The organism is Gordonia sputi NBRC 100414 (assembly GCF_000248055.1).
Classification (GTDB): Bacteria; Actinomycetota; Actinomycetes; order Mycobacteriales; family Mycobacteriaceae; genus Gordonia; species Gordonia sputi.
Map to the genome: position 1 here is coordinate 57672 of NZ_BAFC01000058.1, position 49806 is coordinate 107477.

Below are 49806 nucleotides of genomic sequence, written 5' to 3' on the forward strand. Positions count from 1 at the left end.
CCTGCGACACCCTCATCGTCATCCCCAACGACCGCCTTCTGCAGTTGGGCGATGCCCAGGTCAGCCTCATGGACGCCTTCCGCAGCGCCGACGAGGTGCTCCTCAACGGCGTGCAGGGCATCACTGATCTGATCACGACGCCCGGATTGATCAACGTCGACTTCGCCGACGTCAAGGGCGTCATGAGCGACGCAGGTTCGGCGCTGATGGGTATCGGGTCCTCGCGCGGCGAGGAGCGTGCACGCAAGGCAGCCGAGGCTGCGATCAACTCGCCGCTGCTCGAGTCGTCGATGGAGGGTGCGCGTGGTGTGTTGATGTCCATCGCCGGTGGTAGCGACCTGGGGCTCTTCGAGATCCACAACGCCGCCACCCAGGTGCAGGAGGCCGCACATGAGGACGCCAACATCATCTTCGGCACGGTCATCGACGACAATCTCGGCGACGAGGTGCGCGTCACGGTCATCGCGGCAGGATTCGACGGAGGCACTCCGCGCAAGCGCACCGACGCCCCCGCAGCCGTCGGCAAGACGGCCGTCGGAGCTGGCCAGGCGGGCACCGTGAACCCCGCGGAGAAGACCGACCCGCTCTTCGGAAAGATGCCGCAGGAGGGCGCTGGTGACCCGTTCGCCGATCGCCAGGCGTCGCCTCCCCGTCGCAACAGCGTCACGCTCGACGACGATGACGTCGACGTGCCGTCGTTCATGAAGCGCTGACGAGCGTGAGCGGGCCGATCACGCCCCGGGTGCGTCGTGTGGTGACCACCCGGGACGGTGGTGTGTCGAAACCGCCCTACGACTCGTTCAATCTGGGCGATCACGTCGGCGACGACCCGGATGCCGTCGCGGCGAACAGGTCTCGGCTCGCGTCGCAGTTGGGCCTTGCCGCCGACCGCGTTGTTTGGATGGAACAGATTCACAGTCGCAACGTGACAGTGGTCGACGCTCCTGTCGGCCACGCAGTCGAGGCCACCGACGCGCTGGTCACGACGACGCCAGGGCTGGCGCTGGCGGTTCTCAGTGCCGACTGTGTGCCGGTTCTGCTGAGTGATGACGAGGCGGGTGTGATCGCCGGGGTCCATGCCGGACGGGTGGGAGCGCGCATCGGGATCGTCCCGGAAACGCTGCGCGTGATGATCTCGTTGGGTGCGCGCCCGGAGCGGATCGGCGCATTTCTCGGCCCTGCAGCGTGTGGACGGCAATACGAGGTTCCAGCGGCGATGCAGCGCGACGTCGAAGAGTATCTACCGGGCAGTGCCTGTCTGACCGACAAGCGCACACCGGGTCTCGATCTTCGGGCCGGACTGCGTCGGCAACTGCTTGCGCTGGGCGTCGCCGCGGTGGCAGAGGACCCACGGTGCACGATCGAAGACGCGCACCTCTTCAGTCACCGACGCGGTGCGCCGACGGGCAGGCTCGCATCCGTCATCTGGATCGACCCGAGTCCCGAGTCGTGATGACTGCACACGACGATGAGCGCACAGCCCAACTGGCACAGTCGCTGTCGGCTGTGCGTACACGTCTCGACGCCGCGGTCGATGCTGCCGGGCGACGACCAGGTGACGTGGACTTGCTCGTCGTGACCAAGTTCTTCCCAGCCGAAGATGTCGCGCGATTGATCACGTTGGGCGAGAAGGACTTCGGCGAGTCGCGGGAGCCTGAGGCGAGCCGCAAGATCGACGAACTGCGCGCAGATGCGGGTGGCGATCTCGGCGACGTCGCATTCGACATGATCGGTTCAGTGCAGACCAAGAAGGCGCGCACCGTCGCCCGATGGGCACGAGCGGTGCACTCGGTCGACCGCGACAAACTCATCGATCATCTGGCGACAGCAAGTAAGTCCGCCCTCGACGACGGTGAGCGGAGCACGCCGCTCGGGATCTATCTCCAACTGAGCCTCGACGGCGATCCCACCAGGGGTGGAGCGCTCGAGAAAGAGCTTCCCGAGTTGGCCGACAGGGTCGAGGCGAGCGACTCGCTGGCGCTGCGCGGACTGATGGTGATCGCGCCGCTCGACGGCGACGTCGACGAGTGGATGGCACGAACGGCGCAGGCGCACGAACGGTTTCGGGCCAGGTTTCCCCAGGCGACCGCACTCTCGGCCGGTATGTCGGCGGATCTCGAAAGTGCCGTCGCACATGGATCGACATGCGTGCGTGTCGGTACCGCAATCATGGGTCCGCGGCCGTTAATCTCTCACTAGTCACATTGGTCACATGCGAACCAACGAGAACAAACTCCACACTGACAACACTCGCGAACCTGCCGCGGGTGTCGGATGACCAGAGAGGCCCTCACATGACCACGATGCAGAAGTTCAAGGCATATTTCGGCATGGTGCCTCCGAGCGAGTACGAGGACGACTACTTCGACGAGCCCGGACCGGGTCCGGTGCGGTCGATGTCGCGTGAGCGCGCGTACCGCGACGACTACTACGGCGAGGCTCCGCTGCGTGACGGGTACGGGGATTCCTACGCAGACCCCGGCTACCGCGATGCCGCCGACACCGCTTACGACGAGCGACGTTTCGGCCCGGGCTTCGATTCGGCACCCGGCTACGAGCAGGGGTACCAGGGCGACTACACCTACGCGGGTCCGCGACATTCCGAGCCGGTCGAGCGTCCCCGCCCGGTCTCGCGCCTCGAGCCGCTGCAGCGGTCGAGTGCGGCTCCGCACCGCCCCGCAGCGGTGTCGTCCTCCGCGAGTCCCGATCTCGAGCAGGTCTTCGCCGACGGTCCGCTCCACAAGATCACGACGCTGCGCCCCGCCGACTACAGCGAAGCGCGCACGATCGGCGAGCGGTTCCGTGACGGCAACCCGGTCATCATGGATCTCGTCGACATGAGCAACGACGACGCGAAGCGCCTCGTCGACTTCGCGGCCGGTCTCGCTTTCGCGCTGCGCGGCTCGTTCGACAAAGTCGCCACGAAGGTGTTTCTCCTCTCACCGGCCGACATCGACGTCTCTGCGGAGGATCGCAAGAAGATCGCCGCGACAGGCTTCTACAACCACGGCTGACATCGACGTATTCGGCGGGCGAATCGCACTCGGTTCGCCCGCCGAAGCTCGTTCGGCCTCCACATCCGCTCGCGCGCACCAGGTCAGCGGTACCTGGGGTGCAGCGCGCCCGACATATCAGGCACTCTTGACTCGTGGCGATTCTGTTCGAAGTCCTCTACATCGTGCTGTTCATCTACTGGCTGCTCCTGCTTGCACGCCTCGTCATCGAATTGGTGCGCACCTTCGCGCGTGAATGGCGACCGAGGGGTATTGCAGTTGTGATCATCGAGGCGGTATTCACTGTCACCGATCCGCCGATCAAGGCGCTTCGACGCGTCTTACCGCCGATCCCGCTCGGGCCCGTCCGGCTCGACCTGTCGCTGATGATCGTGATGATCGTCGTGCTCATCCTGATGTCGGTCATGCGAGGTCTCGCCAATAACGCCGCGTCAGATGCTCTCGCAAGCGGACTTCTCTGACCTGCGATCATCCGTCGCCAGGCATCGTGACCGAGTTCATATCGGGTCGTCGTATTTGCGGTACCCGCTCGGTCTCGGTGCCGCGGCACGATCGAATGTTCTACCGTTGAGTGTCATCATCGAGTGACTGTTGCGTTGCAGGACGGCATCGAACGTATGCGACAAGCGGTTCAGATGTGACAGGATGAGACGCCAGTTACGGATTTTGACTGGTATGAATATTGAGTGACAGTCTGTACACATAGGCTGTGACTTGTCCGCCCAACTGAAGACCAAGCTCGAACGACACCAGCTCGAGACGACCCAACGCTCTAACGACAATGAGGGGAACCGACATGCGGCTGACACCAGCTGATGTGCACAACGTCGCGTTCAGCAAACCGCCGATCGGTAAGCGCGGCTACAACGAGGACGAAGTCGATCAGTTCCTTGACTTTGTCGAAGCAGAGCTCGCTCGTCTGATCGAGGAGAACGGCGACCTCAAACAACGTGTCGAAGAGCTCGAGGCCGAGCTCGCCGACGCCAAGGCAGGCAGCAGCGACGCATCGCCTTCCACGTCGACCGCTCCGTCGACCGCCGACGACTCGACACAGGTTTTCGCCGCGGCCGCCACCAACGACGACTCCAACGTGCGCGCGGCTCGCGTTCTCGCGCTCGCGCAGGACACCGCCGATCGCCTGACCGGATCGGCGCGCCAAGAGGCCGACACACTCCTCGCGGATGCGCGTTCGCGTGCGGACACGCTGGTCTCCGAGGCTCAGACGAAGTCCGACGCTCTGCTGTCCGACGCTCGTCAGCGGTCGGAGGCCATCCTCGCCGATTCGCAGACCCGGTCGGAAGCCCAGCTCCGCCAGGCGCAGGAGCGTTCCGAGGCGCTGCAGAGCGATGCCGAGCGCAAGCACAGCGAAATCATGGGCACCATCAATCAGCAGCGTGCCGTTCTCGAGGGTCGCATCGAACAGCTCAAGACGTTCGAGCGTGAGTACCGGACCCGCCTGAAGACCTACCTCGAGTCTCAGCTCGAAGAGCTGCAGCAGCGAGGCAGTGCGGCACCTGTCGAGAGTGGTCGTCCCGATCAGTCCTTCTCATCGGACCCGGGTAACGGCGGCTTCAGCAGCTACTCGCAGAGCTGATCGGCCCTTGGCGGAGTCGTTAGGCAGATGACGTGCTGAGTCTGGCGCTTGCGGCCACCCTTGTGGGGTTTGTGCTGCTCATCGTCGGGTTGATCACCGGAACGGTGTGGCTCGCGGTGGCATGCATCGTTGTCTGTCTGATCGGCTTGGCGTTCCTGATCGTCGACATCATCGGTTCCGGCCGAAAAGATGATCAGGTCGGCAATGATGATCAGGTCGGCAGTGATGATCAGGTCGACGAGTCGGACACCTTGCAGCGTCCCGCGGGACGTCGCTCCCGCAGCGATGTCGTCGAAAGCGATTTCTCCGACGACGATCCCCCCGACGGTGGTGGTGTGTCCGACGGCGGTTCGGGAATTTCCGGTCCGTCTCCCGCTGCACGACGCGAGTCCCCTCCGCAGTCGTCCCCTCCGCAATCGTCGTGGCAGGGTGTGATCCAACCCGGCGGGCGGTCGGGTTCATCCGCCGACGCGGCGTCGAATCCGGATTCCGGCGAGAATCCAGGGACGAATGCATTCGGCACGGGAGAGGCTGCCCAGTCCTCGCGTGAAGGCAATTACGACGACTATCTGCGCGCTGTCGGGGGCGATCCCGCAACCGGCGGATTCCGCAGGCCGTCGACGCCTGACGAGCAGGCGCCGCCCCAGCAGGGGCGCCCTGATCAGCGTCCGCCGGCGCAGGGATACCAGCAGCCCCCGCGGCAAGCGCCTCCCGCGCAGATGCCAACGCAGGGCCCCCCACCGCAGGGTCCGGCCGCGCCGGGGTACCCGCAGCAGCCGTATCCCCGGGGCCCATATCCCCAGGGGCGCGAGCCCTACGGCCAGCAGAGGCCGGGTGGCGACCAGCAGCGTCCCGGCGCGGCGCCCCGACAGCCAGAGCGCGAGCAGCCGCCAGGCATACAGCAACCGCCGTCCGACGACGGCAAACCTTCTGATCGACCCTGGGAGCAACCCGAGCGTGAGCAGGGGAGCGGAACCGGGCGTTTCGATCCTCTCGATCCCAACTGGCGTCCGCCGTTCGACTGATCCCGACCGATCCATCCCTGGCGACCCCCTGCGGCATCAACAGGGCGACGACACCCAGGGCATCGACGACGGTCGATTCGTGGCCGGGTAGCCGCGGTCGCTACACTGGAAGCGCAATGATCCGGCCATCACCGGGGAGCACCCGGAAGAACGGATTCTCGTCACGCACCGCGTGAGTCGGTGGGCGTCCCAGTAGAACCGGGCGGGAGTGGCCCGTCATAGCCGCAGGCCCATTCGGTTGGGAGTGTTGGAGCGCTCCGGGTGTGTGAGCACCCGGCGTTATTCGCCTGCCGATCCGAGAGGGCCATGAGCGGCATCGGAGCAGTCCGATGCAAGCGGGGTGGTACCGCGCACGCGTCGTGCGTCCCCGTGCCAAGAGCACATGCACACGTCCTAGTGGACGTGCGAGCCAGGCACGAGGAGTCAGCGTGAGCGAGCAGTCAGAATCGGCAACACGTGTGTACCCGGTCGTCGACATGACCGGTGGCGTACGTAGTGGTGCGCCATCTTTCCCCGACGTCGAGCTCAACGTTCTCGACTATTGGAAGAACGACGACACGTTCGCCGCATCCATCGCCAATCGAGCCGACGCTCCGGAGTTCGTGTTCTACGACGGGCCTCCGTTCGCCAACGGCCTCCCCCACTACGGTCACCTGCTGACCGGTTACGTCAAGGATCTGGTACCGCGGTACCAGACGATGCGCGGCAAGAAGGTCGAGCGTCGATTCGGCTGGGACACCCACGGACTGCCCGCAGAACTCGAGGCCGAACGTCAACTCGGGATCACCAATAAGTCGGAGATCGAGAAGATGGGCGTCGAGAAGTTCAACGACTTCTGTCGCGACTCCGTGCTGCGCTACACCGGTGAGTGGCGTGACTACGTCACCCGTCAGGCTCGTTGGGTCGACTTCGACAACGATTACAAGACCCTCGACATCGACTTCATGGAGTCGGTGATGTGGGCATTCAAGCGGCTCTGGGACAAGGGCCTCATCTATCAGGGCTATCGCGTGCTGCCGTACTCCTGGTACGAGCAGACACCCCTGAGCAACCAGGAATCGAAGCTCGACGACGCGTACCGCATGCGCCAGGACCCCGCTCTCACCGTGAGCATGCCGCTGGTCGTCGACTCCGACGGTCCGCTGGCGGCGCTGGACGGGGTCAATGCGTTGATCTGGACCACGACGCCCTGGACTCTGCCGTCGAACCTCGCGATCGCCGTCAATCCCGATGTCTCCTATGTGCATGTGCGTGCGGCGGACGGGCGCGAGTACCTCCTCGCCGAGCCGCTGCTCGGCAGCTACGCGAAGGAGATCGTCGACCCCGAGGTGCTGGGCACGTATCAGGGGCGCGACCTGGAGGGGCTGGCGTACACACCGCCGTTCGACTTCTTCGTCGGGCACCCCAACGCTCACCGCATACTGCTCGGCGATTACGTGACCACCGACAGCGGTACCGGAATCGTCCATCTCGCACCGGCTTTCGGTGAGGAGGATATGGAGCTCTCGACGGCCAACGGTATCGAGGTCGTGCAACCACTCGACGCAGGTGGCCGATTCACGTCGCAGGTGCCGCCGTATGAGGGCCTCATGGTGTTCGACGCCAACGCGCCGATCATCAAGGACCTCAAGACCGGTGGGTCGCGCGTGCTCGCCGGATCGGACGGGCACGAGGGGCGTGTGGTGCGGCACGAGACCATCGAGCACTCGTACCCGCACTCGTGGCGGTCGGGAAAGCCGTTGATCTACATGGCCGTTCCGTCGTGGTTCGTTGCGGTCGACCCGATCAAGGACCGCATGATCGAGCTGAACAAGCAGATCACCTGGTCGCCGGCACACATCCGCGATGGGCAGTTCGGCAAGTGGCTCGAGGGTGCACGTGACTGGAACATCAGCCGCAACCGCTACTGGGGCGCGCCGATCCCGGTGTGGATCTCCGACGACCCGGAGTACCCGCGTACCGACGTCTACGGCTCGCTCGACGAGCTCGAGCGCGACTTCGGCGTGCGCCCGAACAACCTGCATCGGCCCTACATCGACGATCTGACGCGGCCCAATCCCGATGACCCGACCGGAAATTCGACGATGCGTCGCGTTCCCGAGGTTCTCGACTGCTGGTTCGAGTCGGGCTCGATGCCGTACGCCCAGGTGCATTACCCGTTCGAGAACTCGGAATGGTTCGACGGGGCGAGCGACGGTTCGGAGCCTGCGCACAATCCGGGTGACTTCATCGTCGAGTACAACGGCCAGACGCGTGGATGGTTCTACAACCTGCACGTGCTCGCGACGGCGCTGTTCGATCGTCCGGCATTCAGAACCGTTGCGGCTCATGGCATCGTGCTCGGCGACGACGGCCAGAAGATGTCGAAGTCCAAGCGTAACTATCCCGACGTCAACGAGGTGTTCGACCGCGACGGCAGCGATGCCATGCGGTGGTTCCTGATGGCGTCGCCGATCCTGCGTGGCGGCAATCTCGTGGTGACGGAGAAGGGAATCCGCGAGGGCGTTCGCCAGGCGTTGCTCCCGCTGTGGAATGCCTACAGCTTCCTGCAGCTCTACGCCGATCGGCCCGCTACGTGGCGCACCGACTCGTCGAACGTGCTCGACCGGTACATCCTGGCCAAGCTCGCCGTCACGCGTGATGCGATGACCGAGGCCCTCGACGTTTACGACGTCTCCGGTGCGTGTGATGCGTTCCGCGAGTTCGTCGAGTCGCTCACCAACTGGTATGTGCGCCGTTCGCGGGCGCGTTTCTGGGCGGGGCAGGACGAGGACCCGGAGGCGTTCGACACCCTGTACACAGTGTTGGAGGTTGCGAGTCGCCTTGCGGCGCCGCTGCTTCCGTTGGCGACCGAAGCCATCTGGCGTGGGCTGACGGGTGAGCGTTCGGTGCATCTGACCGACTGGCCGACGAGCGACGAACTGCCGGGCGACCCCGATCTCGTTGCGGCGATGGACGACGTGCAGGCGGTATGTTCGACGGCGTCGAGCGTGCGCAAGGCCAACAAGCTCCGTGTGCGACTTCCGTTGCCGCAGTTGACCGTCGCGTCCCCCAACGCTGATCGTCTCGCGCCCTACACCGATCTGATCGCCGACGAGATGAACGTCAAGTCGGTCGAATTGTCCACTGAGGCAGATCGATACGGTCACTACGAGCTCGCGGTCAACGCGCGCGCCGCAGGACCACGCCTCGGCAAAGACGTACAGCGCGTCATCAAGGCGGTCAAAGCGGGGAATTGGAGCGTGCGGACCGCCGACGACGGTACCGAGATCGTGTCGGCCGACGGCATCGACCTGGAGCCGGGCGAGTACAGCAGGAAACTCGTTGCGGAGGAACCGGATTCGACGGCCGAACTCCCCGGCGGGGGAGGACTCGTCGTCCTGGATACGAACGTCACCGAAGACCTCGAGTCGGAGGGTTGGGCGAAGGACCGTGTGCGTGAACTCCAGGAGGCACGTCGCGGTCTCGGACTCGACGTGTCGGATCGCATCGAGGTGCGCTTCGTGGTGCCCGAGCCGCGACTCGAGTGGGCTCGACGCCACGCCGACATGATCGCCGGAGAGGTTCTCGCGACCTCGTTCGTCGTCGAATCGGCCCACGACTCCGCCGCCGGAGCGATCGAACTCGGCGACGGGGTGACGGCGGACGTCAAGAAGGCGGGCTGAGTAGCCTCTCTTGGAGAGCCAGCTCGCTGAGGCGGCGTCAGTTCGTCGTAGAGCTGTCAGTCGTCGAAGAGCAGCGACAGGACGGCGTCGACCTGCGTGGTGAACAGCGCGTCGGGGTGAGCGAAGGTGTCGGCGCCGTACTGTCCGAAGACCTCGAGGCTGATCCCGCCGATGATGGTTGCCCAGAGGGTGGTTGCCGCTGCGACGACCTCTGCGGGCATGTCGACGCCGAACTCGTCGAGGATCTGACGCATGTCGGCGGCGACCGCCGGCGAGATCGATGGCAGCTGCGCGCGCAGTGATCCATCCCGGTGGGCGGCCGCCAACTCGACGACGAGTCGACCGACCACGCGCGTTCCGGGGAGCGTCGTACGCTCGGCCGGTGCCGAGTACCCGGGCACCGGACTGCCGTACAGCAGCGCCCATCGTGCGGGATCGGTGAGTGCCCAGGCGCGCATCGCAACGGCCATGCGCCGCAAGCATTCCCGCGAGTCGCCGAGGCCGTCCGAGCTGTCAGCGTCAGCGGCGGCGTCGACGGTGTCGGCGACGTCGTTGTAGCCCTCCACCAGAAGCAGGGTCAACAAGTCGTCGCGGCTGGGTACGTAGCGGTAGACGGCTGACGAGACGACACCGAGGTCGCGAGCGATCGCCCTCAGTGACAGCCCGGCAGCGCCCTGCGTGCGCAGGTGCTCGCGGCCGAGCCGCAGGATCTCGGCCTCCATCGCCACGCGATTGTCAGCGCGCGTCTTTCCCGTAGCCATGAGGCCAGTCTGCCAGATCAGAGAGCAGTGCTCTTGCATTACTCGCGTTCGAGGCGCACACTCAAGAGAGAGCGGTGCTCTCGAAGCATTCGCGGAGTCGAGGAGTAATCGTCATGCAATCAACGCAACACCACGTCACGCCGAGCCGCTCGGACCGCGTCTTCAATTCCGTCGTTCGCTGGCTCGCCGACCGTGGGGTCAACCTCGCCGGTGCACAGACACTGACCGTCGTCGGACGGAAATCTGGTGCACCACAAAGCATTCCGGTGAATCCCATCGCGCTCGACGGTCGCGAGTACCTCGTGGCGGTACGCGGCAACACCCAGTGGGTCCGCAATGCGCGAGCCGCGCGGACCGCGCACCTGCGTCGTGGTCGCAACGATCGAACGGTCACGCTCCGCGAGGTCGATGTCGCCGACCGCGGTCCGATCATCCGCGCGTACCTGAAGCGATGGGGATGGGAGGTCGGCCGATTTCTACCCGACGGCATGACCACCGACCCATCCGACGGCGAACTGTACACACACGCGGCGTCGATCCCGGTCTTCTCCGTCGGCAAGGCGACCACCGGGTAAGTCCCTGACGTGACATGAATCGACCTGCCTAGTCTTGATGTGTGTCAGCAGTGTCCGGTTCGTCCTCAGACGAGGAACGCAGCACCCGGTGGGTGATGCATCTGGACATGGATGCCTTCTTCGCCTCGGTAGAGCAGCTGACGAGACCGACCCTCGCAGGACGCCCGGTGCTCGTCGGTGGCACCGGGGGCCGCGGAGTCGTCGCGGGCGCCAGCTACGCCGCACGTCGATTCGGCGCGCATTCGGCGATGCCGATGCATCAGGCACGACGTCTCGTCGGACCGTCGGCGGTGGTCCTGCCACCGCGCGGCTCGGTGTACCGCGTGGTGAGCAGCAGGATTTTCGGGATCGTGCGTGACGCGGTGCCGGTCATCGAGATGCTGTCATTCGACGAGGCGTTCGGCGAACCCGTCGATCTCGTCGGTGCCACGGCCGCCGACGCGGAGGCCTTCGCCCAAGAGATCCGTAGGCGCATCTTCGACGGCGTCGGGTTGGCGGCTTCCGTCGGTGTCGGCAGCGGTAAGCAGATCGCGAAGATCGCCTCGGGAATGGCCAAACCCGATGGGGTCATGGTCATTCCGCCGAGCAGAGAACTCGACTTCCTCCACGCACTGCCGGTACGCAAGCTCTGGGGAATCGGGCCCGTCTCCGGAGAACGGTTGGCACGCCTGGGTATTGACACGATCGGCGACCTCGCCGCGATGTCCGACCTCGAAGTAGCGTCGGTGCTCGGCTCCAGCGTCGGACCAGCACTGCATCTGCTCGCGCGTGGACACGACGACCGGCCCGTCACCGAGCGCGCAGCGGCCAAACAGATCAGCGCCGAATCGACCTTCGCGCGCGACATCGTCGACCTCGCAGGCCTGCGACCCGCAATCGACAAGTCGGCGGCCGACGCGCACCGTCGACTGCTTTCCGACGGACGCGGTGCGCGCACCGTCGTGCTGAAACTCAAGCGTTCGGATATGTCGATCCTGACCCGATCGTCGACGCTGCCCGCTGCGACGACCGATCTCGACACCCTCACATCGATGGCTCGACGACTCGCTCTGGACCCACAGACCGTCGGCCCGATACGCCTTGTCGGAGTGGGCTTCTCAGGTCTGTCGGCCGTCGAGCAGTACGCACTCTTCGGCGACGCCGACATTGCACCGATAGCCGACATCGCACGGATGGCCCCAGATCTCGACGCCCCAGATCTCGAAGCAGTGGTGTCCATCGACACGGCTGCACCCTCGGACGGATTCGAAACCACCCACTCCGCCGTCTCCGACAGCGGTGCTGAATCTGCCGTCTCCGACAGCGGTGCTGAATCTGCCGTCTCCGACAGCGGGAGCTGGGCGACGACGGGTGTCGACGTGGTGCATCCCGAGTTCGGGCACGGCTGGGTGCAGGGGAGCGGGCACGGTGTGGTGACCGTGCGATTCGAAACGCGGGCAACAGGACCCGGCGTCGCGCGCACGTTCGCAGCCGACGATGGCGCATTGCGACGCGGCGACCCGCTCGACAGTCTCGCGTGGCCGGATATGTCGGCGAGCCCCGATACGCCGCGGTGAGAAGCGTCCCGTCGCAGGCCCGGGCGGTCAGGTGGCGGGCTCGGAACGGCGGAAGAAGTCGGCGACGTCGTCGGCGTCATGTCCGGTTGAGAGCAGCGCGATCAGCGCCATGCGCGCCTGCGGCGCACGCAACCACCGGGACACCACGGCGCCTGCGCGTTCGAGGTCGACGGCTCCGCCACCGCCGCCATAGGTCGCGACCACCGGGCCGTACGGCACACGGGTCGTGACGACGACGGCGACCCCCGCGCGTCGTGCGGCGACGACTTCGGCGGTGATGTCGGGATGGGTGTTGCCCGAACCCGTTGCCGCGAGCACGATTCCCGACGCACGCTGAGCGACGGCCGCGGCGATGATTCCCGCGGCGACGCCGGGGTACAACGCGTAGGTGTCCACGCGGGCGAGACGTTCGGGCAGCGGGTCGCCGACCAGAGGGCGCGGCAGTGCGTCGTGCACGGTGTCGAAGGCCTCGGTCGCGATGGTCGACACTTTGAACGCTCCCCGAACGGGCAGCACGCGTCCGCCCAATGCCAGCACCACGCCGCGGCCCCGGCTCGCCGGATCGGCCGCCACCTCGATGGCCGCAGCGATGTTCGCGGGTCCGTCGGCGTCGGGGGAGTCGGCGGGGTACTGCGCCCCGGTGAAGACGACGGGCCGGGGATCGTCGGAGACGAGGTCGGCCAGGAACGCTGTCTCCTCCATCGTGTCGGTGCCGTGGGTGACGACGACCCCGGTCACGTCGCGGTCGTCGAGTGCGGTCTTGACCGCGCGCACCACCTGGGCCTGCTGGGTCACCGTGATCGCCGAACTGTCGACCGACATGAGGTCGACGGACTCGATGAGTGGAGTGAGAGCGTCAGGCGTCGGCGCGTCGGCGAGGAGTTCGGACGCGGTCAGCACCGGAACCGCCCCGTCCGCGCTCTGACGAGCAGCTACCGTTCCGCCCGTGGTGATGAGCGCGATTCGGGGTTGCGTCATGCCAGACAGCGTCCCCGGAACCGATGTCGGACGTCAACCGTTGCACTCGTCGGTACTGCTCGTACGACACCGCAATGCTCACCGGCGATCGTTGTCACGCACGATCTCGGCGGGTACGTGTCGTTGGGTGGAGTCGATGTGTTTGGCATAGTGGTGTGAGTTTGTGGCCACGGGGGTGGACGCGGTGACCGAAGTGACGGTCGCTGCGAACCGCGGACGACCGCGCTCGTCACCGCCGAACACGATCATCGCCGACGTTGAAATGTGAGGAAGATCCTTGAAGTTCCCTAAGTTCGTAGGTGCCGCCGTCATGACCGTGGCAGTTGCCACGTCCCTCGCGGCATGCAGCAGCAGCGACGATTCCGACGACGTCCCCACGGTCGCCGCGACGACCAGTGCTGCCGCGACGTCCGAGGCTGCCGCGTCGGGTGCCGACGCCGGGGTCACCAACCCCAACGTCCGCCCGAGTGTCGCCACGCTGAATGCGATGTTGAACAAGGCGCTCGACCCCAATGTGCCCAACTCGGAGAAGACCGATCTCGTGCAGGGTTCCGAGAAGGATCCCCAGCTCTTCGACAAGCTGGTCAAGGCGCGTCAGGACAACAAGGACGTCACCTACCAGATCTTCCCGCCGGTGATCCCGGCCGGCCCGAACAAGGCAACCGTGAAGGTTCTGGTGAAGCTTCCTGACAACCCGCCGACCAAGCTCGACGCCCAGATCGTGTACGACGGCGGACGGTGGAAGCTCGCCAGCGACTCGGTGTGCCCGATCCTGTCCGGCAACAACATCAAGAGCGCCATGTGCACCAAGTGACTCAAGTGCACGCCTGAGCGCGCTTGCACCTCAACGAGAGCCCCTGTCCCGCGCGGGACAGGGGCTCTCGTGTGTGTGAGGGAGCTCTTTACTTCCAGGTGTAGGAGAAGCCGATCTTCTGGAGCAGCGGATTGGCAGGGTCGGATCCGACAAGTTCACGCGCACCCGTGTACGTGCCCGAGCCGCTGATCGGCAGACCGCGCGTCACGTCGGAGACAAGGGTTCCCGAACCGGTATAGGAGTAGCGGGAGATGGTCAACGTGGTGTCGGAGCCGGGAATCGCGTACACCGAGTTGACCGGTGATTCCTCGGTGGTGAAGTCGATGGTCACGCGGTTGCCGTCCCACGCCTTGAGTGTCGCGGTGATCGTCTGGGTCAGCGTTGTGGCGGCCGTGATGGTCCGCTCGGTTCGCCACGTCGCACCCACCCCGATCGGCTCGGTGGGCAGCGGAATCGAGTTCTGGAACACCTGAACCAGCGACTGCTCGATGGCACTTCTCGCCTCCGAACCCGAATCCTTCGTCGGGATCAGTCGCAGCGAGACCGGAGCGGCGCCTGGTCCGAGCGCCACACCCGCCTTCGCGTCCTTGGTGGCCTTCAGTTGGTCGTTCAACGTCGGGTCGGGCGAGGTCGACGTGCCCAGTGTCATCTCGAGATCGGTGTTGTCGGTGCAATGGAACGACGCGGTGATCGGGATGTCGACGGTCTGCTCGGTCGTGCCGTCGGCCGCTGTGACAGACGACGTCGTCGACAACGTCGAATGTTGTGGCGTTGCGCGGTCCGGGGCGCTGCCGACCACGCGGTGTGGCTGGTTTCCGGTGGATGTGACAGTGACCGCCGCAGGTGGGATCGGGATCAGGTTGGCGTCGCGTTGCCCGGAGGTCGAGGTGGTCGTGCAGCCCGCTTGGGCTCCGGACGGCTGCCCCGATCCGGCATCCGACTCCGATTCGCTGCCGCATCCCGACACCAGGAGCACACTCGCCAGCGCCGCTGCGGTCGATCCGAGCGTGACCCGGCGGCGAACCGAGCGGCGTCGAGGGGGTGGTACACGGACAGTTCGACGGGTCGGATCGGACACGCCAGTCAGCGTATTGCACGAGTCAGGGATGATGGTGGGGTGGATGACCGACCCGACCAGACGCACGACCCCTCCGACGACCGGGAAACCAGCGAGAACGACCGTGGTGGGATGCTGCGCAGCTCGACCTCGGTGCTGGTATTGCTCGCGGGCATCGCGTTGGCGGTGATCGCGCTCGACGTGATCACCAAGTCGCTGGTCGTCGCGCTACTCGACCCGGAGCGCCCGGTGCACATCATCGGTGATGCCGTCACGCTGCGGCTCGTGCGCAACAGCGGCGCGGCATTCTCGATGGCGTCCGGCTACACCTGGGTATTGACGCTGATCGCCCTCGCGGTCGTGGTGGTCATCTTCCGGTTCAGCCGCAAACTCCGCTCGGGGTGGTGGGTCCTCGGTCTCGGGCTGGTCCTCGGCGGTGCCATCGGCAACCTGATCGATCGGATCTTCCGTGACCCCGCACCGCTGCGTGGCCACGTTGTCGACTTCATCTCGGTCGGCTGGTGGCCCGTGTTCAACGTCGCCGACTCCGCGGTTGTGTGCGGTGCCGTACTGCTCGTTGTGCTGTCGCTGCTCGGATACGACTACGACGGCTCGCGGTCGGGCTTTGCCGCTCGGCGCGCCGCGAAAGTCGAGGCCGAGAATGCGTGAATCGCGCTCCATGCCGGTTCCCGACGGGATCGCGGGCATGCGCCTCGATGCCGGGGTGTCCCGCATCCTCGGCCTCTCGCGAACCGTCGTGGCCACTCTCGCCGATGCGGGTGATGTGACCGTTGACGGCGTCGCGGTCGGCAAGTCGCACAAGCTCGCAGCGGGGAGTTGGCTCGACGTGCTGCTTCCCGAGCCGGACGAGCCGTTGCGGGTCGAGCCGACGCCGGTCGAAGACCTCTCGGTGATCTATCACGACTCCGACATCATCGTCGTCGACAAGCCCGTTGGCGTTGCGGCCCATCCGTCGCTGGGATGGAGCGGGCCGACCGTGGTGGGCGCGTTGGACGCCGCGGGATTCCGGATATCGACCTCGGGCGCGGCTGAACGGCAGGGCATCGTGTCGCGCCTCGACGTGGGAACGTCGGGGTTGATGGTGGTCGCGGCGTCGGAGCACGGATACACGTTGCTCAAGCGCGCGTTCCGCGACCGTGAGGTCGAGAAGGGCTATCACGCGCTGGTGCAGGGTCACCTCGATCCGCCGACCGGAACCATCGACGCGGCTATCGGCCGTCATCGGGGAGCCGACTGGAAATTCGCGGTGACCGCGAACGGCAAGCCGAGCATCACCCACTACGACACGCTGGAAATGTTCGCCGCTGCGTCGCTGCTCGACATCCACCTCGAAACGGGACGGACGCACCAGATTCGCGTGCACTTCTCCGCTCTGCACCACCCGTGCTGCGGTGACCTGACCTACGGAGCCGATCCGGTGTTGGCGGCGCGACTCGGGCTCGAGCGCCAGTGGCTGCACGCTCGTTCGCTCGGGTTCGCCCATCCTGCCGACGGGCGTTGGGTGGAGTTCGTCAGCCCCTATCCGGCCGACCTGCAACACGCTCTGGACATCCTGCGCGACACGTGAGTGCGCGCCCGCGCCGACACGCCGCGGGCGACACTCCGGGATCCTCGCCTCATCTGTCACAGCCTGGCGCGGCATGTTCGTGAGTGTCAGAGGGGAGTCCTACAGTGGTTGAGGTCGATCAGTGGTCGGGATCGATCAACGCGCACACAGCAACACGCGCAGCAACGCACGCACTCAGCAACACACGCAGTCAGCAACACGCACATTCAGTGACGTTCTGTCCGGGACGTTCCTTCGAGGTGAGAGGCATCCGTGGCCGGTTCGTTTGTCCACCTGCACAACCACACCGAGTACTCGATGCTCGACGGTGCAGCAAAGGTGTCGCCCCTGTTCGCGGAGGCCAAACGCCTGGGCATGACCGCGATCGGCATGACCGACCACGGCAACATGTTCGGTGCGAGTGAGTTCTACAACACCGCGATCAAGAACGAGATCAAGCCGATCATCGGCATCGAGGCCTACATCGCACCGGAGTCGCGGTTCAACACCAAACGCATCCAGTGGGGTACGCGCGACCAGAAGGGCGACGACGTCTCGGGCTCGGGCGCCTACACCCACATGACGATGGTCGCCGAGAACGCGACCGGTCTGCGTAATCTGTTCAAGCTGTCGTCACTGGCGTCCATCGAAGGCCAACTCGGCAAGTGGGCCCGCATGGACGCCGACCTCATCGCCGAATACGCCGAGGGCATCATCGCCACCACAGGGTGCCCGTCCGGAGAGGTCCAGACCCGTCTGCGTCTCGGTCATGACCGCGAAGCCCTCGAAGCGGCCGCCAAATGGCAGGAGATCTTCGGTAAGGAGAACTTCTACCTCGAGCTGATGGAGCACGGACTCGAGATCGAGCGCCGAGTCCGCGATGGCCTGCTCGACATCGGCCGCACGCTCGGCATCAAGCCGATCGTCACCAACGACTGCCACTACGTCACCAAAGACCACGCCGCGAGCCACGAGGCGCTGCTATGTGTGCAGACCGGTAAGACGCTGACCGACCCGACACGATTCAAGTTCGACGGTGACGGCTACTACCTGAAGTCCGCCGACGAGATGCGCGCCCAGTGGGATTCGGTCATCCCCGGCGCCTGCGACAACACCCTCGAGATCGGCGAGCGGGTGCAGTCCTACGCCGACGTCTTCACCCACCGCGACCGCATGCCGATCTTCCCCGTCCCCGACGGCGAATCGCAGCAGACGTGGCTGCGCAAGGAAGTGGCCAACGGTCTCGCCGAGCGTCGTTTCCCCGGCGTCGAGGTGCCAGAGGATTACCTGCGTCGCGCCAACTACGAGCTCGACGTCATCATCCAGATGGGTTTCCCCGCCTACTTTCTCGTGGTCGGCGACCTCATCCGGCATGCCCACGAGGTGGGTATCCGCGTCGGCCCCGGCCGTGGTTCCGCGGCGGGGTCGCTGGTCGCGTGGGCGCTCGGTATCACCAACATCGACCCGATCCCGCACGGACTGCTGTTCGAGCGATTCCTCAACCCCGAGCGGGTGTCGATGCCCGATATCGACATCGACTTCGACGACCGTCGACGCGGCGAGATGGTCCGCTACGCCACCGACCGGTGGGGCAGCGACAAGGTCGCCCAGGTCATCACCTTCGGCACCATCAAGACCAAGGCCGCGATCAAAGACTCCGCGCGAGTTCAGTTCGGCCAGCCCGGCTTTGCCATTGCCGACAAGATCACCAAGGCGTTGCCGCCGCCGATCATGGCCAAGGACATCCCGGTCTGGGGTATCACGAACCCCGAGCATGAGAGGTTCGGCGAGGCCACCGAGGTCCGCACTCTCATCGAGACCGATCCCGACGTCAAGAAGATCTACGACACCGCGATCGGACTCGAAGGCCTGATCCGTAACGCGGGCGTCCACGCGTGCGCGGTGATCATGTCCTCCGAGCCACTCACCGACGCGATCCCGGTGTGGAAGCGTGCACAGGACGGCGCGATCATCACCGGCTGGGACTACCCGTCGTGTGAGGCCATCGGTCTGTTGAAGATGGACTTCCTCGGTCTGCGCAACCTGACCGTCATCGGCGACGCGCTCGAGAACATCAAGCTCAACCGAGGCATCGATCTCGACCTCGACACCCTGCCGCTCGAAGACACCAAGACCTACGAGCTGCTGGCCAAGGGCGACACCCTCGGCGTGTTCCAGCTCGACGGCGCGGCGATGCGCGAACTGCTGAAGATGATGCAGCCCACCGGCTTCGAAGACATCGTCGCCGTGCTCGCGCTGTATCGCCCGGGACCGATGGGCGTGAACGCGCACACCGACTACGCCAAGCGTAAAAACGGGCTGCAGCAGATCAAGCCGATCCATCCCGAACTCGAAGAGCCCCTCAAGGAAATCCTCGCCGAGACCTACGGTCTGATCGTCTACCAAGAGCAGATCATGCAGATCGCTCAGAAGGTCGCGGGCTATTCGCTCGGGCAAGCAGACCTGCTGCGCCGCGCGATGGGCAAGAAGAAGAAGGAGATCCTCGACGAGGCCTACGACGGCTTCGCAGAGGGGATGCGCAACAACGGCTTCTCCCAGGCTGCCATCACCGCCCTGTGGGACACGGTGTTGCCCTTCGCCGGCTACGCGTTCAACAAGTCGCACGCGGCGGGCTACGGTCTGGTCTCCTTCTGGACCGCCTACCTCAAGGCGAACTACCCGGCCGAGTACATGGCCGGCCTGCTCACCTCCGTCGGCGACGACAAAGACAAGGCGGCCATCTATCTCGCCGACTGCCGGAAACTGGGCATCACGGTGCTCCCTCCCGACGTCAACGAGTCGCAGCACAACTTCGCCGCAGTCGGAACGGACATCCGCTTCGGTCTCGCCGCGATTCGCAACGTCGGCTCGGGCGTCGTGTCGTCGATCCTCGCCGCGCGCGACGAGAAGGGGAAGTTCACCAGTTTCTCCGACTACCTCAACAAGATCGATGTCACGGCGTGCAACAAGAAGGTCACCGAGTCGCTGGTGAAGGCGGGCGCATTCGATTCGCTCGACCATCCGCGCAAGGGTCTGTTCCTGATCCACGTCGAGGCGGTCGAGTCGGTTATCGGCACCAAGAAGGCCGAAGCGATCGGACAGTTCGACCTCTTCGGCGACGCGGGCGGCGGAGCCGACGACACCATGGCCGAGGTGTTCGCGGTCAAGGTGCCCGACCAGGAGTGGGATTCCAAACACAAGCTCGCACTCGAACGAGAGATGTTGGGGCTCTACGTGTCCGGGCATCCGCTCAGCGGCGTCGAACACGCCATCGCGGCCCAGACCGACACCTCGATCACGCAATTGCTCGAGGGCAACATCTCCGACGGTGCGCAGATCACCATCGGCGGGATCATCTCGTCGGTGACCCGCAGGGTGAACAAGAAGGGTGAGCCGTGGGCGGCCGTCACCCTCGAGGACATGGTCGGTGGTGTCGAGGTCTACTTCTTCCCGCGCGCGTTCCAGACCTACGGGATGGACATCGTCGCCGACAACATCGTGTTGGTGAAGGCGCGCGTCAACATGCGCGACGACTCGATGATGATCAGCGCCAACGACCTCGCCGTACCCGATCTCAATGCCGCGGGGGCCACCAAACCGGTCGCGCTGACACTTGCGGCTCGTGCCTGCACACCCGACCGCGTGCAGGCGCTCAAGCAGGTGCTCACCCGACATCCGGGTCCGGCCGACGTGCACGTGACGCTGGTCAGTGATGAGCGCTCGACAGTGCTGAAGTTGACCGAGTCGTTGCGCGTCACACCCAGTTCGGCCCTGATGGGCGATCTCAAGGCGCTACTCGGACCAACCTGCCTGGGCTGACCGACGCGGGTACGCTCCAGCAATGCCCGGCCACATCATCGTGCACGGCGATGACGCCCTCACCGAGCGCATCACCGAAGAACTACGGCTCGCGGGAGCGACCATCGTGTCGCTGCACGACCCTGCAGACCTGCCGGACGTCGGTGTCGAAACCGCCGCGGCCGTCGTCTGCGCCGGTTCCGACGACGCGCTCAACCTCGAGATCGCCCTTCTGACACGCCAACTCAGCGCCGAGGTGCGCGTCGTGACCAACCTGTCGAGCGGCGTCCTGCGCGACGCTGTCGCCCTCGGCAACGGCCCGGGGGCGGTGCTCGACGTCGCCGAGCTCGCGGGTCCGTCGGTGGTCGAGGCGTGTCTCGGCCGCACCACGCACCCGATTCCGGTGGCGGGCAACGACTTCCTCGTCGCGGGCGACTACGCGTCCCGCGACGCCACGTTGCGCGAACTCTACGGCGACCTCGCTCCAGTCGCCGTGCTGCGCGGTGAGCACAGCCCTGACGAGGGGGAGGTGGTTCCCTCGCCCGGGCGCGATCTCGCTGTGAGAGCGGGCGACTGGGTCGCGATGATCGGCACCGCCGACGAGTTGGCGCACCAGAGCATCGCTGTCAACGGCGATCCCGAGCGTGTGCACCGTCGACGCAACCGCCCCGTCTCGATGCGTCTGCTCGGCGGACTCCGGGCGTTCCGAGACGACGTGAATCCCAACCTGTTCCGTGCACTCGGTGTCTCGTTCGCCCTGTTGCTGGGCGCCACGGTCCTTCTGCGCTTCACCTACCACCGGCCAGGAATGAGCTTCGTCGACGCCCTCTACTTCTCCACCGAGACAATCGCGACCGTCGGCTACGGCGACTTCAGCTTCGTCGGTCAGCCGACGTGGCTGCGTCTCTTCGCGATCGCGTTGATGTTCGCGGGCATCACCACGACGGCGATCCTGATGGCGTTCGTTGCCGACCTGCTGCTGTCGCGCCGTATCGGGACATCGGCCGGACGCCGACGCGCGAGCCAGATGTCGGGCCACGTGATCGTGGTCGGTCTCGGCTCATTCGGAATCCGTGTCGCCACCGACCTCGTCGCGCTCGGTTATCCGGTCGCGGTGGTCGAGCGCAATGACGACAACCGTTACCTCGCTGCGGCAGCAGAACTCGACATCCCGGTCGTCTTCGGTGATGCGACGCTCCGCAGCACGTTGAACGACGCCGGACTTGCGCGGGCTCGGGCCGTCGCCGTGCTGACACACGACGACATGGTGAACATCGAGAGCGGCATCGTGCTGCGCGAACTACTCGGCGCACGGTGGTCCCGCGGCGCCGACGGACGACCTGGGGTGCCCGTCGTCATGCGCGTCTACGACCACTCGCTCGGTAAGGCCGTCGCGCATCGCTTCGGATTCCAGAACGTCCGGTCGACGGTCGAACTGGCGGCGCCGTGGTTCATCGGGGCTGCCCTGGGGCTCCAGGTGATCTCGACCTTCTCCGTCGGACAGCGTTCGTTCATGGTCGGTGGTTTGTTCATCCGCGCCGGGAGCCCCCTTGACGGCATGACCATGGCCGACCTGCCGACGCGCACACGCATCATCGCCATCGTGCGGGGCACCGACACCATCGTGCATCCCCGCCGCGACGATCGCCTCGCCGCAGACGACACCGCGTACCTCGTCGGTCCCTACCACGAGCTCTTCGACACCCTGCGTGGCGGGCGCTGACGCGAGCTGACCAGCAATTATCGGTCGGTCACTCTGGAAGGTTTCGGCTCACCGAACATTTTCTCGCGGGTGTGTCTATACTCGACGCAAAGCCCACCCGAACGGGTAGACGAACAGCCAGCCGAATCGTTGCGAGGTATCCGATGACAGTTCTGCTCGAGTCCAACGGAGCTCACCGCGGTCGCGCAACCGGCGCCGGCCACACGATCGACATCGCCGGAGTGAGCTGGCCGGTGCACAAGCTGTACTCAGCCGTGGCAGCCGCTGCGGTCGCGCTGGTCGCACTCGTCGTGACCCGGTCGCCCGAGATCGCCGCATGGTCGTCGGCCGCGGCAGGTGTCGCGGTGTGGATCGTCGCCGCCAGCCTCACGCGCGAGTCGGCTCAGCGGCCGGGGAACGCGGCGACCGACCCGGCTGAGTAACCACTCGGGATCTCATAGATCCGACCGTCGAAGCCCGCCCGGTACAGGTGCCCGGCCGAGAAGCCACTCGCGGAACGACCGTACGACACCACGCTCGACAGCGGCAGTCCGCTCGCGAGGACGCAATAGCGTCCCGGTGAGGTGATTCGCACGATCTGACCACCCGCGTTGAACGGAACCACCGGACGGTCGGCGGCGTCGAGTGTCAATCCGTCGGGTGCGGCGAGCGCGTCGGCGCCACCGAGCGTCAACAGACTCTGCACGACACGCGGATTGCCCGTCGAGATCCGGCTGACGCCCGGATTGCTGAATGTGCGCGACACGTACAGGAAGCTGTCGTCGCGGTTGAGTACCGCTCCGTTGGCGCTCGGGATCGAAGCCCAGTTGGCCTGGACGGCCCCGTTCGGAGTGATACGTCCGACCAAATTGCCGAAGTCGTTGGTGGCGTACACATTTCCGCGCGCCGACACATCCATTCCGTCGGCTGCGGAGAGGCCGCCGACCCACGGGCGCAGGGCGAGGTTGTTGACGTCGAGCCGAGCAATCGCGCCGGGACGGATCGCATCGCCCAGGAAGACGCGTGGGTCCGACCCGTAGCCGACGAGGAGCGTGCCGTCCGGGGTCCACGCGAGTGCCCCTGCGCCACCGGAGGGAACCTTGGCGATCGGCACGGCACCGGCGCCGGGTCGATCGAGTCGGAACACCCGGCCGCTGACCAGTTCGGTGGTGTAGAGCCGTCCGCGCGAATCGACAGTCAGCCCTTCCAACGCTGCTCCGGGAACAGTTCCGACGAGCCGCGCCGGTGCTGCGCCACCCGGACACGGCGCCGCGGCATTCGCGGGACCGGTGCCGGTGACGGCGGTGACGATCACCGTCGCGCACGCTGCTGCGCAGGCGGTGGCAAGAGCTGTGGTCCGCCGAAGAGTTCCAGTCCGAAGGGCTGCCATGGGAACGCGGTGTCGGAGCATGCCGACCTCCTGCTTGTCGTCCGCCGCGATGCGGTGAGTGTGTCGCCACTGGGCTGGACGACGGCGTGTCGACGACGACGCGGCGAAATGGGTGGACGTCACCGATGCTACGTCGGTCGGGTCGCCCGACGAGGGATTTCGTGAGGTGAGACCATAAGAGCGTGAGTACGCAACACCTCGGAATCGACAATTCGCAGCCCACGACGTCGGATCAGCAGCTCTCCGCCGACGCGATCGAAGCGGCTGTTGAGCGAATTTCGCCCGCGGTCACGCGCACCCCGCTCGAGGCGGTCCCACGAATCTCGGAGGCGTACGGCGCGCGGATTCATGTCAAGCGCGAAGACCTGCAAACCGTACGGTCCTACAAGATCCGCGGCGCGTACAACACCATGTCGCTGCTGTCCGACGACGAGCTCGCGCCCGGCGTCGTCGCGGCCAGTGCAGGCAACCACGCACAGGGTGTCGCCTACGCCTGCCGCACGATGAAGGTCCCCGGCCGCATCTACGTCCCGACGACCACGCCGAAGCAGAAGCGCGACCGTATTCGTTGGCACGGAGGCGAATTCGTCGAACTCATCGCGGTCGGCGACACCTACGACGCCGCCGCGGCGGCCGCGCAGGACGATGTGATCCGGACCGGCGCCGCATGGATTCACGCATTCGACGACCCGCGCACCGCGGCCGGTCAGGGCACCAGTGCGGTGGAGATCGTCGAGCAGCTCGGCCGGGTTCCCGACGTCGTCGTCCTTCCGGTCGGCGGGGGCGGCTGCCTGGCGGGTATCGCCACCTATCTGCGGGCGAAATCCGACGACGTCGCGATCATCGGTGTCGAACCGTACGGTGCGGCATCGCTGTCGGCGGCGCTGGCGGCAGGCGGGCCGGTCACGCTCGACGAGATCGACCCGTTCGTCGACGGCGCGGCGGTCAAGCGAATCGGAGCACTCGGTCACCACGCACTCGCCTCGATGGGCGCGACCGTCGCCGATCACCCCGAGGTGCGCCGACAGGTCGCGCGGCAGGGCGGAACGTCGCACGTGCCGGTGCTGTCCGTCGACGATCCGCTGGTCGTGACACCGGGTACCACCCACATCACCCACGTCGACGAGGGCGCGATCTGTTCGACGATGCTCGACCTCTATCAGAACGAGGGAATCATCGCCGAGCCCGCAGGCGCGCTGGCCGTTACCGCACTGTCGAGACTCTCGCTGCCCGCCGACGCCGACGTCGTCTGCCTGATCTCCGGCGGCAACAACGACGTGTCGAGGTACAACGAGATCATCGAACGGTCTCTTGTCCACAAGGGGCTCAAGCACTACTTCCTCGTCGACTTCCCGCAGGAACCGGGTGCGCTGCGCAGGTTCCTCGACGAAGTCCTCGGTCCCGACGACGACATCACGGTGTTCGAGTACGTCAAACGCAACAACCGTGAGACGGGTGCGGCGCTCGTCGGCATCGAGCTGGGTTCACCGGAAGGGCTCGGCGACCTCATGGAGCGGATGTCGCACTCGCGACTCAACTGCGAGCGACTCGAGCCGGGCTCGTCGGCGTACAACTATCTGACGTGACCCGCGGTTTCTGACCTGACTGCCGTTTCTGACCTGACCGGCCGGTTCCTGGTCGTACGTCAGCGAACTCTGGTGCCGACGATGACGTTGTGGCCCCCGCTGTGCAGGCCGTCGTCGCTGATGTCGACGTCGGTCCAGCTCAGTGCCGGTTCGAGCGGGATCGGCACGGTGGTCGGCTCTGCGCCGATCACAGCGACGACGGTCTGGTCGCCACGATGCATCGCGAACCAGCCGGCCTGCTCGTCGTACTCGACATCTACGGAGGCAAAAGAGCTGTCGGCGAACGCGTTTCGTGTCTTCCGGAGTTCGATGAGTGCACGGTAGAACTCGAGTACCCGCGCGTGGACTCCGGTGTCGGGTTCGCTCCAGTCGAGTTTCGAGTCGGCGAATGTCTGCGGTGATTGTGGATCGGGGATCTCGGCGCTATCCCAACCGTGCTCGGCGAACTCGGCCTTGCGTCCCTCGGCGGTTGCGCGGCCGAGCTCGGGTTCGGGGTGTGAGGTGAAGAACTGAAACGGGGTGCTCGCCGCCCACTCCTCACCCATGAACAGCATGGGCGTGAAGGGGGAGAGGAGCACCAACGCGGCCTTGATGGCGAGCTGGCCGGCATCGAGATAGGCCGATGGGCGGTCTCCGATGGCGCGGTTGCCGATCTGGTCGTGGTTGCAGGTGTAGGCGAGCAGTGCCGCTGCGGGGATCTCGTCGGTCGGAATCGGCCTGCCGTGATGTCGTCGTCGAAACGACGAGTAGGTGCCATCGTGAAAGAAGCCACCCCGCAACACCTTTGCCAGTGCGCCGTAGCTGCCGAAGTCGGCGTAGTAGCCCTGGCGCTCTCCGGATATGAGTGTGTGAATCGCGTGGTGGATGTCGTCGTCCCACTGTGCAGTCAGGCCGAAGCCTGCGCGATCACGCGGCCAGATCAGGCGGGGATCGTTGAGGTCGCTCTCGGCGATGAGTGATAGTGGCCTGCCGAGTTCTGCTGCGAGAGAATCTGTTTCGGCTGCCAGCTCCTCGAGGAGGTGTACCGCGCGATGATCGTTGAGGGCGTGGACGGCGTCGAGTCTCAGTGCGTCGATGTGGAAGTCGCGTAACCACCGCAGCGCGTTGGAGATGATGTAGTCACGCACGGTGTCGGAGTCCGGTCCGGCTAGGTTGAGTCCGGCGCCCCACGAGGTGGCGCCGTCGCTGAGGTACGGCCCGTACTCGGGCAGATAGTTTCCCGACGGTCCGAGGTGGTTGTAGACGACGTCGAGCACGACTCCGATCCCGCGTGCATGGCATGCGTCGACGAACCGCGCGAGTGCATCGGGACCGCCATAGGATTCCTGGACCGCGAACCAATCGACGCCGTCGTATCCCCATCCGACGTCGCCGTTGAACGCATTGACCGGCATGAGTTCGACGAAGTCGACGCCGAGGTCGACGAGGTGGTCGAGTTTGTCGATGGCGGCGTCGAGTGTCCCGGTGGGAGTGAAGGTTCCGACGTGAAGCTCGTAGATGATCGCACCGAGAATCGACCGTCCGCGCCACCCGTCGTCGGTCCAGATCGATTCGTCGACGACGTGCAACGCCGACATGTCGTGCACACCGTCCGGCTGGCGGACAGACCTGGGATCGGGACGCACGGGAGCGTCGTCGTCTGTGTCGTCCGACAAGATTCGGAAGCCGTAGCGACGGCCTGTATCCGACTCCGACGGCGCGCCGGAATCGGCACCGCCCTCGGCGTCGACCCGCCACCAGCCCGGTGAATCGGACACTCGCGTCATCGGACTGCCGTCGGTGTCCGACGAGTCGGTCACGAGAACGACAGCATTCGCGGCCGGGGCCCACACCTCGATGTCGCCAATGAAGCAGGGAGGAGTGAACCGTCTCGACGGCGCGCTTGTGTGCACGTCTTCCTCCGACCTCGAGGCTCCTGTCGCCAGGGTGTCTGCGTCGACAGGGCCGAGCGGTTCGGGGTTGGTCTGCATGGCCCCAACGGTAGATCCGCTGGCGGCCGGGCGCCGACTCGCCACCATGTGACCCATCACACATGATGTCAGCGTGGCGATGTATATTACCGCGCAGTTAGATAAGTGAACTCTGGCAAACGACCGCTTGTTGGCATAGCGCCAACAGTGGCATGATTGCCGGCAGCGTGCGGCACCGCACAACACGGGCAGGGGTGGTTGTCATCGAGAGTCGGGCATGAGTGAGACCGCGGAGCGCGAGAGTGCGGCGCCAGAACGTGGCGTGACCATCCGGTCTCGCCACAACGGCGCTGCGGTCTGGTTTCGCGAGCATGTCGTGGCGTCGTTCGACACGTTCGGGCGGCAACTCGGTCTGTTCGTCGAGGTGTTCAGAACCCTATTCGTCGATATCGCCAAACGACGGTTTCCGTTCGCGGAGTTCATCCGTCAGTGCGCTTTCATGGCCAGCACGTCCGTGTTGCCGACCCTGCTCGTCGCCATCCCGATCGGCGTCATCGTGTCGATCCAGGTCAGCAACATCGCAGGCCAGATCGGAGCGACGTCGTTCTCGGGTGCGGCAACCGGTCTCGGTGTGATTCGACAGGGTGCACCGCTGGTGACGTCACTGTTGCTCGCGGGCGCCGTCGGCTCGGCCATCGCCGCCGACCTCGGCTCGCGGACGATCCGCGACGAGATCGATGCGATGAGGGTGATGGGTGTCAATCCGATCGAACGACTCATCTCGCCGCGACTCCTCGCGACGATGGTCGTGAGTTTCCTGCTGTGTGGCTTCGTGTGCTTCGTCGGCTTCATCACCGGCTACGTGTTCAACGTGTACTTCCAGGGCGGCACGCCCGGTAGTTACACCGGTACCTTCGCATCGTTCGCCTCTGTCTCCGACCTCTCGTTCGCGCTCATCAAATCGGTCATCTTCGGGGCGATCGTGGCGATTGTCGCCTGTGATCGCGGGTTGTCGACCAAGGGCGGGCCTGCGGGCGTGGCGAATTCGGTCAACGCCGCCGTCGTCAACTCGGTGCTTCTCTTGTTCACGGTGAACGTCATTCTCACGCAGATGTTCGCTCTCCTCGTCCCGACGAAGGTGGTGTGAGGTGACCGCATCACGGTATGTGCCACCGGTTCTACGTCCGCTCGGCGCGGGCAAGGTAGTCGTCACCGCACCGCGCGACGCACTCGCCAGGATGGGGCATCTCGTCACGTTCCTCGTGCGGTCGATCGGTGCTGTGCCGCTCACCTTCACCCACTACCGCAAAGAGGTGTGGCGCCTGCTCTCCGACGTCGCATGGGGCAACGGGGCGATCGTGGTCGGCGGTGGGACCGTCGGCGTGATGCTCATCCTCGGTGTCATGGGCGGGGCGACGGTGGGTATCGAGGGCTACACCGCGCTGAACCTGCTCGGCATGGCGCCGGTGACCGGTGGACTCTCGGCCTTCGCGACCACCCGCGAGATCGGACCACTACTCGCAGCGACCGCGTTCACCGCACAGTCGGGATGTCGGTTCACCGCGCAGTTGGGATCGATGCGGATCAGCGAGGAGATCGACGCACTCGAGTCGATCGCGATCCGACCGATGCCGTATCTCGTGACCACCCGCATGCTCGCGGCCGTGATCGCGATCGTGCCGCTCTACTCGGTGTCGTTGGCCGCGAACTACATCGCCTGCCAGGTCATGTTCCAGCTCCAGAGCGGCAAGGGGGCAGGTGACTACCTTTCGTATTTCGACTCGTTCATCCGCTCTCAGGACGTGCTCTTCTCGTTCATCAAAGTGATCATCTTCGTGCTGCTGACCACCTTTATCCAGTGCTACTACGGGTATTTCGCGTCGGGCGGACCCGAGGGGGTCGGCGTCGCAGCGGGCCACGCGATCCGACTCGCGATCATCGTCATCGTCTTCGCGAATCTCATCATGACGCTCGTCTTCTGGGGCATGTCGTCCGGCGTTCGGATATCGGGATGAGGGGGGACCGATGAACATCGCCACCGACGGACGCAACCCGTCGCTGCGCCAGTACGTTCTGCGCGGACTGATCTTCGTGGTTGTTCTCGCCATCATGTTCGTCGTCCTGTTCATGCGTTATCAGGGTGCGTTCGACTCGGTCGTCGGCGTGCACGCCGAGATGGAAGACATCGGCGACGGGCTCGTCGACAGCGCGGATGTCCGGTACAACGGCCTGATCGTCGGCGAGGTCAAGACCATGCAGCTCTCCACCGAGACGGGGGCGGGCGGCAAACAGATCAAGGTTGTCGACATCGACCTCGATCCCTCTCAGGCCGAGGGCATTCCGGCAAATGTGACGGCGCGGACGGTGCCGTCGAATCTGTTCGGCGTGAACTCGGTGGAGTTCGTCGCCCCCGAACAGCCGGCACCAGAACATCTTTCCGACGGCGCCAACATTCCCGCAGACCGGTCACTTCCGACCATCAAGCTGCAAGACGCGCAGAACGATCTGCGTACACTGCTGACAGCTGTCCCGCCCGAGCAACTCGCGTCTGTGCTCGGCACCATCGCGGATGCGCTGCACGGTGGTGGCGCAGTGTTCGGGATGTTCTCCGGCGAACTCAAGACATACTTCGAATCCCTCAACGCGCAGTTCCCGGCGGGTGCACCGTCGGGTTTCGACAACTTCAACGATTCGGTACTCGGACTGGCGAAGTCGGCGCCCGAACTACTGAACACATTGGGCCGCAGCGTCATCCCAGCTATGACCGTCGCATCACATCAACGTGACATCACCGCGCTCCTCACCGCGGCGTCGACCACGCTGGATCAGGCGCAGACCCTGTTCGCGCGCAACGGCGACGTGGCCAAGCGATTGGTTCCCGATCTCGACACGATGATCGGCGCAGTGACACTCGAGCCGAACTCGCTTCCGCAGGCGCTCACCGCTCTCAACCAACTGGCCGCCAAGGCGGTCACGGTGTTCACCGGACTCAACGGCCACGTCCAGGTCAACGTCGGCCTCAGTTTCGGTGCGCTGCAACAGTACTCGCGCGCGAACTGCCCGGTCTACAACGGCGGGCCGTACGGCCAGGCGCGCGGTCCGGGATGTATCGGACCGGGAACAGGTACCGGTCCCACCAGTTCGGGGCCGCTGCGCGTTGCGCCGGCCTCCAACCAGCAGGGATCGCGCCAGCAGGGATCGGGCCAGCCATCCAACGACGGCGACCGGTCGTCGGCGGGCGCGGTCACCACCGGCGCAGACAATCAGACACTGACAACGGCACTCGATCGCGCACCGCGTGCGGCCGACACGCTGATGCTCGGCCCACTCGTGCAGTCCGTGTCGCTCGAACAAGAACACGACGGCAACGGCACGGGGGGAGGACGATGAGCGCGGTCGAGGGGTCGATCCGAAAGCCGTTGATAGGCTTCACCATCTTCGCCGTGGTCGCGTTGTTGCTGACGTACATCATCTATTCGACGCTCGAGCGTTCCGTGTCGGGTCCTACGCGCGACTTCTCGGCGTACTTCAACGACGCGTCGGGCCTGCTCTCGGGCGACGACGTGCGGATGGCAGGTGTTCGCGTCGGACGTGTGCAGTCGATCGACCTCGACCACGGCCGCGCCAAGGTGACGTTCGAGGTGCAACAGGACCAGCCGGTGTTCACCACCACGCAGGCGGCGATCCGGTACCAGAACCTCGTCGGGCAGCGCTACCTCGCGCTCTCGCGCAAGGACGCGGCATCCGAGGCGCCGTTGTCTCCAGGTTCGACGTTGCAGCAGCCCTCCCAGGATTCGTTCGACGTCACCAAGTTGTTGGCGGGCTTCCAGCCGGTGTTCGACACGCTGCAGCCCGAGCAGGTCAACGCGTTGTCGAACGGGTTGATCCAAGCGTTCCAGGGCGACACCGTGTCGTTGAACACCACTGTTGCGCAGATCAGCAAACTCGCCTCCGACATGGCCAACCGCGACGTCGTGATCGGAGCGATCATCGACAACCTCAGCGGCGTGATGCGCGACCTCTCGGTGCAGAAGAGTCAGCTCACCGGGGTCGTGACCAGCGTCGCGTCGCTCATCGAGAAACTCAACGCGAACTCGGCCGCGCTGGGGAAGTCCGTCGACCAGGTCGGGAAAACCGCAGCAGGATTCGCAGATGTGCTCGGTCGGTCGCGTACAGATCTGGCGGCGGCCGCGAACAACACCAGGTATGCGACGAACGGGCTGATCTCGGCGGGCGCGTCACTCGACCAGACCGTGGTCGATCTGCCGAAGTTCCTCGCGCTCCTACCGAAAGCGATGCAGGAGGGGGCGTATCTGAACGTGTACGCATGTGATCTCGACATCTCGATAGGCAATGTTCTGCTGCCTCCGGGAATCCTCAACAAAGTCGGCGGCACCAAGCACTCCCCGGTGTGCCAATGAGCGGGCGCATGCGCAGGAGCTTCAGCAGGCACCGTCGTACCTGGTACGGCGTCATCGGTGCCGCCGTGATCGTGGCGCTCATCCTGCTCGTCACCGGGATCGGGCAGGCGCACATCGGGAAGAAGTCGTACTCAGCCGATTTCGCCCAGGCCGGGGGTATCCGGCCGGGCGACAAAGTGCGCGTTGCGGGAATCGACGTCGGTGAGGTTGCCGACACATCGCTCGAGCGGGATCACGTCAAGATCACCATGAAGGTCGATCGCGATGTGAACGTCACCTCCAATGGGTCCGCTGAAATCAAGATGTCGACGCTGCTCGGACAGCGCTACATCGATGTGTCGCTGGGGGATTCGTCGCAACCCGCGCCCGATGGTCGGATCGCCAAGACCGCGGTGCCCTACGACCTGCAGAAGACTCTCGAAGTGGGCACGCCGGTGATCGCCGGTGTCGACGTCAAAGCGTTGGCGCAGAGCATCACGACGCTCAACGCGCAGCTCTCGGATGCGCCTGCGCTTGCCCGACCGACGATCGATTCGGTCGTCGAGATGTCGAAGATCATCACCAACCGCAAAGACCAGATCACCCAACTCCTCGCCGACACGAACACGGTGACCTCGGTGGTGAACGACACCCAGACGCAATTGGCGGTCATCGTCGGTCAGGGTGGACAACTCGCTCAGAAGATCGTCGCGCGTGAGGCATTGGTGACCAAACTCCTCGATGGTGTTGCGGCGCTGGCTGATCAGACGCGAGCCGTCGCCGCCGAGAACGGCAACAGCTTCGCGCCGATCCTGGCGAACCTCAACACCATCAGCCAGGGCCTGCAGAAGAACCAGGAGAATCTGCGCAAGCTCCTGCAGATCCTTCCGGTCACCTCACGCATGCTGAACAACATCATGGCCGACGGACCACACTCCACCGGATATCTCCCGTGGGGCCTTTTCCCCGACAACTGGCTGTGTACCGCACGTGTGGTGGACGGGTGCTGAGCATGGGAATGAGTCGACACGTGATCACGAATCCGCACTGGCGTAGGCCGACGATCATCGTCGCGCTGACCGTCCTGGTCGTCGCATTGCTCTCGGGGTGCTCGCTGGTCCCGGCGAGTTGGAAGGTGGCCGTCGGCTCACAGATCAAGGTGACCGCCTATTTCCCGAACGTCGCCGGTCTGTACAAGGACAACGACGTCGCGGTCCTCGGAATGCCGGTCGGGCAAGTCACTTCTGTTGAGCAACAAGGCAATCGCGTCAAGGTCACCTTCACCATCGACAAGAACGTCCCGGTTCCGGTCGACGCGACCCCCGCGATCGTGAACACCTCGATCGTCACCACCCGCCACATCGAGTTGACGCCGACCTATTCCGGCGGACCGAAACTGACAGACGGTGCCGTCCTCAAGAACGAGGGTCGGAGTCCGGTGGCCGTCGGAGATCTGTTCGACGCCGTCGATCGACTGGTGTCGTCGCTGAGTACCGACAAGGATGGCGAGGGGCCGATCGCCGATCTGGTGGACATCACGTCGGGCACGACGTCGGGAAACGGCGAGCGTATCCGTGAGGCAATCAACCAACTCGGCTCTGCGACAGACGTGTTCGCGGGCAACGGCGACCAGCTCACGCAGATCATCAAGAACACACAAAAGCTGACCGGTGCGCTGACCGCGAACTACCCGAAGATGAAGCAGTTCTCGTCGTCGATCAGTCAGGTGTCCTCGATGCTGGGTCAACAAGCTCCGGGACTGACGGCGACACTCGACGATCTCAATCAGACGCTGCTCAACACGTCGCAGTTCCTCGGCAACAACTCGACGACCATCAGCGACTCGACGGGCAGACTGAGCGCGCTGGTGCGCAATCTGAGCGACTACTCGCGTCAGGTGGTCGAGACGATCGACGTCGCGCCGCTGCTGTTCCAGAACCTGGCCAACACCGTATCGCCGGAGCAACGCGCGTGGCGCTTGCAGGTGCTCCTTGACAAGTCGCTGATCGACGGTGAGGCGCTCAACCAATTCTGCCAGTCGATCAACCTGCAGAAGAACGGCTGCCGAACCGGTCAGCTCAAGGATTTCGGGCCAGACCTCGGCGTGTTCTCGAGTCTGCTGGAGATGAGCAAATGAGGCAGTACACGATTACGCTGGGCAGGCCGCGATCGCCCATCTCGCGCGCCGCGATCGCGGAACATCTGCGGCCGATGCGTCGGATAGTTCGGACGCAGATGGGTCTGACGCAGTCGGGTCGGACGCAGTCGGGTCGGACGCACGGAATGCGCCGACGCGGCGACGCGCGTCGAGGTGTCCCGGCGATCCTCACGCTGATCGTCGCGGCGACCGTCGGACTGTGCGGCTGCAGCGCGATGCCCGGCCTCACCGTCGAACAGCTCCCGCTACCTGCTCCCGGTGGGATCGGCGACGGCAAGACGCTCATCGCGCACTTCGACAACGCATTGAACCTGCCGACCCGCGCGAAGGTGAAACTCAACGGCACCGACGTAGGTGAGGTCAGCGACATCGCGGTGCGCGACTACACCGCGATCGTGCAGATGAAGGTCGCAGGCGACGCGCAGATCCCCGCGGGTACCGGGGCACAACTGCGACAGGCGACGCCCCTCGGTGATGTCTTCGTCGCTCTCATGCCTCCGGCGAACGCATCGGGTCCCTCGGTTGCCGACGGCACGGTGCTCACCGGCCCGACGTCGGCTGCGGCGACCGTCGAGGACATCCTCGTCTCCGCGGCCGCAGTGGTCGACGGGGGATCGCTGGGGTCGTTGCAGCAGATCGTCACCGAGCTGAGCGCTGCCGTGGCGGGCGGACCGAGCAGCCCCGGCAATCTGCAGGGCGCCATCAAGGAATTCACCACCGCGATCAGCAGACTGAACGCCAACTCCGCCGAGGTCGACCGTTCGTTCCGCAACACCTCCGTACTGACCGCGGATCTCGCCGCGGGTCGACCGCAGATCATGGCGGCCATCAACAAGCTCGGCCCGGCGATCGACACCATCGACGACCAGATGAACCTGATCTTGTCGACGCTCGACAAGACGAACAGCGTCACCGACGCGGCGAATGACTTCCTCGGCAGCAATTCGGACAGCTTCGTCTCGCTGGTCGGGAGTTTGCGAACCCTGACCGCCGAATTGCGCGACATACCACCGATTCTCGGGCCGGTGTCGCGCAATCTGGGTGAGCTGACGCCGAAGTTCGCCAAGACGATTCGAGGCAACTCTGTTGCGAGTTCAGCAAAGTTGTACTGGCTCACAACGGGATTCGGGTTCGATTCGGCCAGCAGACTGCCCGAACTGCAAGACCTCCAGGCTGGTGGGCAGTCGCTCGAGCAGACGCTGACCCGGGTTCTTGCGCAACTGAGCGGCACGAAGGGATGCTGCGGATGATCACCTGGTTGCGAAAGCACTCGAGTCTGCTCGGCAACATCGGGCTCGTCGTCGTCATGCTGGTCGGCCTCGCCTACATCGGGTTCGGTGCGCTGAGTTGGCGCCCCTGGCAGGGCTCCTACCACCTCACGGTCAACTTCCCGATTTCCGGTGGACTACAAGACAGTTCACGTGTGACGCTCCGCGGCGTCAACATCGGAAAGGTCGAGTCGCTTCAGGTGCAACCCCAGTCGGTGCAGGCCAACCTCACCATCGACGACGACGTCAAGATCAACCGGAATTCCCTGGTATCGGCATTGGGCTTGTCGGCGGCGGGCGAGCAGTACGTCGACTTCACGCCGACGACGAGCAGCGGTCCCTATTTCACCGACGGCGACACGATCGAGGTCAATCAGACGCACGTCACCGCGCCGTTCCCGGCGTTGCTCGAGTCGTCGTTGAATGTCATCAGTCAGATAGACCCCGTGAAACTCCGTGCCACAGTGTCGAGTCTCGACACCGCGCTGACCCCGGAGGCCGGGCAGACCAATCAACTCCGAGTGTTCTTCGACGCCGCGGGCACAGTCTTCACCGACCTGCGTCGGGTGCTGCCCGAGACCACCAAACTCATCCAGCAGACCGGTACGATCCTCGCCACGACCGCCAACGTCCAGCCCGACCTGGGGACGGCGGTGTCGGGCGCGAGTGCAGTGGTGAACTCGGCCGTTGCCGCGAACGGAGAACTCAACACGTTGCTCGGCAAGGGACCCGCTCAGCTCACCAGCCTGAGCGGCTCACTGAGTCAGATCCGAGATCCGTTGACCGGGGTGGTCCAACAGGTCGCAGACATCGCGCGTCAGGGCGCACTGCGCGCACCCGCTCTGGCGACCCTGCTGCCGTCGATCCGCGACGCCTCCTACATCAGCCAGGACATGTTCCACGACGGTGCGTGGTGGGTCATGGCGTCGATCTTCCCGCGGCCCTACTGCAACTACGCGGTCACCCCGATCCGCCCGACCAAGGTGCTCGAAACGGTGATTCCGACCAATCTGTACTGTGTCACCGAAGACAAGAACCAGCAGATCCGAGGTTCGGCCAACGCGCCCCGACCTCCCGGGGACGACACCGCGGGACCGGCACTGGGAGCCGACCCGAACGCACGGACGGTACCGCTGGGATAGGACTGGTCTACCGCCGGGATACGACGGTGTGGCCGCCGTGACGACCACGGCCGAATCCACCCGCGAAGCCGCACATCGCGCCCGCACCCGGGGCGGGCGAGCACACTGAACTGGAAGCACATGACAGCCGACAAGAACAGCACCGACGACAACAACGTCGACGACAACAGCACCGACAAGATCGACACCGACGACGCGCAAGAAGTCGGCACCGGTAAGACAGGCGCCGAGAAGATAGATGCCGAGAAGGTAGATGCCGAGAAGGCAGATGCCGCAGCGTCGGACGATGTCACCGAGCGGCAGGCTCCTCGGACGAAGAGTGCGCGTGCGGCGGCTCGCAGGTCCAGCGCAGCCGCCGACGGGACCCCTCAGGAGACCGCCGCTCAGAAGGCCGAGGGCAGTGCATCAGGCGACGCGGCAGAGCCGGAGAAGAAGGAGCGCAAGGGTTCTCGTCAGGTCTCTGTCACCATCAGCACCGCGGGAATTCTCAAGGTGCTCGCAGGGATCGTGGTTGTCGCGCTGATCGTGGGTGCCGGACTGCTCGGTTGGGGCTACTACCGCGACCAACAGAAGTTGGCTGCCTTCGACGATGCGAAGTCGGCGTCGTCGGTCTTCACGGTCAAACTCGTCAGCACGATGAATTCCGACGCCGTCGGCGACATGAAGACCCTGCTGGGGCCGCTGAGTACCGGAGAGTTCAGACAGAATCTCGAGCGTGAGCAGACTGACGGCTCCAAGGCGCTGCGCGATCTCAACGTCAAGGCCACTCCGACGGTCAAGTCGGTGTCGGTCGAGTCGTTCGATGCCGATCGTGCCTCGACGGCCGTGCTCGTCGAGGTGTCCGGCACGAGCACGATCGCACCCAGCGGCGGTAAGGAGCTGATGCTCGTCTGGCTCAACCTGGTGAAGGAAGACGGTTCCTGGAAGGTGTCCAAACTCAGTGGGGCACAGGCCGGTTTGGGGCAGCAGCAGGGAGCGAGCGGTCCGGCCGCCGATACGCAGGGCGGTTCGCAGAGCCCCGCGCCGGCCGCACCATCACCCGCCGCGCCTGCTCCTGCTCCCGGCGGCTGAGCCAACAGCGGCGACGTCGGCCCCAGTCGCCGACGCCGCGCCGGTTGCCACAGAGGTGTCACCGTCGCCTGCACGTACCAGGATGGTCACAGGGTTCGCGGCACGTAGTTCCCCGAGGTCTGCGACGCCCCGATAGACCTTGTCCGACAACACATCGCGCCAGGTCCCGGTGGGTATGTCGAGGAAGGTCAGCGCCGCGTCGTCGATGAGGCTGTGAGTGAATCGGGCCGTCACGACGATCACCTCGGGCACCTCGTCGACGACGCGTCCGAACGCGATCGCGTGGTCGGCGCCCGGCCCGTCGGCGTAGAGCGGTAGGTAACCGCTGTCGCGATCGAATGCTGCCGGACGTGCTGCGCGTACCGCGAGTGCCGCACGCACGACCCGCGCCTTGGGGTGATCGAGCGATCGGTCGTAGTCGACGGGGCGGCGGTTGTCGGGATCGACGAGCGAGTCGTCCCACCACTCGGTCCCCTGGTAGACGTCCGGTACGCCCGGGCACAGAAGCGCAATCGCCTTGCGTGCCAGCGCCTCTTGCTCCCACGCCGAGGCGATCCGCGAGACAAAACGTGAGATCAACTCGGCTGCAGCACCTTTGGTGATCTCGTCGATCCAGGCGTCGATCTGGCCCTCGAACTCCTCGTTGACGTCGGTCCACGACGTGTGCAGTTCGGCCTCCCGCGTCGCCTTGCGCGCGTAGTCGTACAGGCGCTGTCGGAGTTCGTCGCTGACGGTCGCGCTGCCGGGGGGATCACCGATCGGCCAGACGCCGATGATGTTCTGCAAGAGGAAGTAGCCGGTGAGGTCATCCGGCGGGGGCCAATTCGACCAGAGCTCGTCGACGAGCAGCGACCACCGTTCGGGTACCTGGGCGAGCAACGCGATCCGAGCGCGCACGTCCTCACCGCGTTTGGTGTCGTGCGTGCTGGTCGCCGTCATGGCCAATGGCCATTGCGCCGCACGAATCGCGTTGTGGTCGTGGAAGTTCTGCAGGCTCATGGTGGGGTCGGCGGGGTCGCTACCCACCTCGAGCGACGAGACGAGTCGCGCTGTCCGGTAGAAGAGGCTGTCCTCGATACTCTTTGCAGTCACGGCACCGCCGGTCTGCGCCAGGCGAGAACTCGCGGCACCCTCGTGCGCTGTCGCAGTGATCACGGTATCGATGGCGGCCGCGAGATCTGCTCTGCGCGCGGCGATCTCGGTCGCTGTCGTGATCAGCAGGGGGCGTAGCGAAGGGTAATCGGCGCGGTACACGGGCAGCGCCGCGATCAGCTCGGCGGTCGCTTCGGCGACCGCGTCCGAATCGGCGTCGGGATCAGAATGAGTGATCGCGCGGACCAATCTGCGGTGTTCGCTGCCGAACTTGTCGTGCAGCGTCTGCAGCTTGCGTTCGCGCTCCTGTGTGTGCAGCCAATGCGAATCACCCGGTACGCCGGTGACGCGCAGGTGGATCTCGTCGAGTTCGACGACTCCCGACGGCGCGGTGAACACCGCGTCGATGATCCGCATCTGGTCGTATCCGGTCGTCCCCTCGACGGGCAAGGTCGGTTCGAGTTGTTCGTCGGCCGCCAGGATCTTCTCGATGTACAGCAGCGAGTCGGGACCGATGTCGCTTCGCAACTCGTCGAGGTAGGCCATCGGTTGCCAGAGTCCGTCGGGATGGTCGACGCGTAGGCCGTCGATGAGCTCGGCGTCGAAGAGTTCGTTGATCCAGGTGTGCGTTGCGCGATAGACCTCATGGTCTTCTTGGCGTAGGCCCGCGAGCTCGTTGACCGTGAAGAATCTGCGGTAGCCGATGAGGCCGCTGTCCCACGGCACCAGCCGATAGTGTTGGCGCGCATGCACATCCTGTGCGCTACCGCCGAGAGTTCCTGGTGCGGTAGGGAATTCGTGGTCGCAATAGCGCAGCACGCCGTGCGAGTCGACGGTCAGCGGCGACAGGTCGCCGTCGGAGGCGACAACGGGGATCGCGATCTTGCCGTCGCAACCGTTCTCCGACGAGAAATCGACGTCGAAGTACGACGCGTACCGCGATCCGGAGCCGCGCCGGAGTAGATCGGCGAACCACGGGTTGCGCATCACCTCGGCGACACCGGTGTGGTTGGGCACGATGTCGACGATGATTCCCAGGCCATGCTCGGACGCCGCGACCCGGAGTGCGCGGAGCCCCTCGAGGCCACCGAGCGTGGCAGACACCTGGGGTGGTGGAACCCAGTCGTAGCCGTGCGTCGACCCTGGCATGGCGGTCCCGATCGGTGACAGATAGATGTGGCTGATGCCCAGCGCCACAAGGTGATCCAGGATGCCGATGGTGGCGGCGAAGTCGAAATCCGGTGTCAGTTGTACCCGGTATGTGGCGATCGGGTGTGGGCGATCGCTTGTCGTCATGCCAGCGTGCGCAAGACGAGGAGTGAACGCGCGCCGATCGTGACCGTGCTGCCGCAGGGCGCCGACTCGATGTCGGAGTCGCCCTGCGGATGTGTGGTGTCCAAGACGCCCTCCCACTCGTGGCCGAGCCGTTCGGAGGCCAACGTGAACTCGATGTCCTCGTAGTGTGCGTTGAAGCAGATCATGAAGCTGTTGTCGGAGATGACCTCACCGCGTTCGTTTTTCTCCGCGATGCCGTTGCCGTTGAGGAAGACCGCGAGACTCTTGCCGAATCCGCTGTCCCAGTCGGCGGTCGTCATCGCCTCGCCCGAGGGCGTCAGCCACACGATGTCGAGCATGTCCTCCCCCCATCGGATCGGCTTGCCCGCGAAGAAGCGTCGACGTCGGAACACCGCATGCTTGGTGCGCAGGTCGATGGCCTTGCGGGTGAACGCGAGAAGGTCCGAATTCTTGTCGGCGAGAGACCAATCCATCCACGCCAGCGGCGAGTCCTGGCAGTACACGTTGTTGTTGCCCTGCTGGGTACGACCGATCTCATCGCCGTGCGCCAGCATCGGGGTGCCCTGCGACAGAAACATCGTCGCGAGGATGTTGCGCTGTTGGCGCGCGCGGAGTTCGTTCACTTCCGGATCGTCGGTGGGACCCTCGACGCCGCAGTTCCACGACCGGTTGTGGCTCTCGCCGTCACGGTTGTCCTCACCGTTGGCCATGTTGTGTTTCTCGTTGTAGGACACCAGGTCTCGCAACGTGAAGCCGTCGTGCGCGATGACGAAGTTGATACTCGCCGACGGCCGTCGGCCCGTGGACTCGTAGAGATCCGACGAACCGGTGAGCCGAGAGGCGAACTCTCCCAACGTCGCAGGCTCACCGCGCCAATAGTCGCGCACGGTGTCGCGATACTTGCCGTTCCACTCTGTCCACAGCGGCGGGAAGTTGCCGACCTGATAGCCGCCCTCGCCGATATCCCACGGCTCGGCGATGAGCTTCACCTGGCTGACCACCGGGTCCTGTTGCACCAGATCAAAAAAGGCCGACAGGCGATCGACGTCATGCAGTTCGCGGGCGAGCGTCGACGCGAGGTCGAAGCGGAAACCGTCGACGTGCATCTCGAGCACCCAATAGCGCAGCGAGTCCATGATGAGCTGCAGCGTGTGCGGATGGCGTCCGTTGAGGCTGTTGCCGGTGCCCGTGTAGTCCATGTACATCTCGGGCTGACCGTCGACGAGTCGGTAGTAGGCGCCGTTGTCGATGCCGCGGAAGCAGACGGTCGGACCGAGGTGGTTGCCCTCCGCGGTGTGGTTGTAGACCACGTCGAGGATCACCTCGATGCCTGCAGTGTGGTACGCACGTACCATCGCCTTGAACTCGGTCACCGCGCTGGCGGGCTGATCCGGGTTGGACGCGTACTCGAGATGCGGCGCGAAGAAACCAAACGTGTTGTAGCCCCAGTAATTGCGTAAACCCTTGTCGCGCAGCACGAAGTCCTGCATGAACTGGTGCACGGGCATGAGTTCGATCGCCGTGATGCCAAGTTCTTTGAGGTGGTCGATGATCACCGGGTGGGCAAGGCCGGCATAGGTGCCACGCAACTGCTCCGGGATGTCGGGATGGGTCGCGGTCATGCCTTTGACATGCGCTTCGTAGATGACCGTCTGGTGATAGGGGCGTCGTGGCGCGCGGTCGTGCTGCCAGTCGAAGTACGGGTTGATGACCACGGACAACATCGTGTGACCGAGTGAATCGAGTTGCGGCATCGACGGCGACCGGTCGGCCGACACGTCCTCGGCGGGCGTGATCGTCTCCGTGTCGGCATCTTCGATGAGGACTTCGACGTCGTCGGCCGTGTCTTCGACGGTGGTCTCGGCGTCGTCGACGGTGGTCTCGGCGTCAGCTGAGGGATCGTCGGCCTCGCCTGTCGACGGGCCCGCGTCCCCGTTGGCGGTCGCGATCTCCGGTTCCTCTGCCGAGGCTCCGGTGTCCGCGGTGGGGTTGTGCGCGCCGGCAGTGGTGGCCGACGAGGTCTCGTAGTCGTCGGAGTCGGGGTCGGCGGTGGCGCGCAACGACTGTTCGGCGGGGACGACGGGCGGTTCACCACCATCGTCGTCGGACTCGGACGACGCCATGGGATAGGAGAACAACGACTCGTCGCCGTCGAAATCTCCGTGAAATGCCTTGCCGTACGGGTCGAGCAGCAGCTTTGACGGGTCGCAGCGCAACCCGCTCGCCGGATCGTAGGGGCCGTGGACGCGATATCCGTAGAACTGGCCTGGGCCGATGTTCGGCAGATAGCAATGCCAGCAGTAGCCGTCGACCTCGTCGAGACGAATGCGACGCTCGTGCCCGTCCCTGTCGATCAGACACAGGTCGACTGCCTCGGCGACCTCGGAGAACAGCGAAAAGTTGGTTCCCACACCGTCATACGTTGCGCCGAGCGGATATGGCGTACCCGGCCAGACCGGGATGGGCTCGGGCTCGGGAGCGACGAGCGCGTCAGCCTGTTCGGGGCTGTCCGGCGGCAGCGATCCCAGCGTCGACTCTGATGTACGCGGGGGAGTGGCCGTCGTCGCATCGGCTGTCTGTCCGACGCTCTGGGCATCGGTGCCGGGTGCCGGCTCGTGAGGTGCCGTGTCGTCGGTCGGCGGTACGGTCATGCCCACCTTTTCGCAGTCATGCCATGACCCTAGTCGCGATACGCGCCGTCTTCATCTCGAGGAAAAGCCGCACCCGTGTGCGTTGGACGACACCCCGCGGTCGGTCTGCATCGGCCTACTCCGCGAGGAGGTCGCTGAGCCGACGACCGCTGGCGCGTCAGCGGTGGTTGGGACCGGTCCAGGGCAGGGCCTGTGTCATCTGGCGTTCGAGCTCGTCGGTCAGACTGCGCACGTACGTGGCGCTCAGATGATGCCAATCCTTGTAGACGATGATGTTTCCCACGACTGCCGGGCATTCCGTCGGGGTGCAGATGCCGTTCGACACGTCGAGCGGATGGAACAGTGGCTTGCCGTCGGCGAACGGCGCTGCGGGATCGGTCGGGGAGAGCACCCGCGCTCGATCGGAGCCGCACTCGGATGCGGTGCCGCCGTCGGACAGGCACGTCGGGGTGTCGAGAGCGCCCGTCGGTCCCATCGGCCACGGTGTGTCGCGCATGCCGAGAACGGGGATGCCCGCATCCATGAATTGCGTGAAGATCGGCTTGTAGTCGTCGGGCATCCAGTCGCCCGGCTTGTAGTCGCGCGGACGGGTCGAGTTGGTGAACACCGCGTCGGGTTTGTCGGCGATAACCTTCGCCATCACGCGCTGCACCCAGTCGTGGCATTGCCGATACGGCACACCCCGCTGCTTGGGCACCAGCTCGGTGGACAGCGGGCACCCCATCTTCAGGTAGGTCGTGACCTTGAAGTGGTTGCGCTTGCCCAGTTCGTCGAGTGCGGTGATCCAGAACTCGGCGTGCGAACCACCCGCGAGGGCAATCGTCCTCGTCGCGGTCGGGTCACCGTAGACGCCGACGTGGATCTCCGGGTCCTCGAACGAACTCATGAAGCCCTGCGTCGAGGTCTCCGGGAAGTCGCCGAGCACTGCCAGCGGTGTCGGTTGGGGATCGAGCGCGGGCACCGGCCAGCCGTTGAGCAGAGCGCGGGCGCCGGGGTAGGAGTGCGGGTCGAGATTCGCTGTGTTGACGACGGTGTTCGCGACGTGGCGGTCCCATGCATTGACGCCGACCGCGACGCCGATCGACAAGACGACCAGCACGGTGGTCACCACCGACGTGTAGCTGAGCCACCGCGAACGTCCCTGTCGGTCGCCGCGGGCCAGCTTCGCGCGGTCGCCGCCCCGCAGCGGATCCTCGACGTAGCGCTTGGTCAGCCAGGCCAGACCGATGGACACGGCGAGGAGCCCGATGCCCTCGATGACGTTGGCGTGGTCTTTGCCGCGCCAGGTCAGATAGAAGATCAGCAGTGGCCAATGCCAGAGGTACAGCGAGTACGCGATGGTGCCGAGCCATACCGGTACCCGGCTGGACAGCGCCCGGTTGACCGCCGGTTGCGACTGATCGATCGCTTCATGCCTGGACCGAGGACGCTCGAGCGCGGTGGCTCCCGCCCAGATGATGACGAGCGTCGAACCGACCGGCACCAGTGCCCATGGACCCGGGTACGAGTCGACGCCGTCGATCCACCACCCACAGGTGATGATCAGGCCGAGAGCGACGATCGCCGCACCGTTGCGGAGCCACCGGGGAACGTGCCAGCGCGGCAACCAGATGGCGAGCAGACCGCCGGCGAGTGGCTCCCACAGTCGCGAGAGGGTGTCGTAGTAGTTCCACTGTTGATTGACGCCCATCCGCATGTGCGCCCAGTAGAACGAGACGGCGGCGACCGCCAACAGTGCGAGGCCGACGAGAAGACGGATCGTCTTCGGCTCGGCGATCGGTCGGATGATCGCCGACAGCAGCTTGATCGTTCCGGCAGCGATGACCGCGGCGAACAGCATGCCGACGAAGAACTGCCCCTGCACCGACATCGACCAGATGTGCTGCAGCGGACTGTTCGCTGAACTCGCCGCGAGATAGTCCTGCGAGTTCAGTGCGAGATACCAATTCTGGTAGTACAGCGCCGACGCACGCAGCTCGCGCCCGATGTTGAGCCAGCGGGTCTGCGGAAGCACGATGACGGTCAGGATCGCGACCGCGATGAGGACCGTGAACAGCGCCGGGAGCAGTCGACGCAGCAGTCGTTTGAGGCGCGGCCACGGGTTGAGCGCCTCGATGAACGTGACGTGCGACGCCTGGCTGTTGATCGCGTGACGCAGCAGCGATCCGATGAAGAAGTAACCCGACAGTGCGAGGAAGACATCGACGCCGCCGGACACCCTGCCGAACCAGATGTGGAAGCAGGCAACCAGCATGATCGCGATCCCGCGGAGGCCGTCGAGATCGGTGCGATACGCGGGGAGCGGTGGGACGGGCTCGTTCCGGTTAGGGGTCGTCACCACTTGGGTTGGGGCTGCCACGTCTGTCGTGCTTGCTTCCGTGTCGGGGGTTGGGACGAGTCGGTGGCGACCTATCCACACACACGCGCGCGGTGGACGACAACCGCCGTACTCCGCGTAGGAGGCTACCCGCCGCAACTGTGAAAAACCCATTCCAGCGGGTCCGACATACTGAGCAGAGGGGTGTCGCGACGGCGCAGAGTGGTGTCGCGAGGCGTCTGCTCAGTGAGTCGCGCGCGCTCGGTGTCGAGCGCCGTCGAGTAGTACGCCGAGCGCGTCGTCGAATTCTGCTGCGAAGTCGCGACCCGACGGGCCGGTGACCCCGAGCCGTTCCATCTGGGCCCGCGTCTGTTCCTCGATCGTCAGCCCGATGATGAGCTGGCATATCGCGGTGGCGACTCCGTGCGCGTCGCGCGGGGTGAGTCCGCCGGAAAGCGCGACGTCGGTCAGGTCGTCGGACACCGTTCTCGTCGCAATTCCACTGGCCCACGCCGACGAGACCACCTCCGCGCTGTCGGGAACAGCGAGCAGCGCCGTCCGCATCCCGATCGCGATGTCGGCAAGTCTGGCGTCCCACGGCTGATCGGGGTCCGACGGGTCGATGTCGCCGAGGATGTCGTCGGCCAGCGCGGCCAGCAGCGACTGCTTGTTGGGAAAGTGCCAGTACAACGCGTTGGGGCGGACACCGACTTCGGTTGCCAGCCTGCGCATCGAGAGGTCGGCGAGGCTGTAGTCGGTCAGGATGCCGCGCGCGGCGCGCAGGACGTCGGCGCGGTTGTTGCTCACCGCGTCAGGGTATCCAGGCCGTCCGGCCGTGACGCAACCTGTACAGCGTTCAGGAGGAGCCTGTACAGTGTCCAGGAGTTCGGGCCTGAACGGTGTCCAGGACCACTCTAAGCCGGCGAGGAGGGACGCACCACATGGATGCAGCCGACATCAGCCGCGTCGACGCAGCACACATCTGGCATCCCTACGGCGCCATGCCGTCGCCGACGCAACCGCGTGTCGTCCGCGGCGCCGACGGCGTGCGACTCACACTCGCCGACGGCGGTGCGGTCATCGACGGAATGAGCTCGTGGTGGGCCGCCATCCACGGTTATCGCCACCCGGTCCTCGACGCCGCGGCGCGCGATCAACTGGAGTCGATGAGCCACGTGATGTTCGGCGGATTGACCCACGAGCCCGCCGCGCGGCTCGCGCAGTTGCTCGTCGACATCACACCAGCACCCCTGCAGAAGGTGTTCTTCTGCGATTCGGGTTCGGTGTCGGTCGAGGTCGCGGTGAAGATGGCGCTGCAGTATTGGCGCAGTCGTGGCAGGCCGGAACGCACGCGCCTGCTGACCTGGCGCGGTGGGTACCACGGCGACACCTTCACCCCGATGAGCGTCTGCGATCCCGAGGGTGGGATGCACGCGATGTGGCGTCGGGTTCTGGCCGACCAGGTGTTCGTGCCCGCCCCGCCCGCGGAGTTCGATGCCGACTATGTCGACTCCCTAGAGGCCGCTGTCGTCGCGCACCGCAACGAACTCGCCGCGATCATCGTCGAACCTGTCGTCCAGGGCGCCGGAGGTATGCGTTTCCACGACCCCGCCTATCTCGGGGAACTGCGTCGAATCTGCGACGAGCACGATGTGCTGCTGATCTTCGACGAGATCGCCACCGGATTCGGCCGCACCGGCGAGCTGTTCGCCGCCGACCACGCGCGCGTCTCGCCCGACATCATGTGTGTCGGCAAGGCGCTGACCGGCGGCTACCTGACGTTGGCCGCGACGCTGTGCACCACCGCGATCGCGGAGACGATCAGTGCGGGTGAGGCCGGTGGATTGGCGCACGGTCCCACGTTCATGGCCAATCCGCTCGCCTGTGCGATCGCGGTCGCCTCCACCGAACTACTGCTCGACGGTCCGTGGCGACGCCGCGTCGCCGACATCTCCGACCTGCTCGCGCGAGGACTTGCGCCACTGAACGACGTGGCCGGTGTTCGTGATGTCCGCACGTTCGGGGCCATCGGCGTCGTCGAACTCGACGACGAGGTCGACGTCGCCGCGGCCACGGATGCCGCCGTCGACGCCGGTGTCTGGTTGCGGCCCTTCCGCAACCTGATCTACACGATGCCGCCGTTCGTCTGCACCGACTCCGACGTCGAGACGATCTGCTCCGGAATCGCCGCGGCCACAACGGCGTCGTGTGCACAGTTGGTCGGCGCAGGAGGTGCCCGATGACATCGGAGTACGACACGCTGCGTTCCGGGCTGCGCGGCCTCGACATGGCGCAGGCCGCGAGCGGCACGGCGGTCGACGACGCGTCCGCCCTCGACTGGCTCGCCGATGCCGCTGCGGCACGCAATTCGGCTGGGCTGCACCGTGTCCCATTCGTCCGCGACGCCGGAGCGTCGATGCTCAACCTGGCGTCCAACGACTATCTCGGACTCTCGACACACCCCGCAGTGCTCGCGGGCGCGCATGCGGCGCTCGACGAGTTCGGAGCGGGGTCGACGGCGTCGCGACTCGTCGCGGGCACTACACGGTTGCACGTCGACTTCGAGGACGACATCGCCGACTTCATGGGTTTCGATGCGGCACTGTGCTTTTCGTCCGGCTACCTCGCCAATGTCGGAGCCATCACCGCACTCGTCGGCCGCGGCGACCTCATCGTGTCCGACACCGGAACCCACGCGTCGCTCATCGACGGGTGCCGACTGTCGCGCGCGCGAGTGGTCGTCGTCGGCCGCGGCGATGTCGCGGCCGTCGCAGCGGCACTCCGTGGTCGCACAGAAGAGCGGGCACTGGTCGTCACCGATTCTGTCTACTCGGTCGACGGCGAACCGGCACCCGTCGAGCAGCTCTACCGCGTTGCCCGCGAACACTCTGCGGCGCTGCTCGTCGACGAAGCGCATGCACTCGGAGTACGCGGACCAGGCGGCAGGGGACTGATCGCCGAAGTCGGACTGTCCGGTGCGCGCGATCTCGTCGTCACGACCGTGTGCTCCAAGTCACTCGGCGCACAGGGCGGCGTGGTCCTTGCGACTTCTGCTGTCCGTGAGCACCTCATCGACGTCGCGCGCACCTTCATCTTCGACACCGGACTCAGCCCGGCAGCCGTCGGTGCGGCGCGTGCTGCGCTGGGGGTCTTGCGTGCGCAGCCGGAGCTACCGGACCGATTGCGGCACAACGCAACCCGCATGGCTCGCAGCCTCGGTGCGCCGGTCCCGGCTGCCGCGGTGATCTCGCGCATCGTCGGCGACCCGCAGCCCGCGGTCGACGCCGCCGCACGGTGTCGGGACAGCGGTGTGTTGGTCGGGTGTTTCCGACCGCCATCGGTACCGCCGGGGACCTCAAGACTGCGCCTGACGGTGCGCGCCGATCTCGACGACGCGACCGTCGACCGCGCCGCAGACGTCATCGGCACCGCTCTGGCCGAAGGCGGAGGTACACGATGACGGGACGTGCACTCCTGATCACCGGCACCTCGACCGACGTGGGTAAGACGATCGTCACCGCTGCGCTCGCGTGCGTTGCGGGAAGCTCGGCGAGTGGCGTCGGCGTGGCGGTGTGCAAACCCGCGCAGACCGGCGTCGAGCCAGGCGAGCCGGGTGATCTCGCGACTGTTGCCCACCTCGCGGGTGTCGCGGATCTGGTCGAGTGTGCGCGCTATCCGGAGCCGCTGGCGCCGGAGACCGCGGCGATGCGCGCAGGACTCGCCCCACTGAGCCTCTCGACCATCGTCGACGCTGTCACCGAGCTGGTTTCAACTCATCGGTTGACCCTCGTCGAGGGAGCAGGCGGGGTACTGGTGCGCCTCGCGCCCGATCTCACCGCACTCGATGTCGCGTACGCGATCGGAGCGGACGCGGTCGTCGTCGTCCAGGCAGGCCTCGGTGCGCTCAATCACGCCGAGCTGACCGTCGAAGCGTTGCGGGCGAACCGAATTCGTCCCGCCGGCCTCGTCATCGGCTCGTGGCCGCGCGATCCCGACCTCGCCATGCGATGCAATCGCATCGACCTGCCCCGGCTCACGGGTGTCCCCGTCGTCGGCGTCATACCGGACGGTGTCGGGGAGCTCGAGCCCGATCAGTTCCGGGCCGCGGCGCCCACCTGGTTCGATCCCGACTTCGTCGCAGACCTCAATTCTCGTTCCGCGCCCGACAAGATCGCGGCAGATCAGCCCATCGAAGGAGTTCACGCATGACACAGGCACCCGTAGATCCGACGCTCGACGCCGCGACCGCGCAGGCGTCGTCGGTCGTCGCGTCGTCGACCGACATCCTCGACGTCGCGCGCGCCCAGGTTCTCGAACGCGGAGAGCCCTTGGATCGCGACCAGGTGCTCGAGGTGCTGCGGCTTCCCGCCGAGCGCCTCACCGAACTGCTGCAGGTCGCCCATGACGTCCGGATGCGGTGGTGCGGACCGGAGGTCGAGGTCGAGGGCATCATCTCGCTCAAGACCGGCGGCTGCCCGGAGGACTGCCATTTCTGTTCGCAGTCAGGGCTTTTCGCGTCGCCGGTGCGCAGCGCGTGGATCGACATCCCATCGCTGGTGGAGGCTGCCAAGCAGACGGCGAAGACCGGCGCGACGGAGTTCTGCATCGTCGCGGCCGTGCGTGGCCCGGACAAGCGACTGCTGTCGCAGGTGGCCGCGGGAATCGAAGCCATTCGCAATGAGGTCGACATCCAGATCGCCTGCAGCCTCGGCATGCTGACGCAGGAGCAGGTCGATCAGTTGCGTGACATGGGTGTTCACCGCTACAACCACAACCTCGAGACCGCGCGCAGCCACTTCCCGAACGTGGTCACCACCCACACGTGGGAGGAGCGGTGGGACACGCTGCGCATGGTTCGCGACGCCGGTATGGAGGTGTGTTGCGGTGGCATTCTCGGCATGGGGGAGAGCCTCGAACAGCGCGCCGAGTTCGCGGCAGACCTGGCTGCGCTCGAACCCGACGAGGTTCCGCTCAACTTCCTCAATCCGCGTCCGGGAACCCCGTTCGGCGACCTCGACGTGCTGCCTGCGGCCGAGGCGCTCAAGGCCGTGGCGGCGTTCCGCCTCGCTCTGCCGCGCACGATCCTGCGTTTCGCGGGTGGCCGCGAGATCACGCTGGGCGACCTCGGCGCCAAGCAGGGAATCCTCGGTGGCATCAACGCGGTCATCGTCGGCAACTACCTGACCACGCTCGGCAGGCCTGCCGAGGACGACCTCGATCTCCTCGACGACCTCTCGATGCCGATCAAGGCGCTCAACGACAGCATCTGAGTCCGGCGCCGAGAACGGGCGGATTCGGCTCGGCGCCGGGAGCGTGCGAGCGGGCCGTCTCGGCTCGGCGCGGGGAGCGTGCGAGCGGGCCGTCTCGGCTCGGCGCGGGGAGCGTGCGAGCGGGCCGTCTCGGCTCGGCGCGGGAGCGT

General features: G+C 65.5%; 39 protein-coding genes (1 of these 39 cut by a window edge). 30 read left to right on the plus strand and 9 right to left on the minus strand.

Features of this window, described 5'->3' with window-relative positions:
• The 8 genes from ftsZ to ileS all read left to right on the plus strand — a co-directional run.
• Positions 1-713, plus strand: partial view of a cell division protein FtsZ gene (ftsZ, locus tag GOSPT_RS09575; RefSeq protein ID WP_005205614.1) — the 3' portion only. The gene continues 460 nt to the left of window position 1, outside the view; only the last 713 of its 1173 coding nucleotides appear in the window; its start codon lies off the left edge, out of view; the stop codon is at positions 711-713.
• Positions 714-742: 29 nt separating this feature from the next.
• Positions 743-1453 carry a peptidoglycan editing factor PgeF gene (gene pgeF / locus GOSPT_RS09580; RefSeq protein ID WP_174273048.1) on the plus strand — a complete coding sequence of 237 codons (711 nt, stop codon included), beginning with the start codon at positions 743-745 and terminating at the stop codon, positions 1451-1453.
• Positions 1453-2199, plus strand: a complete 747-nt coding sequence (locus GOSPT_RS09585) for a YggS family pyridoxal phosphate-dependent enzyme (protein ID WP_005205617.1) — start codon at positions 1453-1455, stop codon at positions 2197-2199. Before pgeF ends, GOSPT_RS09585 begins: the two co-directional genes overlap by 1 nt.
• Before the next feature lie 95 nt (positions 2200-2294).
• Positions 2295-3014, plus strand: coding sequence for a cell division protein SepF (locus GOSPT_RS09590; protein WP_005205620.1), 720 nt, complete (start codon positions 2295-2297; stop codon positions 3012-3014).
• A 134-nt stretch (positions 3015-3148) separates the two neighbouring features.
• The gene (locus GOSPT_RS09595) at positions 3149-3475 is read left to right on the plus strand and encodes a YggT family protein (protein ID WP_005205623.1); all 327 of its coding nucleotides are present in this window, start codon (positions 3149-3151) and stop codon (positions 3473-3475) included.
• Positions 3476-3810: 335 nt separating this feature from the next.
• On the plus strand, positions 3811-4608 hold the full coding sequence (wag31, locus tag GOSPT_RS09600; protein WP_005205625.1) for a DivIVA-like cell division protein Wag31: 798 nt from the start codon (positions 3811-3813) through the stop codon (positions 4606-4608).
• 32 nt (positions 4609-4640) lie between these two features.
• Entirely contained in the window at positions 4641-5633 is a 993-nt protein-coding gene (locus tag GOSPT_RS22815; RefSeq protein WP_005205626.1) for a chromosomal replication initiator protein DnaA, read from the plus strand.
• A 476-nt stretch (positions 5634-6109) separates the two neighbouring features.
• The gene (ileS, locus tag GOSPT_RS09615) at positions 6110-9298 is read left to right on the plus strand and encodes an isoleucine--tRNA ligase (protein ID WP_141630854.1); all 3189 of its coding nucleotides are present in this window, start codon (positions 6110-6112) and stop codon (positions 9296-9298) included.
• A 56-nt stretch (positions 9299-9354) separates the two neighbouring features.
• Here ileS and GOSPT_RS09620 read toward each other — a convergent pair whose 3' ends face one another.
• Positions 9355-10059 (minus strand): TetR/AcrR family transcriptional regulator, encoded by a 705-nt coding sequence (locus tag GOSPT_RS09620; protein ID WP_005205630.1) that lies wholly within the window; start codon positions 10057-10059, stop codon positions 9355-9357.
• Positions 10060-10172: 113 nt separating this feature from the next.
• Between GOSPT_RS09620 and GOSPT_RS09625 the strand changes: the two genes are divergently transcribed.
• On the plus strand, positions 10173-10634 hold the full coding sequence (locus GOSPT_RS09625) for a nitroreductase/quinone reductase family protein (RefSeq protein ID WP_005205632.1): 462 nt from the start codon (positions 10173-10175) through the stop codon (positions 10632-10634).
• A 95-nt stretch (positions 10635-10729) separates the two neighbouring features.
• Positions 10730-12190, plus strand: coding sequence for a DNA polymerase IV (locus tag GOSPT_RS09630; RefSeq protein WP_039855503.1), 1461 nt, complete (start codon positions 10730-10732; stop codon positions 12188-12190).
• 27 nt (positions 12191-12217) lie between these two features.
• Here GOSPT_RS09630 and GOSPT_RS09635 read toward each other — a convergent pair whose 3' ends face one another.
• Complete coding sequence (locus GOSPT_RS09635) at positions 12218-13168, minus strand: asparaginase (RefSeq protein WP_039855453.1); 951 nt, start codon at positions 13166-13168, stop codon at positions 12218-12220.
• A gap of 277 nt (positions 13169-13445) precedes the next feature.
• On the opposite strand from GOSPT_RS09635, the gene GOSPT_RS09640 reads away from it, so the two are divergent.
• The gene (locus GOSPT_RS09640) at positions 13446-13982 is read left to right on the plus strand and encodes a WKL family lipoprotein (protein WP_005205636.1); all 537 of its coding nucleotides are present in this window, start codon (positions 13446-13448) and stop codon (positions 13980-13982) included.
• Between the two features lie 88 nt (positions 13983-14070).
• Here GOSPT_RS09640 and GOSPT_RS09645 read toward each other — a convergent pair whose 3' ends face one another.
• On the minus strand, positions 14071-15060 hold the full coding sequence (locus GOSPT_RS09645; protein ID WP_174273046.1) for a hypothetical protein: 990 nt from the start codon (positions 15058-15060) through the stop codon (positions 14071-14073).
• 39 nt (positions 15061-15099) lie between these two features.
• Between GOSPT_RS09645 and lspA the strand changes: the two genes are divergently transcribed.
• The 5 genes from lspA to GOSPT_RS09670 all read left to right on the plus strand — a co-directional run bounded on the left by lspA (position 15100) and on the right by GOSPT_RS09670 (position 22549).
• Entirely contained in the window at positions 15100-15708 is a 609-nt protein-coding gene (gene lspA / locus GOSPT_RS09650) for a signal peptidase II (protein ID WP_039855455.1), read from the plus strand.
• Positions 15701-16627, plus strand: coding sequence for an RluA family pseudouridine synthase (locus GOSPT_RS09655; protein ID WP_039855458.1), 927 nt, complete (start codon positions 15701-15703; stop codon positions 16625-16627). The genes lspA and GOSPT_RS09655 overlap by 8 nt, the downstream gene beginning before the upstream one ends.
• Before the next feature lie 252 nt (positions 16628-16879).
• On the plus strand, positions 16880-20425 hold the full coding sequence (dnaE, locus tag GOSPT_RS09660) for a DNA polymerase III subunit alpha (protein WP_005205645.1): 3546 nt from the start codon (positions 16880-16882) through the stop codon (positions 20423-20425).
• A 22-nt stretch (positions 20426-20447) separates the two neighbouring features.
• A complete protein-coding gene (locus GOSPT_RS09665) occupies positions 20448-22127 on the plus strand; it encodes an NAD-binding protein (RefSeq protein WP_005205646.1) in 1680 nt (559 codons plus the stop codon).
• A 143-nt stretch (positions 22128-22270) separates the two neighbouring features.
• Entirely contained in the window at positions 22271-22549 is a 279-nt protein-coding gene (locus tag GOSPT_RS09670) for a hypothetical protein (protein ID WP_005205647.1), read from the plus strand.
• Here GOSPT_RS09670 and GOSPT_RS09675 read toward each other — a convergent pair.
• Positions 22510-23496: an SMP-30/gluconolactonase/LRE family protein gene (locus GOSPT_RS09675; RefSeq protein ID WP_039855505.1), complete on the minus strand. Its 987-nt coding sequence runs from the start codon at positions 23494-23496 to the stop codon at positions 22510-22512. The two genes, GOSPT_RS09670 and GOSPT_RS09675, sit on opposite strands and share 40 nt — an antisense overlap.
• 182 nt (positions 23497-23678) lie before the next feature.
• Here GOSPT_RS09675 and ilvA point away from each other — a divergent pair, with 182 nt between their 5' ends.
• Positions 23679-25082, plus strand: a complete 1404-nt coding sequence (gene ilvA / locus GOSPT_RS09680) for a threonine ammonia-lyase IlvA (RefSeq protein ID WP_005205649.1) — start codon at positions 23679-23681, stop codon at positions 25080-25082.
• Between the two features lie 59 nt (positions 25083-25141).
• Here the strand turns inward: ilvA and treZ are convergent, their stop codons facing one another.
• Positions 25142-27052 carry a malto-oligosyltrehalose trehalohydrolase gene (gene treZ / locus GOSPT_RS09685; protein ID WP_005205651.1) on the minus strand — a complete coding sequence of 637 codons (1911 nt, stop codon included), beginning with the start codon at positions 27050-27052 and terminating at the stop codon, positions 25142-25144.
• Between the two features lie 217 nt (positions 27053-27269).
• On the opposite strand from treZ, the gene GOSPT_RS09690 reads away from it, so the two are divergent.
• From GOSPT_RS09690 to GOSPT_RS09730, 9 genes are all read left to right on the plus strand, one after another.
• The gene (locus GOSPT_RS09690) at positions 27270-28139 is read left to right on the plus strand and encodes an MlaE family ABC transporter permease (protein ID WP_005205653.1); all 870 of its coding nucleotides are present in this window, start codon (positions 27270-27272) and stop codon (positions 28137-28139) included.
• 1 nt (position 28140) lies between these two features.
• A complete protein-coding gene (locus tag GOSPT_RS09695; protein WP_005205655.1) occupies positions 28141-29007 on the plus strand; it encodes an MlaE family ABC transporter permease in 867 nt (288 codons plus the stop codon).
• Positions 29008-29017: 10 nt separating this feature from the next.
• The gene (locus GOSPT_RS09700) at positions 29018-30382 is read left to right on the plus strand and encodes an MlaD family protein (RefSeq protein WP_005205657.1); all 1365 of its coding nucleotides are present in this window, start codon (positions 29018-29020) and stop codon (positions 30380-30382) included.
• Positions 30379-31413: an MCE family protein gene (locus GOSPT_RS09705; RefSeq protein ID WP_005205659.1), complete on the plus strand. Its 1035-nt coding sequence runs from the start codon at positions 30379-30381 to the stop codon at positions 31411-31413. The genes GOSPT_RS09700 and GOSPT_RS09705 overlap by 4 nt, the downstream gene beginning before the upstream one ends.
• Positions 31414-31421: 8 nt before the next feature.
• Positions 31422-32402, plus strand: coding sequence for an MCE family protein (locus GOSPT_RS09710; RefSeq protein WP_005205661.1), 981 nt, complete (start codon positions 31422-31424; stop codon positions 32400-32402).
• A gap of 8 nt (positions 32403-32410) precedes the next feature.
• The gene (locus GOSPT_RS09715) at positions 32411-33529 is read left to right on the plus strand and encodes an MCE family protein (protein WP_039855507.1); all 1119 of its coding nucleotides are present in this window, start codon (positions 32411-32413) and stop codon (positions 33527-33529) included.
• A 98-nt stretch (positions 33530-33627) separates the two neighbouring features.
• Positions 33628-34800: an MlaD family protein gene (locus tag GOSPT_RS09720; protein ID WP_245548700.1), complete on the plus strand. Its 1173-nt coding sequence runs from the start codon at positions 33628-33630 to the stop codon at positions 34798-34800.
• Positions 34788-35960 carry an MlaD family protein gene (locus tag GOSPT_RS09725; RefSeq protein WP_005205666.1) on the plus strand — a complete coding sequence of 391 codons (1173 nt, stop codon included), beginning with the start codon at positions 34788-34790 and terminating at the stop codon, positions 35958-35960. Before GOSPT_RS09720 ends, GOSPT_RS09725 begins: the two co-directional genes overlap by 13 nt.
• 120 nt (positions 35961-36080) lie before the next feature.
• Positions 36081-37031, plus strand: a complete 951-nt coding sequence (locus tag GOSPT_RS09730) for an Rv1363c family protein (protein WP_005205669.1) — start codon at positions 36081-36083, stop codon at positions 37029-37031.
• Here the strand turns inward: GOSPT_RS09730 and treY are convergent.
• The 4 genes from treY to GOSPT_RS09750 all read right to left on the minus strand — a co-directional run bounded on the left by treY (position 36996) and on the right by GOSPT_RS09750 (position 45194).
• A complete protein-coding gene (gene treY, locus GOSPT_RS09735; RefSeq protein ID WP_005205671.1) occupies positions 36996-39419 on the minus strand; it encodes a malto-oligosyltrehalose synthase in 2424 nt (807 codons plus the stop codon). The two genes, GOSPT_RS09730 and treY, sit on opposite strands and share 36 nt — an antisense overlap.
• Entirely contained in the window at positions 39416-42070 is a 2655-nt protein-coding gene (gene glgX, locus GOSPT_RS09740) for a glycogen debranching protein GlgX (protein ID WP_005205673.1), read from the minus strand. The genes treY and glgX overlap by 4 nt, the downstream gene beginning before the upstream one ends.
• 157 nt (positions 42071-42227) lie before the next feature.
• A complete protein-coding gene (locus GOSPT_RS09745) occupies positions 42228-44429 on the minus strand; it encodes an acyltransferase family protein (protein ID WP_039855464.1) in 2202 nt (733 codons plus the stop codon).
• A 201-nt stretch (positions 44430-44630) separates the two neighbouring features.
• Positions 44631-45194, minus strand: coding sequence for a TetR family transcriptional regulator (locus GOSPT_RS09750; protein WP_005205678.1), 564 nt, complete (start codon positions 45192-45194; stop codon positions 44631-44633).
• 134 nt (positions 45195-45328) lie between these two features.
• On the opposite strand from GOSPT_RS09750, the gene GOSPT_RS09755 reads away from it, so the two are divergent.
• Genes GOSPT_RS09755 through bioB form a run of 4 tightly spaced genes read left to right on the plus strand, consistent with a single transcriptional unit; the run spans position 45329 to position 49657 of the window.
• Positions 45329-46630 carry an adenosylmethionine--8-amino-7-oxononanoate transaminase gene (locus GOSPT_RS09755; protein ID WP_005205680.1) on the plus strand — a complete coding sequence of 434 codons (1302 nt, stop codon included), beginning with the start codon at positions 45329-45331 and terminating at the stop codon, positions 46628-46630.
• Between the two features lie 44 nt (positions 46631-46674).
• Positions 46675-47847, plus strand: coding sequence for an 8-amino-7-oxononanoate synthase (locus GOSPT_RS09760; RefSeq protein ID WP_039855511.1), 1173 nt, complete (start codon positions 46675-46677; stop codon positions 47845-47847).
• The gene (gene bioD / locus GOSPT_RS09765; protein WP_005205684.1) at positions 47844-48596 is read left to right on the plus strand and encodes a dethiobiotin synthase; all 753 of its coding nucleotides are present in this window, start codon (positions 47844-47846) and stop codon (positions 48594-48596) included. The genes GOSPT_RS09760 and bioD overlap by 4 nt, the downstream gene beginning before the upstream one ends.
• On the plus strand, positions 48593-49657 hold the full coding sequence (gene bioB, locus GOSPT_RS09770) for a biotin synthase BioB (RefSeq protein WP_005205686.1): 1065 nt from the start codon (positions 48593-48595) through the stop codon (positions 49655-49657). Before bioD ends, bioB begins: the two co-directional genes overlap by 4 nt.
• The last annotated feature ends 149 nt before the right edge of the window (positions 49658-49806 follow it).

Coding starts and splice junctions, on each gene's coding strand:
- GOSPT_RS09585 (WP_005205617.1), top strand. CDS start 1,453: ATGACTGCACACGACGATGAGCGCACAGCCCAACTGGCACAGTCGCTG.
- GOSPT_RS09590 (WP_005205620.1), top strand. CDS start 2,295: ATGACCACGATGCAGAAGTTCAAGGCATATTTCGGCATGGTGCCTCCG.
- wag31 (WP_005205625.1), top strand. CDS start 3,811: ATGCGGCTGACACCAGCTGATGTGCACAACGTCGCGTTCAGCAAACCG.
- ileS (WP_141630854.1), top strand. CDS start 6,110: ATGACCGGTGGCGTACGTAGTGGTGCGCCATCTTTCCCCGACGTCGAG.
- GOSPT_RS09620 (WP_005205630.1), bottom strand. CDS start 10,059: ATGGCTACGGGAAAGACGCGCGCTGACAATCGCGTGGCGATGGAGGCC.
- GOSPT_RS09625 (WP_005205632.1), top strand. CDS start 10,173: ATGCAATCAACGCAACACCACGTCACGCCGAGCCGCTCGGACCGCGTC.
- GOSPT_RS09630 (WP_039855503.1), top strand. CDS start 10,730: ATGCATCTGGACATGGATGCCTTCTTCGCCTCGGTAGAGCAGCTGACG.
- GOSPT_RS09635 (WP_039855453.1), bottom strand. CDS start 13,168: ATGACGCAACCCCGAATCGCGCTCATCACCACGGGCGGAACGGTAGCT.
- GOSPT_RS09655 (WP_039855458.1), top strand. CDS start 15,701: ATGCGTGAATCGCGCTCCATGCCGGTTCCCGACGGGATCGCGGGCATG.
- GOSPT_RS09665 (WP_005205646.1), top strand. CDS start 20,448: ATGCCCGGCCACATCATCGTGCACGGCGATGACGCCCTCACCGAGCGC.
- GOSPT_RS09670 (WP_005205647.1), top strand. CDS start 22,271: ATGACAGTTCTGCTCGAGTCCAACGGAGCTCACCGCGGTCGCGCAACC.
- GOSPT_RS09675 (WP_039855505.1), bottom strand. CDS start 23,496: ATGGCAGCCCTTCGGACTGGAACTCTTCGGCGGACCACAGCTCTTGCC.
- treZ (WP_005205651.1), bottom strand. CDS start 27,052: ATGCAGACCAACCCCGAACCGCTCGGCCCTGTCGACGCAGACACCCTG.
- GOSPT_RS09690 (WP_005205653.1), top strand. CDS start 27,270: ATGAGTGAGACCGCGGAGCGCGAGAGTGCGGCGCCAGAACGTGGCGTG.
- GOSPT_RS09700 (WP_005205657.1), top strand. CDS start 29,018: ATGAACATCGCCACCGACGGACGCAACCCGTCGCTGCGCCAGTACGTT.
- GOSPT_RS09705 (WP_005205659.1), top strand. CDS start 30,379: ATGAGCGCGGTCGAGGGGTCGATCCGAAAGCCGTTGATAGGCTTCACC.
- GOSPT_RS09710 (WP_005205661.1), top strand. CDS start 31,422: ATGCGCAGGAGCTTCAGCAGGCACCGTCGTACCTGGTACGGCGTCATC.
- GOSPT_RS09715 (WP_039855507.1), top strand. CDS start 32,411: ATGAGTCGACACGTGATCACGAATCCGCACTGGCGTAGGCCGACGATC.
- GOSPT_RS09720 (WP_245548700.1), top strand. CDS start 33,628: ATGGGTCTGACGCAGTCGGGTCGGACGCAGTCGGGTCGGACGCACGGA.
- GOSPT_RS09725 (WP_005205666.1), top strand. CDS start 34,788: ATGCTGCGGATGATCACCTGGTTGCGAAAGCACTCGAGTCTGCTCGGC.
- GOSPT_RS09730 (WP_005205669.1), top strand. CDS start 36,081: ATGACAGCCGACAAGAACAGCACCGACGACAACAACGTCGACGACAAC.
- treY (WP_005205671.1), bottom strand. CDS start 39,419: ATGACGACAAGCGATCGCCCACACCCGATCGCCACATACCGGGTACAA.
- glgX (WP_005205673.1), bottom strand. CDS start 42,070: ATGACCGTACCGCCGACCGACGACACGGCACCTCACGAGCCGGCACCC.
- GOSPT_RS09755 (WP_005205680.1), top strand. CDS start 45,329: ATGGATGCAGCCGACATCAGCCGCGTCGACGCAGCACACATCTGGCAT.
- GOSPT_RS09760 (WP_039855511.1), top strand. CDS start 46,675: ATGGCGCAGGCCGCGAGCGGCACGGCGGTCGACGACGCGTCCGCCCTC.
- bioD (WP_005205684.1), top strand. CDS start 47,844: ATGACGGGACGTGCACTCCTGATCACCGGCACCTCGACCGACGTGGGT.
- bioB (WP_005205686.1), top strand. CDS start 48,593: ATGACACAGGCACCCGTAGATCCGACGCTCGACGCCGCGACCGCGCAG.